We start from the raw sequence: 54,392 nt of genomic DNA, 5'->3' as shown, positions 1-54,392 counted from the left end.
AATCGTGCTGATCGTCGTCGCCGTGGTGACGATCATCGGCGCGCTCACCCCCTGGCCGTCCGCGATGGTCATCCGCGCGGTGTTCACCCGGGGCGGCGACGAGACTGCCGCCGAGATGGACAAGCACGTGCCCGACACCGAACTCACCGAGAAACTCGATCTCGCGTATGCGGACGGCGGCGCCGACACCACGATGGACGTCTTCACACCGGCATCCGCCACGGGCCCGCTTCCGACCGTCGTCTGGATTCACGGCGGCGCCTGGATCTCGGGATCGAAGGAGAACGTCGACCCGTACATGCGGATCCTCGCTGCGGAGGGCTACACGACCATCGCCGTGAACTACACGATCGGACCCGAAGGGGTGTATCCGCTCGCCGTGCACCAGCTCAACGACGCGCTCGCCTACATCGACGCGCACGCCGACGAGCTGGGCGTCGACCCGACCCAGATCGTGCTCGCGGGCGACTCCGCCGGAGGTCAGCTGGCCAGTCAGATGGCGACGCTCATCACGAGCCCCGACTACGCCGAGATCATGGACGTCACCCCGGCGCTCCAGGCCGAGCAGGTGGTGGCGACCGTGCTGAACTGCGGCGTCTACGACCTGGCCGCACTCGCGACGCTCGACGGCATCGCCGGTTGGGGGCTGAAGACCTCGATGTGGGCGTACTCAGGCACCAAGACCTGGGCCGAGGACTCGACCGGTGCCACGATGTCGACGATCGACTGGGTCACCGAGGACTTCCCGACGACCTACATCTCGGGCGGCAACGGCGACGGTCTCACCTGGCTGCAGTCGATCCCCATGGCCCAGCGGCTCGACGCGCTCGGCGTCGACGTGACGACCCTCTTCTGGCCCGCGCCGCACGAGCCGCAGCTGCCCCACGAATACCAGTTCCATCTCGACATGCCGGATGCGCAGACGGCCCTGCAGAAGACCATCGACTTCCTGGACGCGCACACCACCCGCTGACGGGGGCGGAGTCGGCGTGGGCCGTCTTTCGTGTCCCGCTGCCTACTTCATCGTGTCGAGGATGCCGACGAGGTCGTCGAACGTGGTGAGCGGATTGAGGATCGCGAAGCGGGTGTTCGGGCGGCCTCCGTGCGAGCTCGGCACGACGAACGCACGCTGCGAGTCGAGGAGCTCGTCGGACCACCGGTCGTAGTCGCCGCGTTCCCAGCCCTCGCGTTCGAAGACGACGACCGACAGCTGCGGGTCGCGCACGAGACGGAGCTCGGGCCGCGCGGCGATCTCGGCGGCGATCCGCTGCGTCAGAGCGAGCGTCGCGCTCACGGCCTCGCGATAGGCCGTCACCCCGTACGTCGCGAGCGAGAACCAGAGCGGCAACCCCCGGGGGCGCCGGGTGAGCTGGATCGAGTAGTCCGACGGGCTGAAGTCGCCCGCGTCGGTGAGCGTGTCGAGGTATTCGGCGTGTTGGGTGTGCGCGCGACGACCCGCATCGGGGTCGCGGTAGATCAGCGCGCAGCAGTCGAAGGGCGCGAACAGCCACTTGTGCGGATCGACGATCACCGAGTCGGCGCGCTCCACCCCGGCGAAGACACCCCGAGCCTCGGGGGCCAGCATGGCGGTCAGCCCGTACGCGCCGTCGATGTGCAGCCAGAAGTCGAACTCGTCCTTCAGCGCGGCGATGCCGGCGATGTCGTCGACGATGCCGAAGTTGGTCGAGCCGCCGGTGGCGACCACAGCGCAGATCTCGTCGCCGTGCTCGGCGAGTGCGTCGCGCACCGCGTCCGCCCTCAGCACGCCGTCGTCTCCGGCCGGCACGAGCAGCACGTCTGCGTCCATGACCTTCGCCGCCGACTTGTTCGAGGAGTGCGCCTCGACGCTGCACACGATCTTCCAGCGACGAGGCAGCTCCTTGCCCGCGTCGAGCAGCTTCGCCTTCGCCGCCTCGCGCGCCGCGACGAGTGCCGACAGGTTGCCGATCGTGCCACCCTGCACGAACACCCCGCCCGCGGTGTCGGGAAGGCCGAACTCGGAGGCGAGGAACGACAGCACCTCGTTCTCGGCGTGCACGGCTCCTGCGCCCTCGAGCCAGCTGCCGCCATAGAGGCCGGATGCCGAGACCACGAGGTCGAACGCGATCGACGCGATGGTCGGCGCCGTTGGGATGAACGACAGATACGCCGGGTGGCTCGTCGTCAGGCAGGCGGGAGCGAGGATGTGCTCGAACACGCTGAGCGCCCGCTGCGATCCGAGACCCGCATCGGTGATCGTCGTGCCGACCAGACGGTCGAGCTCGGCGGGCGACTGGGGCTTGTCGAGCGGCACATCGGCCGCGAGCATCCGCCGGCGCGAGTAGTCGAGCACTGCATCGACGATCGCCGTCGATTCGGCCGAGGCCGCGTGCATGCGTTCTGCTCCCATGAGCTGTCCTTACCTGAGGGTTTCTGCGGGCTGTGCGGGCTGTGCTGCCCGTCGCGCTGCGCCGGGCTCGAGATCGTCCGACACCGGAACGGAGGGCTCCGGAACGTCCGTCACGGGGACATCGAGCACGGCGGAGAGGGTGCGGCGAGCGAGTGCCGCCCGATCGCGCGGCGCCCAGTGCACGAGCGAGTGGGCGCTCATCCCGTCGACCATGGCGAGCAGCATCCACGCCGACGAATCGGGATCGACCCGCACTGCCGGATCTTCGGCGATCGCCCGGGCGATGAGGTCTTCGAGGGCGCTGTGCCAGAGGTCCATCTCGGTGCGCACCCGGGTGCCGAGCGCCTCGTTGCGGGCTCCGAGCGCCCACGACTGCACCCACACCATCGCCACGTCGTCGCGCGAGTCGTCGAGCAGCGTCTCGATGAGACGCAGCAGATTCGTGCGCAGGTCGACAGTCGGGTCGTAGGAGGAGATGACCTCTTCGCGCTCGGCCGCGACGATCGTCGTGAAGACCTCGGCGACGAACGACTCCATCACGGGCCGGTAGTGGGCGACGAGAGCGGGTGTGACGCCGACCCGCGCAGCGACGGCTCGCACGGTGAGGGCCTCGAGGCCGCTCTCCGAGGCGAGCGATACGGCGCCGTCGAGGATCGAGCGTTCGCGCTCCTCCGGCGGCAGCCTGCGCGGTGCGGCGGCTCTTGACGTGGTCTTCATCACGGGTTACCGTATCACTCGTTGATCGCGTGTTCAATAGCGACAGCGACTCTCGTTGCCGAGGTCGTGATCAGCAGCGAGGGAGACAACCATGGCCTGGCACATGCCCGCCGAGACCGCACCGCACGACCGCACCTGGATGGCGTTCCCCGCCGAGGGGCCGACGCTCGGCGAGACGGCGGCCGAGCGCGACGAGGGCTACGAGACCTGGACCGCCGTCGCCCATGCGGTCGCCGAGTTCGAGCCGGTCACGATGATCGTCGACCCGGCGGAGATCGCCCGCGCCCGGCGGATGCTCAGCGGTGCCATCGACATCGTCGGGGCGCCGGTCGACGAGTTCTGGATGCGCGACTCCGGGCCGACGTTCGTCATCGACGACGAGCGACCCGGCGTGCTCGGCGCGGTGGACTGGATCTTCAACGGGTGGGGCGCACCGGCCTGGGCGCAGTGGCAGAAGGCGGCGCAGCACGCGCGCATCATCGCCGGGGCCGTCGACGCCGAGCTCGTGAGCTCGACCCTCGTCAACGAGGGCGGCGGAATCCACGTCGACGGCGAGGGCACCGTGCTGCTCACCGAGACCGTGCAGCTCGATCCGCGCCGCAACCCCTACGCCGACAAGGCCCGCGTCGAGGCCGAGATGGCCCGCACTCTCGGCACCTCGAAGGCCGTGTGGCTGCCCCGGGGCCTCACCCGCGACTACGACGACTTCGGCACGAACGGCCACGTCGACATCGTGGCGACGATCGTCTCCCCCGGTCGGCTGCTGCTGCACGATCAGCAGGATCCCGCGCACCCCGACCACGAGGTCACCCGCGAGCTGCGCGCGCACCTCGGCGATCAGACCGATGCCGCCGGTCGCCGCTTCGAGATCGTCGACCTGCCCGCGCCCGCGACCCTGCGCGACGGCGAGGGGTTCGTGGACTGGAGCTACGTCAACCATCTGGTCACCAACGATGGCGTCGTCGCGTGCGGGTTCGGCGACGAGAAGGCGGATGCCGCCGCGAGGGCCATCCTCGCCGACGTCTATCCCGGCCGCCGGGTCGTCACCGTCGACGCGCGCCCGCTGTTCGACCGCGGCGGCGGCATCCACTGCATCACCCAGCAGCAGCCGAGCGTGGGGGTGTCCGCATGATCGACGTGGTCGAGGCGTCGATCGCCGACATGCGACGAGCGCTGGAGACGGGCGCTGCCACCTCCGTCGAACTGGTCGACGCCTACCTCGCGCGCATCGCCGCCTACGACGGCCCCGATACGGACACGGCTCTGAACGCGATCATCGTCGCGAATCCCGAGGCACGCACGGAGGCCGAGGCATCGGACGCGAGACGTGCCCGTGGCGAGACGCGGGGGCCGCTCGATGGCATCCCGTACACGGCGAAAGACAGTTATCTCGTGCGAGGGCTCACGGCGGCCGCCGGCAGCCCCGCCTTCGCCGACCTCGTCGCGCAGCGCGACGCGTTCACGATCGAGCGCCTGCGGTCGGGAGGCGCGATCTGCCTCGGGCTGACCAATATGCCGCCGATGGCGAACGGCGGCATGCAGCGCGGCGTCTACGGCCGCGCCGAGAGCCCCTACAACGCCGACTTCCTCACCGCGCCCTTCGCCTCCGGGTCGTCGAACGGCTCCGGCACGGCGACGGCTGCCAGCTTCGGCGCGTTCGGTCTGGGCGAGGAGACCTGGTCGAGCGGTCGCGGCCCGGCCACGAACAACGCCCTGTGCGCCTACACGCCCTCGCGAGGCGTCATCTCGACGCGGGGCAACTGGCCGCTCGTGCCGACGATGGATGTCGTCGTGCCGCACACCCGCACGATGGCCGATCTGCTGGAGGTGCTCGATGTGATCGTCGCCGACGACGCCGAGGTCCGCGGCGATTTCTGGCGCGCACAGCCGTGGGTGTCACTGCCGCAGTCCTCCGAGGTCCGCCCCGCGTCGTACCGCGCGCTGTCCACCGATGCGGCGGCAGCTCTCGACGGCGCTCGCATCGGAATCCCGCGCATGTACATCAACGCCGACTCCGACGCGGGCACCGCCGACGATCCGGGCATCGGCGGCCCGACCGGCCGGCGCATCGCGACGCGTCCGTCCGTGATCGACCGGTGGCAGGCGGCCCGACGGAGCCTCGAGTCGGCCGGCGCGACGGTCGTCGACGTGGACTTCCCGGTGGTGTCGAACTACGAGGGCGATCGACCCGGCGCCCCGACCATCGCCACCCGCGGGCTCGTCACGCCGGAGTACCTGCACCGCGAGATCGTCGACCTGTCGGCCTGGGCCTGGGAGGATTTCCTGCGGGCGAACGGCGACCCGCGGCTGCGCACTCTCGCGGAGGTCGACGGGGCATCGATCTTCCCCCACCCCGAGGGTGCGCTGCCCGACCGCTACACCGGCTTCGACGACGACATCGCCGAGTACCCGGAATGGGTGCGCGAGAACCCCGGCGTCGGATTCGAGGACATGCCCGAGCTGCCGGACGGCCTCCGCGGGCTCGAGGAGACCCGCCGGGTCGACCTCGAGCAGTGGCTGGACGAGCTCGAGCTCGACGCGGTCGTCTTCCCCGCGGTGGCCGACGTCGGGTCGGCTGACATGGATGTGAACGAGTCATCCGCCGACCTCGGCTGGCGCAACGGCACCTGGATCGCGAACGGCAACCTGACCATCCGTCATCTCGGCATTCCGACCGTGACGGTGCCGATGGGTCTGATGGCCGACATCGGCATGCCGATCGGCCTGACGTTCGCCGGCCGCGCCTACGACGACTCGTCGCTGCTGCGACTCGCGGCCGGGTTCGAAGCCGTCGGCGCACCCGGCGAGCGGCGTACTCCCCCGCTGCGCACGCCGAGGCTCTGACCTCGGCGGAGCCGGTCCCACCGCGCGACATTTCACTATTGTGACGCTCGCCACGATTGTTATATGTTCTTCCTGTCCGTCACGACAGGAAGCGACCCATGAGCACCGAGAACAACGAGCGCGAGCTCGAGGCCGGCATCGTCACCGATCTGTCCGGACGCATGACGTACGGGTCGTATCTGTCGCTCGACCAGCTGCTCACCGCCCAGAATCCCGTCAGCGTCCCGGAGCACCATGATGAGCTGCTGTTCATCATCCAGCACCAGACGACCGAGCTCTGGCTCAAGCAGCTGCTGCACGAGCTGTCGTCCGCACGCCAGCTGCTCGCGAGCGACGACCTCCGTGAGGCGCTGAAGAGGGTCGCGCGGGTCAAGCGCATCCAGGACGTCATGACCCAGCAGTGGGCGATCCTCGCGACGCTCACGCCCACCGAATACGCGCAGTTCCGCGGAGCGCTCGGCAATTCCTCCGGCTTCCAGTCGGTGCAGTACCGCGCCGTCGAGTTCGCGCTGGGCAACAAGAACGAGAAGATGCTGAGCGTCTTCAGCGACCACCCCGCGAACCTCGCGCTGCTCACCGCCGAATGGCACAAGCCGACGCTCTATGACGAGTTCCTGCGCTACGCCTCGCGACGCGGCCTCCCGATCCCGACCGAGATCCTCGACCGGGACGTGCGTCTCCCCTACCGCGAAACGCCCGCACTCGTGCCGGCCATCCGTGAGATCTACCAGAACCACCAGCAGCACTGGGATCTGTATGAAGCGTGCGAAGACCTCGTCGACCTCGAGGACAACTTCCAGTTCTGGCGCTTCCGTCATCTCAAGACCGTCGCGCGCACGATCGGCATGAAGGTCGGCACCGGCGGCTCGAGCGGAGTCGGATTCCTGCAGCGCGCCCTCGACCTGACGTTCTTCCCCGAGCTCTACACCGTGCGCACCGAGATCGGCGGCTGATGCACGCGGCGACCTTCTTCGAGGGCGAAGGATGGCGCGACGGCATCATCGACCGCGACGGCGAGCGGATGCGACTCCGCGCCGAGCCTCCCGCCCGCGATCTGCCCCGTCTGGACGGCGTGGTCATCGGCGGCTTCACCGACCACCACGTGCACCTTCAGCTCATCGACCACACGTTGCTCGCGAGCTCGACTCTGGGCCGCGTGGTCGACCTCGGCGCGGACCCGGCCGTCATCGAAGCGCTGTCCCGGGCATCGTCGCCCCACGACTCCGGAGATCTGCGCCACACCATCCCGGATTCTGCGGATGTCCGCCGAGTCGACGCGGGGATGCCGGAGTTCCGGCGAACCGACGCCCCGCACCGTGTCCAGGTCGACTTCGCCGGCGCATTCCTCACTCCCGTCGGCGGGTACCCGAGTGACCGCGCCTGGGCCCCCACGGGATCCTTCCGCGAGATCACGGACGCAGAGACGGCGCGCGCGGCCGTCACCGCGATGGCGGATGCCGGGGCATCCTGCATCAAGGTGGCGAGCAACGCCACCGCAGGCCCCGTCTTCGACGACGACCTGTTCCGCACGATCGTCGACGCCGCCTCGGCCCGCGGGCTGTCCGTGGTCGCCCATGCCGAGGGACCGGGCCAGGCGCAGCGCGCCGCTCGCCTCGGGGCCGCCCGTCTCGCCCATGCACCGTTCACCGAACGGCTCGCCGACGACGAGATCGCCCGACAGGCGGCATCCGTCTCGTGGATCTCGACGCTCGCGATCCACGATGCGGACAGCGAGGAGCGAGCCACCGCGGTCGACAACGTCCGCCGCTTCCACGCCGCCGGCGGAATGGTGCTCTACGGCACCGATATGGGCAACGGTCCGACGCCCGTGGGCCTGAACCCCGCCGAGCTCGCAGCGCTCCGCGAGGCAGGCATCGCGGGCGATGACCTCCTGCGCGCTCTCGCGCCGCTGGACCCGCTCGATTCCGCCGTTCTGCTCCTGAGACTCCCCGGCATCGACGCCGACCCGACACTCGCCCGCCCGCTGACCAGCGCCGATCTGAAGGCATGACATGACCGACTCACCCGAGACCACGACCGCCGCTCCGACCGCCGACAGCACCCTCCTCGACCTCGCGCAGGCTCTCGACGCGGCCGATCCGCTGCATTCGCATCTCTCCGCCTTCGCCGAAGCGCCCGGCGTCGGCGCCTACCTCGACGGCAACTCGCTCGGCCGGCCCCTGAAGGACACCCCCGAGAAGCTCGCCGCATTCGTGCGCGACGACTGGGGCACCCGCCTGATCCGCTCGTGGGACGAGCAGTGGATGGTCCTTCCGATGGAGCTCGGCGATCGTATCGGACGTGTCACCCTCGGCGCCGCCGCGGGTCAGACCGTGGTCGCCGACTCGACCAGCGTACTGATCTACAAGCTGATGCGCGCGGCCGCCACCGCCGACCCCTCGCGCACCGAGCTCGTCATCGAGGCGGGCAACTTCCCGACCGACCGGTTCATGGCCGAGGGCGTCGCCGCCGAGACCGGCATGACGGTGCGGTGGATCGAGCCCGATCCGGTGCTCGGGGTGCAGATGGCCGATGTGGTCGCTGCGGTCTCTGCGAAGACGGCGCTCGTGTCGCTGAGCCACGTCGACTACCGCTCCGGCGCCCTCGCCGACATGCCGGCGATCACCACCGCGGTGCACGAGGTCGGCGCGCTGATGATGTGGGATCTGTGCCACTCGGCCGGCGTGATCCCCATGCAGCTCGACGACTGGGGCGTCGACATGGCCGTCGGGTGCACCTACAAGTACCTCAACGGCGGCCCCGGCTCCCCCGCGTTCGCCTACCTGCGGCGCGAGCATCAGGGCGTGCTGCGCCAGCCGATCCAGGGGTGGTGGAGCGCCGCCGACATCTTCGCGATGGGTCCGCAGTACGAGCCGGCCGGCGACATCCGTCAGCTGCTCAGCGGCACTCCCCCGATCACCTCGATGCTCGCGATGCAGGGCATGCTCGACCTCATCGAGCAGGCGTCGGTCGAGGCGATCCGTGAGAAGTCGCTCTCGCTCACCGATTTCGCGGTCCGCGCCCACGACGAGGTGCTCGCGCCTCTCGGCGTGCGCCTGCTCAGCACCCGCGACGCCGCACAGCGCGGAAGCCACGTGACCATCGGCCACCCCGACTTCCGCGCGGTGACGCAGCGACTGTGGGCCGACGGCATCATCCCCGACTTCCGCTTCCCCGACGGCATCCGTCTGGGGCTCTCCCCTCTCAGCACGTCGTATGTCGAGACGCTCACCGGCGTCCTCGCCGTGCGCGACGCACTGGAGTCGCATGACCGCTGACCGCGCAGAGGCGACCACAGGCCCCGTGCTCGATGACATCGATGCGCGCCCCGGCAGCACCGCCTCCCTCTTGCGCACTCTGGTCGGGCTGTATCTGCGACCTCTCGGCGGCTGGATCTCGACGGCCGACCTGGTCGCCCTCGCCGGCGATCTCGGGATCCCCACGGCGCAGGCGCGCACCGGCGTCACCCGTCTCAAGCAGAAGGGACTGCTGCTCGCCGAGCGCAGGCACGCGGCCGGGTATCTGCTGAATCCGGATGCCGCGACGATGCTCGAGCGCGGCGATCGGCGCATCTTCGAGATGCGCGAGATGACGGATGCCGACAGCTGGTGCCTCATCTCGTTCTCGATGCCCGAGAGCGCGCGAGCCACCCGACACCAGCTTCGCCGTCGCCTGCAGTGGATCGGGGCGGGTGTCGTCTCGCCTGCGCTGTGGATCTGTCCGGGGCATCTGCAGGGCGAGGTGCAGGAGATCGTCGACGACCTCGAAGCGAGCGAGTGGGTGACCCTGTTCCAGGCCGGCACGCCGACGACGGCCCGCACACTGCCCGAGGCCGCCGCCGACTGGTGGGACCTCGAGTCGCTGCGCGCCGAGCACCTCGCGTTCCAGGCCTCGCTCGCGACGCTGCCCACCGCGCCGTTCGCCGCGTATGTGCAGCTGCTCGACCGCTGGCGAGTGCTGCCCTACGTCGATCCGGGGCTGCCGCCGTCGATGCTGCCGGCCGAGTGGCCCGGTCGGCGCAGCGTCGCCGAGTTCCAGAGGCTGTCGACAGAGCTATCGGATGCCGCGTGGCGGCGTGTGCGCGACGTCACGCGACACTCCGCGGCCGGAAGCTCCGCGACCGGCGCCGAGCTCACCGCGGCGGGGCGGTCGTAGCCCGCACCACCAGCCGCGTCGGCAGGATCACGTGCATCTCGTCGACCTCCTGCCCCGCGAGCAGCGTGAACACCATGTCAGCCGCGACCGCGCCGAGTCGCCGCATCGGCTGCTGGATGGTCGTGAGCGGCAGCGCCCTTCTGGTGGCCTCCGGCACGTCGTCGAATCCGATCACCGACAGATCGTCGGGCACCCGCAGACCGAGCTCGTGGGCGACATCGATGACCGCGATCGCGGAGAGGTCGTTGGCGGCGAAGATCGCCGTGGGACGCGAGTCGCCGCTCAGCATGATGCGGGCGGATTCCCTGGTCGCGTCGAGCTCGTAGCGACCAACACCGATGAGGGACGGATCGAGGGGGATCCCCGCGTCCGACAGTGCCCTGCGATACCCGGCGTCGCGCAGCCCGGCCGAGCGCAGGTCGGGGCGACCGGCGAGGAAGCCGATGCGGCGGTGGCCCAGTTCGATGAGGTGTCTGGTCGCGACGAGCGCGCCTCCGAAGCTGTCCGACTCGACCGTGGGCAGGTCGGCCCGGCCCGTGTGCGGGTCGATCGCGACGACGGGGATCTCGGTGCCGGCGCTGACGACCGTGGGCGTGACCATGATCGCGGCGTCGATGAGCGTGCCGGAGAGCCTGCTCAGGGATCGGCGTTCCCATCCGTCGCCCGCGCCGAGGTGGGAACCGCTGTACGCGAGCAGATCGAAGGAGGTGTCGTGCACGGCCGAGCCGACGCCCTTCAGGATCTCGGCGCTGAAGGGTTCGAAGTCCGCCAGCAGCACGCCGATCACACCGGTGCGCCGCGCGCGCATGCTGCTCGCCACGAGGCTCGACTCGTAGCCGAGCTCCTTCACCGCGTCGAGTACGCGCTGCACCGTGGCATCCGCGATCCCGTACCGGCCGTTCACCGCCTTCGAGACGGTCGACACAGACACTCCCGCCGCTTTCGCGACGTCATGGATCGTCGTGCGTGCCCCCATGAGACGCCAGCGTAGTCTCCCGCCGATCGCGATGGAAACTGTTTTCGAAAACGTTTGACGATCGAGCGCGTCCGCCGGAGACTCATGCCACTGCGGTCTCACCAGAGTGTCCGCAGGCGCCCCGCAGTGACGCGGCGCGCAACTCGATGAGGAGAACGATCACATGAACAGCAGAAGGCTCCCCCTCGCCTCCGCAGTCACGGTCCTGGCCGTCGGAGCGCTCGCGCTCTCGGGCTGCACCGCGGACTCGTCCGGCTCCGGTGACGGCGGCGACACCAGCATGACCCTGTGGCACAACTCGACGACGGGCCCCGGAGTGGAGTTCTGGGAACAGACCGTCGCGGATTTCGAGAAGGACAACCCGGGCGTCACGATCGACATCCAGTCGATCCAGAACGAGGATCTCGACGGCAAGCTGCAGACCGCCCTCAACTCGGGCGACGCCCCCGACATCTTCCTGCAGCGCGGTGGCGGCAAGATGGCGGCGATGGTCAAGGCCGGCCAGCTCAAGGACCTCACCGACGCCATCGACGGCCCGGCCGCCGACGAGATCCCCGATGCGTCGTACTCGGCGAACAGCCTTGACGGCAAGATCTACGCCATGCCCGTCGCCGTGTTGCCCGGCGGCCTCTTCTACAGCCAGGACCTCTTCGACCAGGCCGGCATCACCGAGAACCCGACGACCCTCGAGGAGCTCGAGGTCGCCACCGAGGCGCTGAAGGCGGAGGGGATCGACCCGATCGCACTCGGCGCCAAGGACGCCTGGCCCGCCGCGCACTGGTACTACTGGCTGGCGCTGCGCGAATGCAGCTCGGACACCCTCGCCGCCGCGGCGGACGAGATGGACTTCAGCGACGACTGCTGGGTGCGTGCCGGTGAGGACCTGCAGGCGTTCGCCGAGACCGAGCCCTTCAACTCCGGATTCCTGACGACTCCCGCACAGCAGGGCGCGGGCAGCTCGGCCGGCCTCATCGCGAACCACCAGGCCGCCATGGAGCTCATGGGCGCCTGGAACCCCGGCGTGATCGGCTCGCTCACCCCTGATCAGAAGCCGCTGGCCGACCTCAGCTGGTTCCCGTTCCCCGAGGTCGAGGGCGGAGACGGCGAACCCGGCTCCATGATGGGTGGCGTCGACGGCTACTCGTGCTCGGTGGATGCACCGGACGCCTGCGTCGACTTCCTGAACTACATCGGCACCTCGGACGTGCAGACCGCGTACTACAAGGCGTTCAACGCCCCGCCCGTCAACACGGTCGCTCAGGAGGCCGTCACCGAGCCCTACCTGCAGACGATCCTCGAGGCGTACAACGCTGCCCCGTACGCGACGCAGTGGCTCGACACCGTCTACGGCCAGAACGTGGGCAACGCGCTGAACGTCGCCGTGGTCGACCTGCTCGCCGGCAACAGCAGCGCGGAAGACCTCGTCAAGGCTGTGCAGGATGCCGCAGCGAAAGCGTGACATGCGTGCCCGGCTGGAAGTGATCCTTCTGGCCGGGCCCGCCCTGCTCGTGTTCCTCGCCTTCGTCATCTTCCCGGTGCTGATGGCGGCGTACTACGGGTTCTTCAGCTGGCAGGGCTACGGCCCTCCCACCGACTTCGTCGGGCTGAAGAACTACCTCACGATCCTCCAGGATCCGCTGTTCCACGACGCGCTCGCGCACAACGGGTTCATCCTGGTGTTCTCCCTCGTGCTCCAGGGCCCGATCGCCATCGTGCTGGCGCTGCTGCTCAACCGCAAGATGCGCGGCCAGTCGCTGATCCGCGTGCTGATCTTCGTCCCGTACGTGATCTCCGAGGTCGTCGTGGGCACGGGGTGGAGCCTGATGCTGCAGACCAACGGCGCGATCAACGCGATGCTGACGAACATGGGCCTCGGGTTCCTCGCCACCGACTGGCTGTCGGATCCCGGCATCGCGATCTGGACCCTGATGGCCATCATCACGTGGAAGTACATCGGCTTCGCGGTCATCCTGTTCCTCGCAGGCCTCCAGGGCATCCCGGAGGAGCTGCACGAGGCGGCGGCGATCGACGGCGCGTCCTACTGGCAGATCCAGTGGCGCATCACTCTGCCGCTCCTCGCGCCGACTCTGCGCATCTGGGCGTTCCTGTCGATCATCGGCTCACTGCAGCTGTTCGACCTCGTCTACATCATCTGGGGCCAGTACATCGCTTCCACCGCGGGTACGTCGACCATGGCGACCTACATGGTCTCCGAAGGCCGCAACGCCGGCAACTACGGCTACGGCAACGCGGTCGCGGTCGTCCTGTTCCTCATCTCGCTCGTGGTCGCTCTCATCTATCAGCGTGCGGTGCTGCGCAAGGACACCGACGGCGCCCTCACGGGTGCCTCGGGTCGCAAGCGCGGCTCCCGGTCGCGCGCGTCGCAGGATGCCGTCCCGCAGGATGCCGTCGCAGACGCAGACGCCGACTCCGGTGCAGACGCCACCACACAGAAGGAGTACGTCCGATGACCGCCACCTCGGTGCTCGTCACCCAGCGACCCGCACGTCTCGGACGCCCGGGTCGAACCGCCACGCCGAAGCTCCCGTGGGCGCATCCGACCGTGTACTTCGTCGCGCTGATCGCCGTCGGACTGATGCTCGCGCCCATCGCATACATCATCACCGGCGGGTTCCGCACGAACGCGCAGATCACGACCGACCCGTCGGGGTTCCCGTCTCCCTGGGTGGTGTCGAACTACCTCGACGTCCTCACCGGCGACGTGTTCTGGCGGCTCGTGGGCAACTCGACGATCGTCGCCCTCGCGACCACCGTGGGCACCGTCGCTCTCGCGCTGATGGCGGCATACGTGCTCGCTCGATACCGGTTCGCCGGTCGCGGCGTGCTCTACGCCTTCTTCGCCGCGGGCCTGATGTTCCCGCTGACCGTGGCGATCACGCCGCTGTACATCGTGGTGCGCAGTCTCGGGCTGATGAACTCGCTCGGCGGAGTGATCCTGCCGCAGATCGCCTTCGCCCTGCCGACGACCATCATCATCCTCGTGCCGTTCCTCCGGGCGATCCCCGATGAGATCGAGGAGGCCGCGTTCATCGACGGATGCAGCCGCATCGGGTTCTTCTGGCGGATGGTGCTGCCGCTCTCCCTGCCGGGAGTGATCACGACCGGCATCCTGGCGTTCATCGGCAGCTGGAACGGCTATCTGCTGCCGCTGTTCATCCTCAACGACGCCTCGGCGTTCACCTTGCCGCTCGGCGTGCAGTCGTTCGCCTCGCAGTACTCGGTCGACACCGCGAAAGTGCTGGCATTCACCTCCCTGTCGATGATCCCTGCGCTGATCTTCTTCAGCCTGTTCGAACGGCGGATCGTGGGAGGGCTGACCGGTGCTGTCAAGGGCTGACACGGTCGCCGTCGCGACCCCACACGTCGACGAGAACGAGAACGAGAAAGAGAACAAGATGTCGCAGTACGCAGGCGCCGCGCCGCGCTCGCCCCGCGTCGAGGAGCTCCTCGCGCGGATGACCCTCGAGGAGAAGCAGGCGCAGCTCGTCGGCTTCTGGGTGGACCAGGGCGTCGAGGTCGTCGCGCCGATGTCGGGCGAGAGGAAGAGCTCGACCCGCTACGAGGACGCCTCGGAGCACGGGATCGGTCACCTCACCCGGGTGTACGGCACGCGTCCGGTCGACCCTGTGGAACGCGCCGAGTGGCTGTGGGCCGAGCAGCGCCGCCTGAAGCAGCAGACCAGACTCGGCATCCCCGCCATCGTGCATGAGGAGTGCCTGACCGGTCTCGCCGCCTGGAAGGCAGCGACCTTCCCGACGCCGCTCGCCTGGGGCGCCGCGTTCGACCCCGAGCTCGTCGAGGAGGTGGGCCGAGCGGTCGGATCATCGATGCGCGCACTCGGGATCCATCAGGGCCTCGCTCCCGTGCTCGACGTCATCCGCGACCCCCGTTGGGGCCGGGTCGACGAGTGCATCGCCGAGGACCCGCTGGTCGTCGGCCGGGTGGGCACGGCGTATGTCCGCGGCCTCCAGTCGGAGGGCGTGCACGCGACCCTGAAGCACTTCATCGGATACTCCGCCTCGAAGGCCGGACGCAATCACGCGCCCGTGAGCGCGGGCGTGCGAGAGATCGAGGACGTGCTGCTCCCGCCGTTCGAGATGGCGATCCACGAGGGCGGCGCCCGCAGCGTGATGAACTCCTACGTCGACATCGACGGCGTTCCCGTCACGGCAGACGCGCACTACCTGACCGGCATCCTGCGCGATCGCTGGGGGTTCGACGGAGTGGTCGTGTCGGACTACTTCGCGGTCGACTTCCTCTACAGCATGCACCGCGCAGCCGCGGACTCAGCGGACGCCGCCAGGCTCGCGCTCACAGCGGGAATCGATGTCGAGCTGCCCTCGCCCGACGCCTTCGTCACGCTCGCCGATCAGGTGCGGGACGGTCGGCTCCCGGTCGAGATCCTCGACAGGGCCGTGGGCCGGGTGCTCGCGCAGAAGGAGGAGCTCGGGCTGCTGGATGCCGACTTCGACACCCCTCCGACCGCGATCGACCTGGATCCGGCAGAGCACCGTGCGCTCGCGCGCCGTCTCGCCGAGGAGTCGATCGTGCTGCTGAGCAACGACGGATCCCTGCCGCTCGCGCCCTCGACCACCGCGAGGATCGCCGTGATCGGGCCGAACGCCGACAGCGCCGAAGCGCTGATGGGGTGTTACTCGTTCGTCAACCATGTGCTCGCACATCACCCCGACACCCCCGCAGGCATCGATCTGCCGACGGTCGCCGGCTCGCTGCGCGACGAGTTCCCCGCCGCCGAGATCGTCTCGGCGATCGGATGCGATGTCGAGGGCTCCGATCGCTCCGGCATCCCCGCCGCGGTCGACGCCGCCTCCGCTGCCGACGTCGCCGTCGTCGTGGTGGGCGATCGCGCCGGCCTCTTCGGACGAGGCACCGTGGGCGAGGGCAACGACGTCGAGGACCTCGAGCTCCCCGGCGTCCAGCGCGAGCTGGTCGAGGCCGTCGTCGCGACCGGCACTCCTGTGATCCTCATCGCGATGACCGGACGTCCGTACGTCCTCGACTGGGCGCTGCCGACCCGTGCGGGCGCCGCCGGGACCATGACCGGCCTCGGAGCAGTCGACGGCTCGGCCGTGGCGAACGAGGCAGCCGCGGGCATCCCCGCGGCTGTGCTGCAGACGTTCTTCCCCGGCGAGGAGGGCGGCCCCGCGATCGCGCGGCTGCTGAGCGGTCGCGTCGCTCCGTCGGGTCGGCTGCCGGTATCGCTGCCGCGTTCGGCGGGAGCGCAGCCGTACTCGTATCTGCACCCCGTGCTGGGCGGGCTCACGGATGTCACGAGCGCCGACTCCACGCCCGTGCGGCCCTTCGGCTTCGGTCTCAGCTACACGACCTTCGCCCACGATCAGCTCACCGCACCCGCATCGGTCACCTCGGGGGAGAACTTCCGGGCGACGGTGCGCGTGCGCAACACCGGCGAGATCGCCGCGACGGACGTCGTGCAGCTCTACGCGCACGACGAGGTCGCGAGCGTGACCCGTCCGGTCGCCCAGCTGCTGGACTTCCGGCGGGTCGCGCTCGCGCCCGGCGCCGAGCAGATCGTCGAGTTCGACGTGCCCATCGACCGGCTGGCCTTCACCGGGCTCGACGGCGTCAAGCGGGTCGAAGCAGGAGCCAAACGCCTGTGGGTCGGCGGCGCCTGTGACGAGGAGGAGACGGTCGCCCGGCTCGAGATCGTGTGAGGCGTCAGCCCTTCACACCCGCGATGAACGCGCTCACGTGCTCCTGGAGCTTCAGGATGCGCATCTCGCGGGCGAGCTCGCGGTCGTAGCCCTCGTAGGCGAGCGGCGGCAGCACGCGCACGTTCTGCGAGCATCCGAACTCCGCGCAGACGAGAGTGCCGATGCTGTCGCCCTTGCGGCCGGCCGGACCCGCCTTGCGGGCGACGTACAGCTGCACGTCGTTGCGCAGGGTGACGTCCTCGCACCAGGAGCACTGGGCTCTGGCCGTGACGCGCTGCTCGGCGCGCTGCAGGATCACGCCGGTGAGGACGTCATCGACCCAGGCGACGACATAGGAACGTCGAGGGAGCTTGGGGTCGACCCAGCCGAGGTAGTCGAGCTTCTCGACGTCGAGGTCGGCGAAGCCGGCGGGCAGGGTGAGATCGGAGACCTCCTTGCGGGAGGCGTTGATGAAGGAGGCGCGCAGGGTGCGCTCGTCGATGGGACGCATGGGTCGGTGCTTTCGTGTGGGCCGCAGCGGGCGGCGGAAGAGGAATGGAGGACGGCATCCGCACGGATGCCGGGCACGACGTGGTTCCGGGGACGGGATGTTCCGCCTCCGGCCGATCGTCAGCCTCTGTCCGTGGCGCTGAACGCGCCCACGGCTCCATTCCGCGCTCGATCCGGAATCCGGAGAGCGCTCTTCGACAACAGCACCCCGAGAGTCTACGCCCGTTTGTTTCGGAGCATGTCGGCTCGGGTTTCCTCGCTGCCACGGCCGACCTACTCTTGCCGGAACGTCCGCTCATGAAGGAGACCACCGTGTCCACGCCGCTGAACCGCCTTTCGCCTCTCTCGGTGCGTGAGCGTTCTGCGTGCATGTGCCGCCACGGCTTCGCGTGCTCCTCGTTCCAGGCGGGTCACGCGCTGCACCTGATCCAAGCGCGCATCGCATCGGCGACCCCGACCGAATGGGCCGACGCGATCGTCGAGCACGCCGACGCGGCGACCGGCGAGCTGACCGTGCGCACCCTCGACGGGGCGACTCACGCACTGTGGAACAGCGGCGGCGCAGCGCTCGAGGCTCCTGCGGGCACGCCGATCGCGCTGCACGTGCGCTACGGCGTGCTGGCCGTCGGTCGCACGCAGTTCAACGTCGCGCTCTCCTGAGGGCGCCGTGCGCCTCGCTGCCGCTCAGGCGGCCGCCATCATCATGTCCTTGACGGCCATGCACGCGTCCATGCAGTCCTTGCAGGTCTGAGCGCACATCTTGCACACCTCGCTGTGGTCGGCGTGCGCCATGCACTCATCCATGCACGTCTGACACATCGCGATGCAGGCGTCGAGCATCGCCATCATCGACGCAGGGGTCATGCCCTGCATCCGCATCATCGACCGCATCATGGTGTTGCACATGTCCGCGCAGTTCATGCATGCCGGCGAGCAGTCCATCATCTGCGTCGAGCACACCGTGCAGGCCTGCTCGCAGGCCGAGCACGCGTCCATGCAGGCCTGGATGACCGACATGTCCATGGTCGCCATGTCGGGCATCGACATCATGTTCGAGCGCATGGCGCCCATCATCATCGAGTCCATGTTCTACCGCTTCCTTCGTCGACCGCAGCCGAGGTGAGAGCGGGCAGGACCACCCGCCTGGGGCCAGGCTAGTCGTCGCCGACGTCCGCGTCGACGGGGAGGTGGCGCTGTCACGCCCGACCGCGGTTGTCAATCCCGTGTGCAGGATTCTCGGTCCGTGCGACGGTGGACATCCATTGATCGACTGATGAAAGGAATCGCGCCATGAGTGGAGCAGACGACATCAAGAACGCAGCCGAGAAGGCCGGCGGAAAGATCAAGGAGGGCGTCGGAAAGGCGACCGACAACGAGCGCCTCGAAGCCGAGGGTCGCGCCGACCAGACGAAGGCTTCGGTCAAGCAGGCCGGAGAGAACGTCAAGGACGCCGCACACAACGTCGGCGACGGCCTGCGGGACGCCTCCCGGGACTGATCCCTGAAAACGGAGTGAGGCCCGCCGAAGCGGGCCTCACTGCGTGGATCAGCGGGTGCGGCTGCCGGAGATCGCTCGGATCAACCAGGCGATGACCGCGATGGCCAGCAGCACCAGGCCGACCCACAGGAGGAACTGCAGGGACTGCACGAGCCCGCCGGTGATCGCCAGGATGATGGCGACCACGATGATGATGATCAGCAGGATGTTCATCGGTCTTTCCCTTCTTGGGGGCGCGGGGGAGTGCGCCCATCGGTCACTCAACCTAGACCCCCGGGGCCTGTCACCGGAGGGCCTTGACGCGGGGCTTCCCGCCGTGCGAGAGGAGCAGACGACATGCCAGGACGCAGGAACAACTCACTGAAGGATCCGGAGCTGTACGAAGAGCTCCGCGATGACGGCGCCTCGAAGGAGAAGGCCGCCAGGATCTCGAACGCCGCAGCCAGAGACGGCCGCAGCACGGTCGGGCGCCGAGGCGGCGAGCACGGCGACTACGAGGACTGGACCGTCGACGAACTGCGCACACGCGCCAAGGAGATCGGCCTCACCGGTTACAGCGGCAAGCGCAAGGCCGAGCTCATCTCGGCGCTGCGCGATCATTAGGTCCGCGTCTGTGGCCCGGTTCGGTGTCGAGGAGGAGTTCGTCCTCCTCGACGAGCAGACACTCGTGCCGTCGGCCATGACTCCCGAGACGCGCGAGCGCATCCTCGACGCGGCGGGCGCCGGTCTCACTCCTGAGTATCTGACCTGCCAGCTCGAGTCGGCGACCGAGCCGTGCGTCACGCGAGCGGATGCCGAGGGGCAGCTGCGTCGCACGAGAGGGATTCTCGGCGAGGTCGCTGCGAAGCAGGGATCGATCGTGGCCGCCTCCGGCACCCCCTTCATCTCGCCCAACCGCCTCGTGGTCTCGTCGTCGCCCCACTACGACGCGGTGTCCGCCCAGCTCGTCGAGATCACGCGTGAGCACGAGGTCAACGGCCTGCACATCCACGTCGAGGTGCTGGACGAGGAGGAGCGCGTCCGCGTGGTCAACCGCGTGCGGGCCTGGTTGCCTCCGCTGCTCGCCATCACCGGCAATGCGCCGTTCGCGCACGGGCGGGATTCGGGCTACGCGAGTTGGCGCAGCATCCTGATCCGCCGACTTCCTGCCTCGTGGAGTCCTCCTCTCTTCCACGATCTGAGCGACTACCGCTCGCACGTCGATCAGCTGGTCTCGATGGGCGCCATCGCCGAAGCCAGCTCGCTGTCATGGACCGTCCGCCTGTCCGAGAGGTTCCCCACCGTCGAGGTGCGTGTCTTCGATGCGCAGCTGACGGTCGACGACACGCTGCTCGCTGTGGCCCTGACTCGCGCGCTGCTGGTGAGCGACGCCCTCGACGACTGTCACGGTCTGAGCCTCGACGCGATCGACGCCTCGCTGTGGACCGCGGCCAGATACGGCACGGATGCTCGCCTCGTCGACCCGGTGAACGGATCGATCGAACCGGCCTGGACGATCGCCGACCGGCTGCTCGAACGGCTGCGCCCGGCGCTCTCCCAGCTCGGCGACGACGATTTCGTGGTCGACGGCCTCGCCCGCCTCCGATCCGAGGGCACCGGCGCCCAGCGCCAGCACCGCGCCTACGCGGATGACGGCGCCGCCGGACTCCGCGAGCTGTATCGGACGAGCACCGCGACCCGCTGACCGCCCCGGAGGTCTCCTGGCGGCAGTAGTGTCGCCGTGTGGCATCCTCTCGCTTCGCGCCGCTGCAGCGGCTCGTGATATCCGTCGCCGTCCTCGCGTCCTTCGTGACCTTCCTCGACGGCACCGTGGTGACCGTCGCTCTGCCCGCCATCAGCCGAGAGCTCGGCGGCGGCATCACCACTCAGCAGTGGGTGGTCGACGCGTACCTCATCACCCTCAGCGCGCTGATCCTGCTCGCGGGGTCGCTGTCGGACGCCTACGGCCGGGTGCTCGTCATGCGCATCGGCCTGATCGCCTTCGGCGTGGCATCCGTCGCGGTGGCCGCCGCACCCGATCCCCTCATCCTGATCATCGCGCGCGCGGCGCAGGGCGCCGCGGGTGCGCTGCTCGTGCCCAGCTCGCTCGCGCTGATCACGGCGACGATGCGCGCCGACGTGCAGTCGCGGGCGATCGGCGTCTGGACCGCGTTCACGACGGCGGCACAGCTGGTCGGCCCCCTGCTGGGCGGGCTCTTCGTCGACTTCCTCTCGTGGAGATTCGTCTTCCTCATCAACGTGGTGCCGATCGCCGTCACGCTCGTGCTGCTCTCGCGCCTGAAGCTGAAGGAGCACCCCAGCGGTGTGCGGGTCGACTGGCTCAGCGGGGCGCTGTGCGCGATCGGTCTGGGCGCTGTGGTCTTCGCGCTGATCGAGCAGCCGAACCTCGGGTGGCAGTCCCCCGCGATCTGGATGCCCGGCGTCGCCGGAGCGGCGCTGTTCGCCTGGTTCCTGGTGCGCCAGCAGCGCTCGGCCTCCCCGCTGATGCCGCTGTCGCTGTTCCGGGTGCGCGACTTCGCCTGGGGCAACCTCGCCACCCTCTTCGTCTACGCCGCACTGTCGCTCAACGGCTTCGTCGTCGGCGTCTACCTGCAGCAGGGCGCAGGTCTCAGTGCCACGACGGCCGGCCTCGCGAGCCTGCCGATGACGATCCTGATGATCCTCGTCAGCTCGCGCGCCGGATCCTGGGCCGGTCGTTTCGGGCCCCGCATCTTCATGACCGTCGGTCCGCTCATCATGGCGGTCGGCGCGCTGATGCTGCTGCTCGTCCGCGAGGACTTCGACTACTGGTGGCAGGTCTTGCCGGCGATGATCGTGCTCGGCCTCGGGCTCTCGCTCACCGTGGCTCCGCTCACCTCGGCGATCCTCGGCGCCATCGACGAATCCCGCTCGGGCATCGCCTCCGCGGTCAACAACGCGGTCTCCCGCGTCGCCGGGCTGCTCGTCGTCGCGATGCTGTCGACCATCATCGGCGGCACGCTCGATCTCGCGGGCTTCCACAACGCGGCCTGGGTCACCGCCGCGCTGCTCGTGCTCGGCGGTGTGGTGTCGTGGATCGGCATCCGCCGCAATCCGGCCGAGGAGGCCGAGGCTCCGGCCGTCGACGGGGCACCCTCGCCGATCGGTTGACGATGTCGGTGGTCGGGCGCACACTGGGGGCATCGTCCTACCGAGCACCCGGAGGTCCACCGTGAGCACGCCCCAGACGCCCCTTCCGCCCGTCGTCGACGTCGACACGTGGCGTCGCGAGCTCGACGCACTGCGCGTGCGTGAGAAGGCGGCGACGCGAGAACTCGATGCGATCGCGGCACAACGACGACGACTGCCGATGGTCGAGCTGCCCGACTACACGCTCGTCGGAGAAGACGGGCCGGTGCGGCTGCCCGAGATCTTCGGCGAGCACCGCCAGCTCATCGTCTACAACCACATGTGGACCGACGGCAATGAGTGGCAATGTCCCGGCTGCACCGGCTTCACGTCGCAGTTCACCCGCCTCGACTTCCTCGAGCGCTACTACGACGCCCGCTTCGTGATCGTGACGAACGGACCGATCGATGAGGCACTTGCCTACCGCGACAGGGTGGGCAACCGCATGACCTGGTATTCGAGCGCCGACAGCACCTTCGGTGCCGATATGGACGCCGGGCCGAACGAGGGCTTCGGCGTGAACGTGCTGCTCCGCGACGGCGACACGGTCTATCGCACGTGGCACACGAACGGCCGTGGCACCGAGCGCATGAGCCAGCTGCAGGGTCTCGTCGATCTGCTGCCCTTCGGCCGACAGGAGGAGTGGGAGGACTCCCCGGCCGGCTGGCCCCAGCATGAGACGTATTCTCAAGGGATGGGTTCGAAAGAGATCGCCGCACTGTACGGGGCCGGCCACTGAGGCGCGCCACGGTCGCGGTCGCCGCCATCGCCGTGCTGGTCCTCACGCTCACAGGGTGCGTCACGACCATCTCCGACCCTCCGGCGCAGTTCGCCCTTCCCCCCGCGGGGGCGACCCCCGACTATCAGCTCGGCGGCGGCTACGACCCCGCCGACGGAGTCGGCATCGTCGGCCGCGACCGCTCGGATGAGCCCGCCGACGGGCTGTACTCGGTCTGCTACGTGAACGGATTCCAGACCCAGCCGGGCGAGCTCGACACCTGGCCCGACGACCTCGTGCTGCAGAGCGACGGCGAGCCGGTGTTCGACCCCGATTGGCCCGATGAGGCTCTGCTCGACACGTCGACGGACGAGCGCCGCGAGCGCATCGCCGAGATCGTCGGACCGTGGATCGAGGGGTGCGCCGAGTCGGGATTCGACGCGGTCGAGTTCGACAACCTCGACTCGTACACCCGCTCGGACGACGCGCTCACTCTCGACGACAACCTCGCCCTCGCGGCGCTGCTGGTCGACGTCGCGCACGACTCCGGACTCGCGGCCGGGCAGAAGAACGCCGCCGAAGACGCACCGGTGCTGCGCGAGCACGCAGGATTCGACTTCGCCGTCGTCGAGGAGTGCAGCGTCTTCGACGAGTGCGGGGCATTCACCGACGTCTACGGAGACGCCGTGATCGACATCGAGTACTCCGACGAGCTGCCGCGGTCGTTCGACGAGATGTGCGCCGACGACGACGCCCCCTCGTCGATGGTGCTGCGAGACCGCGACCTCGTCACGCCGTCAGACGACGGGTACGTGTTCGAGACCTGCGATCGCTGACCGTCGCCTCAGCAATGCACATCGATATGCTGGCCCCGTGAGCATGACGGGGGATCACGGTGGCGCCACGCCTGCGGCCTCGCGCCCGGCGCCCGCGCAGGTCGTGCGGCACGCTGCCTCCCGGTGGACGCGCGGGATCGCCGAGCTGCCCCGATGGATCTGGTTCGCCGCAGTCGCGGTCGCCGCCGTGGCCATCGTCGTCGCGGCGATGGGCGGGTTCGCCCGTGCAGAGGCTTCGCCGACGCTGCTCGGCGCGGATGAGGAAGTGCGCACCTCGCAGTACGCGATCACCGTGCTCGACGCCGAGTTCGCCACCGAGGTCGAGTCGGAGTACCTCGAGGCGGAGCCCGGCGAGAAGCTGCTCGTGATGAGCACGCGCATGGAGAATCTCTCGGATGCTCCGATCGGAGTCGGCACCACCGTCGACCGCATAAGCACGGGGTTCGTGAACACCGGCCGTCCGCTTCTGGACCTCGCAGGCGTCCCCGCGAGCGACTCGGTGGCGGTCTGGCGAGCGGACGGGTCATCCGGCCAGGTCATCCTGCAGCCGGGCGTCCCCAGCCAGGTGACCTTCGCCTGGACCATACCCGAGGACGCGTTCCTCGACGGTTCCGTCGCACTCGACGTGCACGAGGTGCAGATCCAGCGTGGAGCGGTGATCCTCTCATCACGAGCGGTCACGTGGCGCCCCGCCGCCCTCAGCGCACGCATCTCGGTCACCGCCCAGGAGACACGATGAGACGCGCGACCCCCTGGCTGGTCGGCGCGGCGCTGGTCGTCGCGGCCGGCGTGCTGACCGCCGTCACCCCGACCGATGACGACGTCATCGGTCCGACCGTCGTGCGTGGTGCCTTCGGCGACCCCGTCGAATCCCGCACTCTGATCGCGGCAGCGACGGACGCGACGTTCGCGGACAAGGTGGCGGTGTCCGGTGGCGACTGGAGCGCGGAGGGGAACTGGCTCGTCGTGACGGTGATCGCCTCGGCGCCCCGCACGGAGATGGATGCCGCCATCCGGCTCGCGACGCTGACGATCGACGATCGCGTGTTCCAGGCCAGCGAGCGACCCGACGCGACGCTGACGTCGACCCCGCTGCGACTCGGCATCGACACGGTCGGAACGCTGGCCTTCGAGCTGCCAGCGGATCTGACATCGGGGCAGGCGGACCTGCGTCTCATCTCCTCGTACTTCACCGCCGAGCTCGACGACGTGATCGCGATCGCGGTCGAACTGGACGACCTTCCTCGCACGCCGAGTCTCGAGCTCGATGACCCCGAACTGCGGATCCCATGAGCTGGTGGCGGACGCAGCGGACCGGGCTGATCGCGTTGGCGATCGCGGCCGTCGCGATGGTCAGCGCCACGGCATGGCTCGACATCGCGCCGAGCATCCGGCCGACGGATCGGGTGATCGACGCCGACACGACGGTCGACATCGCCGGACAGACCCTCACGCTCGGGCCCACGGAATGGGCGGAGTTCGAGGCGCCTGCGGGGACCCGCACCCTCAGCGTCCGACTGTCGTCGAGCGGCGGATCCGCGGCATCGCTCTGCGGACAGACGACGCTCACAGAGATCGACGCCGATCGCACCTGGCTCAGCTCTCGCGCAGACCTCGATGTGCCCTACGACGAGGGCGAGAGCTCATGCATCGCCGAGCCGGCGTCGTACCGCATCCTGCTGACCTTCCTGCTTCCCGACGACGCCGATGGCCCGTTCCTGCTCGACATCGAGGGCAGTGACGACGACCTCGCCCGCTTCCGCATCGAGCCCTGACGGGCGGGTGTCGAGGCCAGACCGGGGCCGGCCGATGACGGCGTCATAGGCCGTGGCGACGATCGCCACCCTGAGCGGTTCGGCGACGGCACCGATGGCGACGGTGACGAGCGGGAAGAACCCCGCCCAGAACGACGATTCGTGGCCCCCGATCAGCAGCAGGACTCCCCGGGTGCCCGCCTGCTCGGCGAAGCCCCACGCGGCGTAGGCCAGTGCGTAGACGCCGAAGAGCAACGGCCCGCCACGCCAGATCACCGCGACGGCAGCCCAGAGGCCTTCGAGTCGCATCACCAGCGTGCGCGCGATGCTCAGGGCCGCCCCTCGCGCCGCTCCCCCGCCGACGCGTGCGAACGGCGGAGTCGAGTCGAAGGTCGTGCCGAAGATCACACCGGCGACCGTGAGCCAGGCCGCGGGGACGAGGAGTGCGGCGACGAGGATTCCGGCCAGCCAGGTCGCCCCTTCCCATACGGCGGCGATGGGTTCGATGTTCACCGAGAACCAGTCGCCGAGGCTCTGCAGCCACCCGGCCGCCTCTCGTTCACCGAACCAGTCCAGGACGCTGACCCACCACCGTGCGACGAGTGTGAAGAGCATGAAGGTCCACAGCACCTCGGCATAGGTGGCCAGGATGATCGTCCACCGCGGCAGCCGGTCGGCGAAGCGCGTGAAGAGCAGTCGTGCGATCAACGCGATCACGAGCACCGTCACCGGCAGCACGCCGACCGCGATGACACCACCGCGATCGCCCATCTGGACGAGGTCGTACCCGGAATCGGCCAGCGCGATCGCGCTCGCGATCTGGAAGAACTCGATCTGGTCGGCATCGAGCAGACCCCACGCGGTGTAGAAGGCGAAGAACGGCAGGATCGCGGCGAGAGTCGCGGAGGCGAACTCGCGGAGGCCGCCGGCATCCTCCCTCCGGCTGTGCGGCAAGGAGGGGCGCACAGTGAGATACATCGCGACGTACGCGACGAGTCGGGCGGCGACCGCCAGCGGCAGCAGCAGCAGGCCCCCGAGCGTGGTGTGACCGCCGACGAAGCCGGCGAGCTCGATCAGTACGCGATGCAGCGCCTCGCCCCCGAGATACCAGGCCATGAGCGCAGGCCAGTGTCGGGCGAGGATGCGCCCGAACGTGCGGAGGGCCTGTGACATGTGCCCTACCGTACCGGTGGATCGCGGTCGTCGAGCGGCATGAGGACACCGACCCCGGCTCACGCCAGCGGCATACTTCGCGCCACATCGGGCGTCAACCCGGTTCTCACCGCCGCCCTGCGGGGGGCACCATGGCGTCGTGAACGCATCGACGTGGACTCCCCGCCGCGCGGTCTCGGCCGCAGTGGCGCTGCTGCTCGCCGCCGCACTCTCGGGCTGCGGCCTGACCATCCCGGCCGACCCGGACGGCACTCTCGCGTCGGCGACCGGCGCTGACCTGAGGGTCGGCGTCTCGGCCGATCCCGGGCTGGTCGACACTGATCGGGACACCCCCACAGGAAGCATCGCCGACCTCGTGACAGGCTTCGCCGACAGCATCGACGCCGACATCGACTGGACCTACGGGTCGGAGGAGACGCTGGTCGGGATGCTCGAGCGCGGCGACCTCGACCTCGTGGCGGGCGGCTTCACCTCTGACACCCCCTGGATCGACAAGGCCGGGGTCACCCGCGGCTATCCCGAGATCGACGGAGCCGACGGTCGCGAGATCGTGATGCTCGTGCCACTCGGCGAGAACGCGTTCCTCAGCGCTCTCGAACGTCACCTCGACGAGGCGGTGGGGTCGCGATGACCGTGCAGCGGATCGGCCGCACCGAGCTGCCAGACGAGCAGCGCGCAGCGCTCCGCCGAGCGATCGGGTGGGAATGGTTCACCATCGCCTACACGTCAGTGACGATCGCGGTGATCGCCCTGGTCGTCGGCAACTCGCAGGCGATGCGCACCGCGTGGATCGAGGACATGCTGTCGCTGATCCCGCAGATCGCCTTCCTCGTCGCGCTGATCTTCATCCGCAAGCGCCCCTCGGTCAAGCATCCCTACGGCCTGCACCGCGTGATGGGAATCGGACACCTCGTGGCGGGCGTCGCCCTGCTGGCGGTCGGACTCAATCTGGCGGTCGAAGCGGTGACCGGGCTCATCGCCCGCGAGCACCCGACCATCGGCACGGTGCAGCTGTTCGGGCAGACGATCTGGCTCGGCTGGCTGATGGTCGCCGTGATGGCCGTGGTCATCGTCGGCCCGGTGTTCTTCTACGGACCGGCGAAGGCGAAGCTCGCGCCCGTGCTTCACAACAAGCTGCTCTTCGCCGACGCCGACATGGCCAAGGCCGACTGGCAGACCACGGTCGCCTCGATCGTCGGCGTGCTCGGTGTGGGTGCCGGCGTGTGGTGGCTCGACGGCGCTGCGGCTCTCGTGATCTCGCTCGGGATCGTGTGGGACGGCTGGCGCAACACCAAGACCGCCGTGATCGATCTCATGGACCAGCGCGCCAGGACGTACGACAGCAAGCACCCGCATCCGCTCGCCGGTGACGTGATCTCGACCATGCGCTCCCGCCCCTGGGTCACGGAGGCGGGAGTGCGGATGCGGGATCAGGGGCAGGTCTTCCACATCGAGGCGTTCGTCGTCCCGCATCGCGGAAAGGTGTCGATGGGCGACGTCACCGACCTCGCGACGCGCATCACCGACCTCGACTGGAAGGTGCAGGATGTCGTCGTCGTCCCGGTGGAGGAGCTCCCCCAGGGCGTCGACACCTCGGGCCGCGACTGACCGTGCTCGGAGCGAGACCCCGGACGGCAGGACGCCCACCGCACCAGTTAGGGGGAGTCCGTGCGGCGGGCGCCGTAGCCGATCGCTCGGGGCGACCGGCCGCTCTCGGCAGGCGTCAGAGGTCGTCCTCGTCGTCGCCGTCCTCCGAGCCCGCGGCGTCCGGATCGTTCGGGACCGGGTCCTCGGACTGCTGACGCGGCGCGAGCTCGTCGGGGATCATCGGCGTCTCGTCCGCCTCGGATCGCCCGTCGTCGGGGGTGGATTCGATGTCTGACATGGTGCTCCCTTCGTCGGTGTGGGCAGTCCGGTCAGCATGCCGGGGCGGAGCAGCCGATGCGCGCCCCTTGACAGAACGCGTTCACCCACTCAGTGGAAGGGGCACCCACGGGACGCGGATGCCGATGACGACGCCGATACGGATGCCGCCGAGCGCACCGCACCGCCGGACCGCGGCTTGGTGGGCAGCCGACGCCGGTCGACGTCGAGCCCTTCGTCGAGGATCCGCAGGTCGGGGTCGCTGAGCACCGTGATCGCCGCGGCCAGCCCTGCGATCGCGAGCTTCTCGCCCGGGCAGCGGTGACCCGTCGGGACGTCGGCGCCACCATGAGGAACGAATGCGGCGAGCGCTTCGTAGTCCTCGATGTCGCGGAAGCGCTCGGGGTCGAAACGCTGGGGGCGCGCCCAGAAGCGGTCGTCCGTGTTGGTGCCCTGCAGGTCGAGGACGACGCGTCCTCCGGCATCCACCGTCTGACCGTCGATCTCGATGTCCGCAGTGGCCCAGCCGGGAAGCATCGGCACGAAGGGCGAGGTGCGACGGATCTCCTGCGCGAACATGATCGACAGCGGTCCGCCGACGACCGACCCGCGCTCGACGGCCTCGGCCGCGATGCGCTCGCGCCAGTCGGGACGCTCGTGCAGCTCCTTCGCGGCGAAGGCCACGAACCGGGCGACTGCGATCATCGGACGGATGCTGTTCTGCAGCTCGACACCGGCGACGCGCGCCGGGAGCAGCTCGCCGTCCTCGTCGCGGTGATGCGCCCACACGTCGAGCGCCGTGCCCGATTCGGCGCGCAGCGAGCCGTGCCGCACCGCCTCGATGAGCCGAGCGGAATGACGGTCCGACCACCACCGGTTCGCCAGGGCGGCGATGTACACCGGCGAGTACGGCGAGCCGAAGCCGTCGACGATCTGGGCGAGCCGCGCCGCCCATCGGGTCTGGGCCGCCGGCGTGCCCGGCACACCCGCCCAGCCCATGATCGCCCGGCCCAGCGCGCCGACGGCCGCGTCGTAGGCGCTGCGGGTGCCGCCGTCGAGCCACGCCCAGCGCTCGCTCTGCCATTCGCGCTCGAGCCAGGGCGTGAGTCGTGCGACCTGCTCGTCCTCATAGAGGGCGCCGACGAAGGCGGCTTTGCGGTGCCGGTGGGCTGTGCCGTCGAGGCTGTGCACGGAGCCGTGCCCGAACAGGCTCTCCTGCACGATCGCGGGCATGGCTCCGGAGCGCGCGATGCGGGTCTCGTCGTAGAAGAGCTCGACCCCCTCCACTCCCCTGACGAAGACCGCGTCACTGCCGAGCAGGCGCATCGGCGCCGATCTCGCACCCGGCGGCACCCGTCGCCAGATCCGTGCCCCGAACCCGTAGCCGCGGGTCAGCAGGGTGGGAGCGTCGTCCTGTGCCAGTGCGCCGAGCTTTCGCGCCGCACGCGCGGGGATGTCGATGAGTGCCATGCTGCGACGTTCGCAGAGACGTGGTCGCCGAACCAGGGGGAGGCGCGAGCGAAGCCTCTGTGCTAGTGCCTCACTCGTGCCGCGCGACCCGCACTCCCCCACGCGCGGTCGTCAACCCCCTGTCTGCGAATCGGAAGCCACGCGATCATTTTCACGACGCGAGAGGAGTGCCGACATGGCGAAGAACGTGCGCACGATGGACTGTCAGCCCGACGATGTCTTCCGGGTGCTGGGCAACGGATGGCTGTACCCGGCGTGGGTGGTGGGCGCCTCGCGCATGCGCGACGTCGATGAGTCGTGGCCGCAGCCGGGCGCTGAGCTGCATCACTCGGTCGGCGTCTGGCCCGCTCTGCTCGACGACACGACCGTGGTGGAGGAATGGTCGCCCCCGAACCGCATGGTCATGCGCGCGAAGGGTTGGCCGATCGGCGAGGCCCGCGTCACTCTGCGGGTGCGCTCGTATGACGGCGGCACGATGGTGCGCATCGACGAGGAACCCGTGAACGGCCCCGCCACGCTGCTGCCCGGACTGGTGACCGCTCCCCTGCTGCGCTGGCGCAATTCCGAGACCCTGCACCGCCTCGCCTACCTCGCGGAGGGGCGCGCGTCCTGACCCGCTCCTGCCCATATATTGGGTCGTGAGCCGCGACCTCCGCGGATGCGGAGGGACGCACGATGACCGATGTGACGCAGTCCGCCTGGCGACGCTTCTGGGAACAGGGCGGCTGGTGGCGGGCCGTCATCCTCGTGGTCGTCTACTTCGTGCTCTACAACGGGCTGTCGCTGCTGTTGACCCCGTTCGCGGCTCAGATCGAGGATCCGCAGAGCGCGGCGGGGATCCTCGTGTTCTACGCGATCCCGGTTCTCGTCGGCTGCCTGCTGCTCATCGGCTTCGCGGCATCCGTCGGCTGGCTGGGTGAGATCTTCCGTCCGCAGCCGATCCGCGGACGCGGATGGATGTGGATCGCGATCGCCGTCGTGCTCCTCTTCAACGTGCTCCACCTGTTCGCCATCGACTACGGAGCGGCCGGATTCGAGGTCGTCGCGACCTGGCTCCTCGCCGGACTGTTCATTGGCTTCGCCGAGGAGGTGCTGACGCGCGGCCTCGTGGTGAACCTGCTGCGCAAGGCGGGTCAGCGTGAGCTCGTCGTCGCGGTGATCTCCTCGGCCCTGTTCGCCCTGTTCCACGCCGGCAATCTGCTCACCGGCCAGTCCCTGTTCGCGACCCTCATCCAGCTGGCCTACACCTTCGCGTTCGGCATCTGCATGTACCTCGCGATGCGCGTGACCGGGACCATCGTCGCGCCGATCCTGCTGCACGCCAGCACCGACCCGAGCATCTTCCTGCACACGGCGTACCCGGCGGAGAGCGCGTTCGGCTCGATCGCGAACCTCGGCAACATCGTGGTGATCGTCGTCGGCGTGATCTGCCTGTTCTTCATCCGCGGTCGCGTCGAGCAGAGTCAGGCGGCAGACGGTCGCAGCACGACCTTGATGCAGCCGTCCTCCTTGCGCTGGAAGGTGCGATAGAGCTCCGGCGCATCCTCGAGCGGGGCATCGTGCGTCATCAGATCCATCACGCCGAGGGGGTCGGAGAGGTCTTCGACGAGCGGCATCAGATCGTCGGTCCAGCGCTTCACGTTGCACTGGCCCATACGGATGCCGATCTGCTTGTCGAACAGGGTCTTCATCGGCAGGATGTCGGCATCGCCCGCGTAGACGCCGCTGAGCGACACCATGCCGCCCCGGCGCACGACGTCGATCGATGCGTACACGGCGGCGAGTCGGTCGATCCCGGCCTTGTCGAACACGGCGCGGGCGGCCGGATCCGGCAGCAGTCCGACGGCCTTCTGCACGAGGGCGACGCCGGCGTTGCCGTGCGCCTCCATGCCCACGGCGTCGACCACGGAATCCGCGCCGCGTCCGTCGGTGAGGTCCCGCAACTCGGCCACGACGTCATCCGTGAGGTCGAAGACCTCGACTCCGTGGCGTGCCGCCATCTCCCGGCGTTCCGCGACCGGGTCCACGGCCAGCACCCGGTATCCGCGGTGCGCTCCGATGCGGGCTGCGAACTGCCCGACGGGGCCGAGCCCCATCACCGCGAGCGTCCCGCCCTCCGGCACGTTCGCGTACTCCACACCCTGCCAGGCCGTCGGCAGGATGTCGCTGAGGTACAGGTACCGCTCATCGGGGAGATCGGACGCGATCTTGATGTGGTTGTAATCGGCGAGCGGGACGCGCAGGTATTCGGCCTGCCCGCCCGGCACCTGGCCGTAGAGCTTGGTGTAGCCGAACAGCGCGGCGCCGCTGCCGTACTCCTTCACCTGCGTCGTCTCGCACTGCGACTGCAGGCCGCGCAGGCAGAAGAAGCAGTGCCCGCACGAGATGTTGAAGGGGATGACGATGCGATCGCCGACCGCGAGGTCGCGCACACCGCTGCCCACCTCCACCACGACCCCCATCGGCTCGTGGCCGAGGATGTCGCCCTTGTCGAGGAACGGTCCGAGCAGTTCGTAGAGGTGCAGGTCGGAACCGCAGATCGCCGAGGAGGTGATCCGGACGATCGCATCGGTCGCGTGCTCGATGGTCGGATCCGGTACCTCCTCGACCGCCACGTTGCGCGTTCCCTGCCAGGTGAGTGCCTTCATCGTCATCCTCCTCGTTACGTGTCGAACGGCCACCCTCCATCGACGGCGCGCGAAGTGACAGAGGGTTGACAGGCGGTTCCTGAACGTTCGACAGGCGCGGTGCACATCGGAATATGGGAAACTGGATCCACCATCGGTGATCATTCGATACGCCTCGTCTCGCGGGCACTGTGGCGTACTGGGGAGATCATCATGGGCAAGTTCATCTACGAGGGCACCGTCAAATCGGACATCGAGGACAGGGCGCTCACGCACCTGCAGCTCGTGATGACGGCGAAGCTCAGGAGAGGCGAGCCCTTCTCGTTCTCCTGGCGCGAGGACATGGCTGTCGGCGGCGGTCGGACGACTGTCTGGGTGCACGCCGGCAGCTCCCTCGTCTTCAAGTACAGCGGGAGCCGTCAGCCGCAGATCAACCGCGCGTGGATCGAAGCGCTGGCATTCACGGCGAACGCCCCCGGCGGTCTGCGCCTGGTGAGCGAGCCGGCCGAAGGCACGGCGCCGCCGGTCGAGCGCGTCGAGGTTCCGGCGCAGGCCTGACGGATCTTCTCCTCCCCAGTCCTCGCGGCGTCGGATGCACCGGTCGCGAGGAGGAAGAATGGGATCGTGTCCCCGAATCCCCAGCGGCGACTGCTCGCCTCCGTGCGCAGGATCCTGCACACCGATCCCTCATCCGTCGCCCACACCGAGGCGATGCCGATCATCGACGAACGCACCGTGCCGCGTGTGCTCGACCTCGCGACCCGCATCGGCGAATCGATGTTCGGGGTCGGCGCCTCGGCGCACGAGGTCACGCTCGCCATCACCCGCATCTGCGCCGCGTACGGCATGCGGGACGTGCAGGTCGATGTCACCTACAACTCGATCACGGTCTCGTTCCACCTGAGCGGTGAGGTCTGGCCCGAGACGCTCGTGCGGGTCGTGCGCGTCGCCGCACCCGACCACGCCAAGCTGCAGAGAGTGCAGGCCCTGGTCGCCGACATCGACGACGGACTGGATCTCGAATCGGCCCGCTCGACGTTCCGTGCCCTGCGGCGCGTGCCCTTCGGCTACCAGCAGCCGGTGGTCATCGTGGCACGAGCGCTGCTCGCCGTCGGAGTGAGCATCATGCTCGGGGCCTCGCCGCTCATCGTCGGTCTCACGTTCATCGCGGCGCTCTGCGCGGCGTTGACCCAGGCCGGCCTCGCGCGCGTGCGCGTTCCGCTGTTCTTCAGTCAGATCGCCGGAGGGTTCGTCACCACGGTCGTCGCGGTCGCCGTCTCGGCCCTCGGGGCCGCCGGTATCGAGCCCTTCGTCGGCATCCGACCATCGATCATCGTCGCGTCGGGAATCGTGCTCATGCTCGCCGGACTCACCGTGGTGGGGGCCGCGCAGGATGCGATCGACGGATTCGCGCTCACCGCAGGCGGACGCATCCTCGATCTGACGATGCAGACGCTCGGAGTCGTGATCGGCATCCTCGTCGGCCTCGAACTCGGCAGCGTGCTCGGCTTCACGATGGGTCTGCCCGATGACCCGGCCCCGTTCGGTCCGCTCCTGAACCAGTTCGCGGGGGCGATCATCATCGCGATCGCCGTCGCCGTCTTCAATGGCGCGGGTCTTCGGATCATCCTCGTCAGCGCGCTGCTCAGCGCCGTCACCATCGCCGGCTATTCGACGATGGTCGGTCTGAACCTGCATCCGGCTGCGGCGAGCGCGATCGGCGCCCTGCTCGCGAGCTTCATCGGGATGCTGATCGCGGTGAAGCTGCACGTCCCGTCGGTCGCGGTCACCACGGCCGCGATCGTGCCGCTCGTGCCCGGTGTCGCGGTGTTCCAGGGCCTGCTCGAGATGATTCACGCGGCAGGGTCGGCATCCGGGGTCGTCGGCATCGGCGGCTCTCTGGTCGATGCCGCGGTGATCGGAATCGCACTGGCTTCGGGCGCATCGCTCGGCCTGTATCTGGGAACGCCCGTGCGCGCCACCCTCAGCAGCGTCGCGAAGAACCGGGCGCGCGTCGTCCGGCGCTGAGCCGAACGACGCGAGCGACTCAGACCTGGGGTCCGAGCGCGCCGCCGCCGGGCTCCCCCGCGGCGTCGCCCTTCAACTCGACGAGGATGGTGTGCGTCGACGTCGCGCCCGTGTTCTCTCCCCAGTGGCGTTGGGCCGGCAGCCAGACGGCCTGACCCGCGGTCAACGACGTGTCGAAGGTGCGCTCCCCCGCTGACAGACGGCGCGAGAAATCGCTGAGGGTCACCATCACGCTGTTCGGATGATCGTGAGGAGTCGTGCGGTCGCCCGGCTCATCCGTGTACTCGAGCACGCGCACGAGATCGTTCTCCCAGAGCGTGCGGTAGTGATCGGGGTTGGTGACAGTGGGATCGTCGGTGACCATGCGGTCACAGTACGCCCCGATATTCCGCGCCGACAGGGGTAGTTCGCGCAGCCGCGCGCGTCAGGCGTCGGCGCGCACGCTCTCGAGCGACGGGTAGTCCGTGTATCCCTCAGCCGTGCGTCCGTAGAACAGCGCAGGGCGCGGCTCGTTGAGCTCGGCGTCCTGACGCCAGCGCTCGACGAGGTCGGGGTTCGCGATCACCGGACGGCCCGCTGCCACGGCGTCGGCCCACCCCTCCGAGACGAGCATCTCGGCCTCGTCGCGGGTGGTCTGCGCGGCGAATCCGGAGTTGACGATCAGCGGGGCACCGGCCGTGCGGCGGATGCGCTGCACGAGCTCGCTGGTCGGCACGGCACTCAGCACGTCGATGAATGCGAGGCCGAGCGGTGCGAGGCCCTCGGCGACGGCGAGGTAGGTGGCGAGTGCGTCGGCGTCGTCCTCCTCGAGGACGCCCTGGATGTTGTGCTGCGGCGACAGACGGATGCCGGTGCGGTCGGCCCCGACCGCCTCAGCTACCGCCGACGTGACCTCGATCGCGAACCGCGCGCGGTTCTCGGGCGATCCGCCGTACTGATCGTCACGGATGTTCGACACCGGCGAGAGGAACTCCTGCACGAGGTAGCCGTTCGCGCCGTGCACCTCGACGCCGTCGAAGCCCGCGGCGATCGCGTTGCGTGCGGCCTGCACGAACTGCTCGACGACCATCGGGATCTCGTCGAGCGTGAGAGCGTGAGCGACCGGCATGTCGACCTTGCCGACCGGGGTGTGCGTCTGGCCGGGGGCGGCGAGCGCGCTCGGGCCCACGACACGCGGCTCACCGGAGATCTCGGGGTGCGAGACGCGGCCGCCGTGCATCAGCTGCATGACGATCGTGCCGCCGGCCTCGTGCACGGCGTCGGCGATCCGCCGCCATCCGTCGATCTGCGCGGGAGTGACGATGCCGGGCTGCCCGGAGTACGACTTGCCCTCGGCAGCCGGCCACGTGCCCTCGGAGATGATGAGACCCTGGCCCGCGCGCTGGCGGTAGTACTCCACCATCGTCTCGGTGGGCACACCGTCGTCGTCCGCACGGGTGCGGGTGAGCGGCGCCATGACGACGCGGTTGGACAGCGGGAGGGCGCCGAAGACGGCCGATTCGAAGAGGGTCACGCTCAGGGACAAGCGCCCTGGGGTGCCGAGTATTCCCCTGCGGAGATGTGCAGACCGGATGCTCAGTCGGCGACGCGGCCGTACATCTCCCCCACGGGCACCGCGACCTCGAGCACATTGCCCGGCTGGGCGAGCGGGCAGGCCCACGCCGGGTCGTAGGCGCACGAGGGGTTGTAGGCGAAGTTGAAGTCGAGCACGATCGTGCCGCGCTCGGCATCCGACCCGAGGTCGGCGCCCTTGATCGTGTCGATCAGATAGCGGCCGCCTCCGTAGGTTCCTCCCGGACGACCGGCGAGAGCGTCGCGCACGGGGATGAAGATCCCGCCGCCGTAGGTCGTCAGACGCCACACGTCGAGCGACCCGGTGTCGGGGACCTCGACCCTGCCGATGCGCTCGAAGGGAACCACGCCGTCGGTGCCGGTCGCGAACTCGAAGCCCCCGGGCTCGGCCTCGAGGATCGGCAGCTCGAAGCGCCACTGCGGATCGTACGACGCGATCGGGAGCCCTTCGAACAGCGGTCGATCGTCGGCCATCAGCGGGGTCGCCGCATGGTGCAGCAGCAGGTCGTCGCGCTCGATGCGCCAGAGCTCGTGCGCGTCTTCGGCGGAGTCCGCCCGACGCACGGCGTCGTAGAGGGCGAAGACACGGCGTCGCCAGTCGACGACCTCTGCGGCGGTGCGGGCTTTCGTGAGCGTCATGTGGTTCAGGCTACGCGGCTCGCGCCCCCGGGTTCACACGTCGGTGTCGCGCGGCAGCACCGTGAGCACGCGTTCGATGTGGTCTCGGAACTCGACCAGGTAGTCGCGGAGGAAGGTCGCGGTGCCCTCGTTGTGGACCGTCCCGTCATCGGCGAAGGTGTCGGGCGAGAACTGGATGTAGGCCTCGGGCGCCGTCATCTGACGGGCGTTGCAGAAGCTCAGCACCCCGCGCAGGCTCTGCTGGGCGACCGCCGTGCCGATCGCGCCCACCGAGGCGCCGATCACCGCGGCGGGGATGTGGTCGAAGGAGTTCTGCCCCCACGGCCGCGACGCCCAGTCGATCGCGTTCTTGAGGCCGCCGGGGATCGAGCGGTTGTACTCGGGCGTCACGAAGAGCACGGCATCCGCCGAGGCGATGGACTCCTTCAGATCGACGGCCACCGCGGGGTAGTCGGCGTCATAGTCCTGGCTGTAGAGAGGGAGGTCTCGGATCGGGATCTCGAAGAACTCGAGATCATCCGGCGCCAGCCTGATCAGCGCCGTCGCGAGGATGCGGTTGATCGAGGTGGACGAGAGGCTTCCGACGAAGTATCCGACCCTGTATGCCATGACTGTTCCTCATTCCCGTAGTCGTGAGATCAGTCTCGTCCGGGCTCGCGTCTGCGTCCAGCCCCCGTGGCGAACGGTCCGCCGCCTTCGGCTCAGTCGCCGAAGGCGGCGAGCAGCTCCGCGAAGTGGTCGAGATCCTCGGCCGTCCAGCGGCGCAGCCTCTCGCCGAGGCGCTCTTCGTACCGAGCGCGGGCGAGGGCCACCCGCTCCTGCGCCAGCTCCGTGGCGACGAGCACCCGCGCGCGGCGATCGTCCGGGTCGGGGACGCTCTCGACGAGACCGAGCTGCTCGAGCTGGCGCACGTGCCGACTGACGGCCGATTTGTCGGTCTGCAGCCGCTCGATGATGGCGCCGGCCGAGGTCGCCTTTCCGGTGGCGATCGACGTGAGCACCTGGTATCCGAGAGGCTGCAGGTCGGGATGCACGGTGGTCGCGGCTTCGCGCCAGCTCACCCGGATGCGGGCGAAGAGCCTGCCCAGCTCGTGCTCGACCCTCGAGATCGCCTGATCGAGGTCAGGGGTTGCGGCGCCGTCTTTCGGGGCGACTTCGTCGGACGAGGCACTCATGCTCGCCAGCTTACGATGAAGCCCCGCCGGCACTGTGCCGGCGGGGCTTCGATCAGATCACCGACTCGTGATCCGTCCGCACGATCACTTGTCGAGCAGACCTGCGGTGGTGAGCCATTCTTCCGCCGCGGTCGCAGCCGACGCCTTCTCGTCGCCCTCGACCCGTTCGCGCAGATCGATCAGGTCGTCGGTGGTGAGCTTCGCGGAGATCGCATTGAGCACCTCGGCGAGCTTGTCGGTGTAGATGTCCTTCGAGAGCAGCGGGATGACGTTCTGCGCCGAGATCATGTTCTCCGGGTCCTCGAGGACGACGAGGTCCTCGGACTTGATCGCCGGCGACGTCGTGTAGATGTCGGCAACCTGCACCGTGCCGTCGACGAGCGCCTGCACCGTGTCGGGACCGCCGAAGTCCTCGTACGGGACGAACGTGACCTGTCCCGCTTCGACGCCCACGCCGTAGACGTCGCGCAGCCCCGGGATCCCGTAGCCGAGTTCGCCGAACTGCGGGTTCGACGCCAGCGAGAACGGCTCGAGAGCCTTCAGGTCGCCGATGGCCGTCAGGTCGTTGTCCTCGGCGGTCTTCTTCGTCACCACGTAGGCGTCCTTGTCCTCGGCCTCGGCCGAGTCGAGCACCTGCAGGTCGTCCGCGCCCACCGCATCCGGCAGCGCCGCATCGACGTCCTCGGTCGTCCGCTCCTCGTACGCCGTGTCGTAGTACGCCAGCAGGTTGCCGTTGTACTCCGGGATGAGGTTGATGGACCCGTCCTGCAGCGCGGGGATCGTCTGCTGGCGCGGACCGATGTTGAACTTGGTCGAGACGTCGAAGCCCTCGGCCTCGAGCGCCTGCGCGTAGATCTCGCCGAGGATCTCGCTCTCGGGGAAGGCGAAGGAGCCCACGACGATCGCGTCGCCCTCGGCGGCGTCACCGCCCGAGGACGTCGGGTCGGCGGTCGCGCAGCCGGCGAGCGCGACGGTGGTGCTGACGGCGAGCAGGCAGGCCGTCAGCCAGGTCTTACGGGCTCGAGAGGTCATGCCGGGGTCCTTTCGTCGACGATCGGCGCCACAGCGGCCTCCGACCTGTTTCGCTGCACACTGCGGAGGGGACGGCTCGTCTGCCCCCGAGTACGGGTGAAGCGCTGGAGGAGCGCGAAGACGCCGTCGACGCTCAGCGCGAGAACGGTCACCAGGAGCGCCCCGCCGAGGATCACGGTGTAGTCGTTGAGGCCGATGCCCGACGAGATGATCCGCCCGAGGCCGCCGAGTCCGACGTACGACGCGATCGTCACGGTCGCGATGACCTGCAGCGTGGCCGAGCGGATCCCGCCGATGATCACCGGCAGCCCGAGAGGGATCTCGACCTTGCGGAGGATCTGCATCTCGGTCATCCCGATCGCGCGCGCCGCATCGATCGACTCGCGGCTGACGCTCTCGAGCCCGGCGTAGGCGCCGGCGAGCAGTGACGGGATCGCCAGCAGCACGAAGGCGACGACGGAGCCGACGAGCACGGCCGGAGTGGTGCTGAGACCGGAGCGCAGCACCATCGTGAGGAAGAACAGGAGCCCGAGCGTCGGGAGAGCGCGCATCGCACCGGTGAAGCCGATCACGAACTGGCGACCGTGCCCGGTGTGCCCGATGTAGAAGCCGAGCGGCAGAGCGATCAGCATCGCGATGACGAGCGAGACGCCCGAGTAGATGAGGTGCTCGACGAGTCGGTCGCCGATGGGCAGCGGGCTCTGCGAGCCCGGCACCCAGTTGGCGGGGTCGAGGATCCAGGCGATGGCGTCGAGGAAGAAGTTCATCGGACACCGGCCCCCGGGGGCGCGAGCACTCGACGGGTGCTGACACTGTCGGTCGCGGGGTCGGGGTCGGTCGGTTCGCCGCTCTTGCCGCGCACGCCGGCGGCGCGGCTCCAGGGCATGAGGACCCGCCCGATCGCCACGAGGATCAGGTCGAAGACGAGAGCGATGAGCAGGCTCATGACGATCCCGACGACGACCTCCTCGAGGATGCCGCGCTGCTTGCCGTTCTGGAAGAGGTAGCCGAGGTTCTCCGAGCCGATGATCACGCCCACCGAGACGAGGGCGATGGTCGACACGGAGACCACGCGGAGGCCGGCGATCAGCACGGGGCCGGCGAGAGGGAACTCGACGCGCCAGAACCGGCCGCTGCGCGAGAAGCCGATGGCCTTCGCCGACTCGATGATCGACCGATCGACCGATCCGAAGGCGTCGGTCGCCGAGCGCAGCATGATCGCGACCGCGTAGATCGTCAGCGCCACGACCAGGTTCGTGTCATCGAGGATCCGGGTGCCGAGGATGACCGGCAGGATGACGAAGAGCGGCAGGGACGGGATCGTGTAGAGCAGGCTGCCCGTCGTGATGATGAACGTCCGGGCGACGCGATTGCGGCTGGCCACCCAGCCCAGCGGCACCGCGATCAGGAAGCCGAGGATGATCGGAATGATCGCCAGACGCACGTGATTGATCGTCAGATCGAAGATCAATCCGAGGTTGGAGGCGATCCAGTTCATCCGAAGTACCGTTCTTTACGGTCTTGGGACGCCGAATCGCGAAGTCAAGACATTCGACTGAACCACAGAATATCGCTCTCGACAACCCGGGCCGACACGTCGCGTGATCGGCCCGGGCTCTCGGTCAGACCTCTGAGAGCAGACGGAACACCTTGGATGCCGCGTGGATCTCGTCCTGCGTGAGCTCGGCCACGACCGTGCGCAGGCGCGAGGCGTGGTCGCTGCGCAGCTCGGTGAGGGCGGCGCAGGCCGACGGCGTCGCCGTCAGGACCCGCAGCCGGCCGTCACGCTCGTCCGGCCTCGACTCGATCAGGCCCAGCTCCTCGAGCATCCGCACCTGGCGACTGATGACGGACTTGTCCATCTCGAAGCGCTCGGCGAGCTCGTGAGCGCTGGCGGAGCCCGCCCGATCGATGAAGGTCAGCAGCTTGTAGCCGCCCACCTGCAGCTCGGGGTCGATGCGCGCCGCCGACTCCCTCCAGAGCGTCCGAGTCCTCGCGAAGATGAGGTTCAGATGCGTCTGGAGGTCGCCGAGGGCGGTGTCGACGTCGGCGGGCGCCGCCGCTTCGGAGGTGACCATGTCAGCGCCCCGACTCCCGCTCGTCGCGCTCGAGCACGGTCGTCACCGAGCCGGTCGAGGGTGAGGCGGACTCGGTGCCCGAGATGCGGATGGCTCCGGTCGACATGGTGGCGCCGACCTCGGCCTCGGAGACCTCGAGAACGGACTCCTCGGCCTGCTCGCGCAGCTGCTCGGCGGCGTTCTTCGTCGACAGCGGCTTGTTCTTGATGAACGCGATCGCGATGATGGCGATCACTGCGAGCGGGATGGCGATGATGAACGCATCCGCGATGCCGTGGCCGTAGGCTCCCTCGACGATCGTGCGGATCGTGTCGGGCAGCTGCGTGACCTTGGGCACATCGCCAGAGGCGAGGTGCTTCAGCGCGTCGATCTCATCGGGCGTCGTGGGAGTGAATCCCTCGAGCGCGTCGGAGATGTAGTTGCCGACGCTGGTCGAGAGCGAGGCGCCCATGACCGTCACGCCGATGGTGCCGGCGATCGTGCGGAAGAAGTTGACGTTCGACGAGGCGGCGCCCAGCTGCTGCGGCGCGGTGTCGTTCTGCACGATGAGCGTGAGGTTCTGCATGACCATGCCGAGACCTGCGCCGAGCACGAACATGTAGGTCGCGACCAGCGGGAACGGGGTGTCGTAGCGCAGGGTCGCCATCAGGCTGACGCCGATCGTGGTCAGCACGGAGCCCGTGAGCATCCATCCCTTCCACTTGCCGAAGCGGCTGACGAGCTGGCCGATGATGATCGACGCACCCATCTGTCCGACGATCATCGGGATCGTCATGAGGCCGGACTCGGTCGGTGTGGCACCGCGGGCGAGCTGGAAGTACTGGGCGAGGAACACCGAGGTCGCGAACATCGAGACGCCGATGGCGATCGACGCGATGACCGACAGCGTGAAGGTGCGGTTGCGGAACAGCGACATCGGCACGATCGGTTCCTTGACGAAGAACTCGACGGTGATGAACGCGGCGATCGCGACACCCGCGGTGACGGCGAGCATGATGCTGGTCGAGGAGTCCCAGTCGAACTGGCTGCCGCCCATCGAGACCCAGATGAGCAGGGTCGAGACGCCGACCGCGAGCAGCACGATGCCGAAGTAGTCGATCGACACCTTGCGGTCGCGCTGGGGCTTGGGCAGGTGCAGGGTGAACTGCAGCAGCACGAGGGCGAGGATGGCGAAGGGCACGCCGACGAAGAAGTTGGAGCGCCAGCCCCAGACGTCGGTGAGGAGTCCGCCGAGCAGCGGGCCGCCGATGGTGCCGAGGGCCATGATTCCGCCGACCACGCCCATGTACTTGCCGCGCTCGCGCGGCGAGATGATGAGGGCGACCGCGATCATCACGAGCGACATCAGTCCGCCGACGCCGATGCCCTGGATCACGCGGACCGCGATGAGCATGTTGGTGTCGGTCGAGAAGCCGGCGATCACGGTGCCGACCGTGAAGATGATGAGCGACAGCTGCACGAGGATCTTGCGATCGACGAGGTCGGCGAGCTTGCCCCAGATGGGGGTCGAGACGGCGGTCGCGAGGAGGCTGGCGGTGATGACCCAGGTGTACTGCGACTGGGTGCCGCCGAGGTCGGCGATGATGACCGGCATGGAGGTCGACACCACGGTGCCCGAGAGCACGGCGACGAACATGCCGACGACGAGGCCCGAGATCGCGGTGAAGACCTCGCGAGGCGAGCGCACCGCGTCGCCTGAGGAGGTGGGTGAGATGTGTGTCACAGTGGAGAGCTCCTGTGTAGAAAGTTGATAAGAGTCAACTATACGCCTATTGGTTGCGAAAGTGCAACTGTAGACCGGAGGCAACCATCTGTCGATGGAGTGGGACGCTAGCCGCGGCTCTCGTCCCTGGTCGGCTCGACGACGCGCTGGTCCAGAGACCACGACGCGAGCAGCGCGAGACGCTCGGCCGAGGGCGAGCCCGGCTCGGCCGAGTAGATCAGCAGCACGTTGCCCGGCTCGGCGGTGATCGCGAGCTCCTCGTACGCCAGGGTCAGCTCGCCGACGAGCGGATGCCGGAATCGCTTCGTGCCCGCGCCGTGGATGCGCACATCGTGCGCCGCCCACAGCCGGCGGAACGTCTCGCTGCGCGTCGACAGCTCGCCGACGAGATCCTGCAGACCCTTGTCGTGCGGATCCCGCCCGGCTTCGGCTCGCATGATCGCGACGCACATCTCGGCGAAGAGATCCCAGTCGGGATAGAAGTCGTGCGCTGCCGGGTCGAGGAACTGGAAGCGCGCGAGATTCGGGGTGCGGCCGCCGTCGCCGATCACCGGCGAATAGAAGGCTCGGGCGAGATCGTTCGTGGCGACCAGGTTCTGGTGGGGGTCGCGGACGAACGCGATCGCATCGGTGATCGACGACAGCGCCCACTGCAGGCTGGGTCGTGCAGCCCCGGGCTTCGCCGTCCGGCGACGCGAGCGGCCGCTCGACGGGATGCCGTCGGCGGCGCGGGCGAGATCGAGCAGATGCGCGCGCTCGGCGTCGTCGAGTCGAAGGGCTGACGCGAGCGCGTCGAGCACCGCGGCGGAGGCGCCGGCGATCGCGCCGCGCTCGAGCTTCGCGTAGTACTCGACGCTGACTCCGGCGAGCGCTGCGGCCTCACTGCGCCGCAGGCCGGCGACACGTCGGTTCCCGCCGGCCGGGATGCCGACCGACTCGGGCGCGACACGCGCGCGGCGGGTCATCAGGAACTCGCGGACCTCGGATCTGTTGTCCATGCTCAGGACGCTACCCCCGACCGTGCTTCGCAGGGAGGTTCTCGCAGTACACCCCTCGACAGGGACTCCCTCGGAGCACCCGACAGGCGCAGAGTGGAGAGCATGACATCCGCAGCCCGCCCCTCCGTCGACCGGGTGCTCCCCGCCCTGCTGCTTCTGCTGACCGTCTTCGGGCCGATCTCGATGGACCTCTACCTGCCCGCTCTTCCGGCCCTCACGGCAGCGCTGGGCGCCGCCACGTCGGTCGCGCAGCTCACCGTGACCGCCTGCCTCATCGGTCTGGCGGCCGGTCAGCTCATCGCCGGGCCGGTGTCGGATCGATACGGCCGCCGCGGCGTCCTGCTCATCGGCATCGTGGCGTACATCGTCACGTCGATGCTGTGCGCGATCAGTCCGACGGTCGAGCTGCTGATCGCCGCCCGATTCGTGCAGGGACTCGCCGGCGGCGTCGGCATCGTGATCGCACAGGCGGCCGGGCGTGACGTCTTCTCCGGCGGGACGCTGATCCGCTTCTACGCGCGGCTCACCGTCGTCGGCGGCTTCGCGGCGATCGTCGGCCCGCTGCTCGGGGGCCTCCTCAACACGATCATCGACTGGCGGGGACTCTTCGTCTTCCTCGCCGTCATCGGCGCCGCCATCCTGATCATCGCGCTCGCGCGGTTCGGGGAGACCCTGCCGATCGAGGCACGGACGACCGGCGGTCTGACCCGCACCCTGAGCGACTATCGGACGCTCCTGCGAGACCGCGTCTTCGTCGGCGCCGTCCTGAATCAGGGGCTGATGTACGCCGCGCTCTTCGCCTACCTGTCCGGCGCGACGTTCGTGCTGCAGGACATCTACGGCCTGTCGCCCCTCGGCTACGCCCTCGCGTTCGGCGCGAACTCCGCGGGATTCATGGTCTTCGGCCACCTGGCCGGCCGATTCTCCGAACGAGGGCACGTGCACGCCGTCCTCGCCGCCGGTGTCGTGGTCGCGACCGCCGGTGCTCTCGGCCTGCTCGCCGCCGGACTCACGACGATGCCGCTGTGGGTCGTGCTCGCGTCGCTGTTCGCCCTCGCCGCGGGCGTCTCCATCTCGTCTCCCCCGGCCACCACCCTCGCTCTCGTCGGATACCCGCAGATCGCCGGCACCGCCTCGTCGCTTCTCGGGATGGTGCGGTTCGGCTTCGGGGGCATCGCCGCCCCGCTCGTCGGCGTCGCCGGTGCCTTGAGCATCCTGCCGCTCGGCGTGGTCACCGTCTCCGCGACCGTGCTCGCGGCCGTCACCCTGGTGCTGATCGGCACCGCACGCGGGCGCACGCCACGGCACTCGCCGCACACGACCTCATCCGCCGCCCTCACCCACTGAAGGAGAACATCATGAGCACGGACACCGTCAGCACCCGCACCATGCGCGCCGTCGTCATGCACGCCCCCGGAGACGTCCGCGTCGAGGAGGTCCCCCGCGCTTCCGTCGTCGAGCCGACGGATGCGGTCATCCGCGTCACCGCCGCCTGCATCTGCGGCTCGGACCTCTGGCCCTACCGCGGCATCGAGCCGGTGGACCACCCCACACCGATGGGTCACGAGTACATCGGCGTCGTCGAGGAGGTCGGCGACGAGGTCCGTGACATCGCGGTCGGCGACTTCGTGGTGGGGTCGTTCGTCGCGTCCGACAACACGTGCGAGATCTGCCAGGCGGGATTCCAGTCGCGCTGCATCCACCAGGTCATGATGGGCGGCGTCGGCACCCAGTCCGACTACGCCCGCATCCCTCTCGCCGACGGCACTCTCGTCGCCGTCGAGGGCGATCCGACCCCCGCGCAGACGCGCAGCCTGCTCGCGGCATCCGACGTCTTGGGCACCGGATGGTTCGCCGCCGTGGCCGCCGAGGCGGGGCCGGGCAAGACCGTCGCCGTGGTCGGCGACGGAGCCGTCGGCCTGCTCGCGATCCTCGCGGCGAGGCAGCTCGGAGCCGAGCGGGTCATCGCGATGTCCCGCCACGCCGACCGTCAGGCTCTGGCGACGAAGTTCGGGGCCACCGACATCGTCGAGGAGCGCGGCGACGCAGGCGTCGCGAAGATCAAGGAGCTCACCGGAGGGTACGGCGCCCACTCCACCGTCGAGGCGGTCGGCACCCAGGAGTCGATGATGCAGGCGATCCACGCCACGCGTCCGGGTGGACACGTGGGGTACGTCGGCGTGAGCCACGGCGTCGAGCTCGACGGCCTGGACCTGTTCTTCTCGACCGTCAGCCTTCTGGGCGGGCCGGCGCCGGTGCGCCGCTTCCTGCCCCAGCTGATCGACCTCATCATGACCGATCAGATCGATCCGGGGGCCGTCTTCGATCTGACGCTGCCGATCGAGCAGGCGGCCGAGGGCTACAGGGCCATGGACGAGCGCCGCGCCACCAAGGTGCTGCTCACCACCGACTGATCAGAACCTCCGACGGCGGCGGGCGCCTGTCTCGTGCCCTCCGCCGTCGGCGAAGGAACCTCGCGGTCAGCGTGCCGCCGCGGCCGAACCGTCGAGGTCGAGGTCCACATCGACGTACCAGTCGCTGTGGCCGCCGTGCTCTCCCGAGTCCGGAGAATCGGGATAGAGGCGGTGCGCCTGCAGCTTCGCCGCGTGCTCGCTGAAGTCGGGCTCGTCGTCATCGAACTCGTGCGGCCCGACCAGCAGGTCGTTGCCCACGCCGATCACGAGGTCGGCGCAGTCCTCGCGCCCGCCGACGAGGATGGGGATCTCGACGGCGTCGGCCTCCCCCTCTTTGGCGACGGCTGCGGCGAGAGTCACGAGAGAGTCCGCCACGTCATCCGTGGTCACCAGCTGCTGGCCTGCGTACGAGACGATCTTCATGGATCCATCCTGGCCGACTCGGCCGATCCGCAGCGCAGGGTTGCGCGGCGGCGCACGGTTCGATATGCGGGCGAAGCCTGACCGGCGGGATCAGCTCACATCCGGGCGTAGCGGGCGCGGGCGAAGCAGAACAGGCCGTACAGAGCGAGGCCGGCACCGACCACCCACAGGATGACGGCGCCGAACGGGAGTCCGGCCAGAGCGCGCAGCGCCGAGTCCAGGCCGCCGGCGGTCTCGGGGTCATGCGTGAGCGCCGCGATGACGAACAGCACACCCGCGACCCCGACCGCGATGCCCTTGGCGACATAGCCGGCCGTTCCGAAGGCGGCGATGCCGGATCGCGCTTTTCCGGACGGCACGGACAGATGCTCCATGAACGCGCGAGTGATGCCCCGGACGACGAAGGCGACGCCGACGGCCGCCACTCCGAGTCCGACGAGCACGAGGAGCACGACGCCGGCCGGCACCGCGAGCAGCTTCGCGCTGAACGACTGGGAGGATTCGGACGACTGCGACTGGCCCCCGAGTGCATAGACCAGAGCCGTCGCGCCGATCGCGAGATAGGCGACAGCCGTGCCGAGGAACTTCGCCCGGTGCGCCCACTTCTTCTTCGCGTCGGGATCGCGCTCGACGACCGCCTCGGCGATCTGCCAGATCGCGAGAGCGAACAGGCCGAGCACGATCAGCCACAGCAGGAACACGCCGGCGGGAGACTCCTGGATCTGCTGCATGGCACCGCCCTGATCGGCGTTCTCGCCGCCACCGCCGGTCGCGATCGAGATCGCGATGCCCCCGATGAGGATGTGCAGGATGCCGAGCACGACGTAGCCGACGCGGGCGAGGACGCGGAAGGCGGTCGAGTCCTGGGCGGCTCTCGCGGTGGAGGCGGCCGAGTCGCGAGTGTTCATGGATTCACGGTGCTTTCGATCGGTTCTTCGGAGGTGTCGGGAGTGGGGGTCGCAGACGCGAGGCGCCGCGCACGGATCGCCTCCATGCAGGCCCAGACGAATGTCGCGACGGCGACGCCCTCGAGCATTCCCGCGACGACGTCGCTGAGCCAGTGGGCATGCAGGTAGGTGCGGCTCCACATCATGAGGAGCACCCACACGACGCCCACGACCCAGACCCATCGACGGCGCAGCACGAGTGCGAGGACGACCACGACGGTCGTGGCGACAGCCGTGTGCCCGGATGGGAAGGACGTCGCGACGCTCTCGGCGAGCGAGTCCGCCGGTCGCGTGCGCCCGATCACTGCCGCCATGGTCGCGCCGATCGCCACGACGGCGACCATCGCGATCGCCAGCGTCGCGGCATCCCACCGTCGACCGCGCCAGATGAGCGCGGCGATCAGCAGCGCTCCGACGACGATCATGCCGATGGTGCCGCCGACCACCGCCGGGACCCAGGCGACGACGACCCAGATGTCGCTGGTCAGCGCGACCATGAGGTCGTGCCACCAGACGTCGATCGCGAGCGGCTCGTGACCGCCGAGGGCGACCACCGCCCGCAGCACGACGAAGGCGAGGGTCGCTGCGACACCGACGACGATCGCGCCGGTGCCGCGCTGCACCTCGGTCACGCCGACATCAGGCGAGGGGCTCGTTGTCGCGCATGCTGCGACGGGTCACGCGGTCGCCGGTCGCCGGGTCGACGGCGGTGCGGTCGACGGTCTCGGTGCGACGGCTGCGCATCGTGAGGATGAGGCTGATCAGGAAGACGACGACTCCTGCGCCCATGAGGATGTAGCCGATCAGATCGAGATCGACGTAGCCGCCGGTGTCGATGTTGAGTGCGAAGACCAGGATCGCTCCGATGACGAAGAGCGCGATGCCGCTGCCGATGCCCATATGTCCATTCCTCTCCGAGACCGCGTCCGCGGTCTCGCGACGACCAGAATATGGTCAACACCGATTGAGTCAATACCCGTGGACACGTCCATCATCCCGTGATATGGATGGGAACGATGACTGATCTCGAACGCCGCGTGGCGATCTTCGCCGCACTCGCCGATCAGACGCGCCTGCGCATCGTCGACCTGCTCACCCTCGGCGACCTCTCGTCGTCGGAGATCGGCACGACGCTCGACCTGAGATCGAACCTGATCGCCCACCATCTCGGCGTCCTCGAGTCCGCGCGCATCATCACGCGCACGCGCTCCGAGTTCGACAGGCGGCGCAGCTACATCGGGCTCCGTCCCGAGGTGTTCGACACGCTCGCACCGCCGAGCGTCGCTCCCCCGCGCCGGGTGCTGTTCGTGTGCACCGCGAACTCGGCACGATCGCAGCTCGCCGAGGTCATCTGGCGCGACATGAGCGCGATCGACGTGGCCTCCGCCGGCACCCAGCCCGCCTCCGCGGTGAACCCCGAGGCGCTGGCGACAGCCGAACGCCACGGGCTGATCATCGACCCGGCCCGGCCACCCCGCCACGTCGACGAGGTGCGCACCGACGACGACCTGGTGATCACGGTGTGCGACGACGCGCACGAGCGGATGCTCACGGGCGACGACCTGCACTGGTCGGTGCGGGATCCTGCCAGGGTCGGCACGGCCGCCGCCTTCGAGAGCGCCTTCGACACGCTCTGCCAGAGGATCCGCGCGCTGTCGTCGCGGCTGATCGCGGCCTGACAGCCCCGGCCCGGATGTCCCCGGCCCGTGCGACGATCTGCACGTCGACGGGAGAACACGATGCGGGGCGAAGCCACCGTGCTGCACGCCGATCTCGACGCGTTCTACGCCTCGGTCGAGCAGCGCGATGCGCCTGCTCTGCGCGGCCGGCCCGTCATCGTCGGCGGAGGCGTGGTGCTGGCGGCGAGCTATGAGGCCAAGGCCCGAGGGGTGCGCACTGCGATGGGTGGCCGCCAGGCGCTCGAGCTCTGCCCGGATGCCGTCGTCGTCCCGCCGCGCATGGAGGCGTACTCGGCGGCGAGCAAGGACGTGTTCGCGATCTTCCGCGACACGACCCCGCTCGTGGAGGGCCTCTCGATCGACGAGGCCTTTCTCGAGGTCGGTGGGCTGAGGCGCATCGTCGGCACCCCCGAAGAGGTCGCAGTGCGGCTGCGGAATCGGGTGCGCACAGAGGTCGGCCTCGCCATCTCGGTGGGCGTGGCGCGCACCAAGTTCCTCGCCAAGGTCGCCAGCGCGGTCAGCAAACCCGATGGGCTGCTCGTGGTCGAACCCGACCGGGAGGAGCATTTTCTGCTGCCGCTGCCGGTCGAGCGCCTGTGGGGCGTCGGGGCGGTGACGGCCGAGAAGCTGCACCGCTACGGGGTGCACACGGTCGGTCAGCTGGCGGAGCTCGAGGCGGCGACGGCCGAGCGGGTGCTGGGCAAGGCTGCGGGCTCGCACCTGCACGCCCTCGCCCGCCTGCGCGACCCGCGCCCGGTCGACACGACCCGGCGCCGCGGCTCGATCGGCTCGCAGCGCGCCCTCGGCTCGCGCGCCCGCACAGCGGACGAGCTCGACCTCTTCCTCACGCAGATCATCGACCGGCTCGCCCGCCGGCTCCGCGACGGCGAGCGCGTCTGCCGCACGGTCGTGCTGCGCCTTCGCTACGGGGACTTCGCCAAGGCGACCCGATCACGCTCTCTCCGGGCGCCGACCGATCGCACCGCGATCCTGCTCGACGTCGCGCGGACCCTGCTTGCCGCGGCCTGGCCCGAGATCGAGGCGCGGGGCATCACCCTCATCGGGATCTCGCTGTCGCAGCTCGACCGCGCCGAGAACGCGCCACCCGAACTGCCGATCGACTGGGGCGACGACGAACGACTCGACACGGTGCTCGACACCCTGCGCGGTCGCTTCGGCGCGGCATCCGTCTCGCGCGCCGCTCAGCTGGGGCGCGACCCGGGGTGGTCGAGTCCGATCCTCCCCGAGCACGAGTGAGCGCTCGACGTCAGAGCTGGTCGAGCACCAATTCGCCGCGCGAGTTCAGCTGATCCATCATGTGGGCGACCCGTTTGGGGTCGATCGCGGGCATCGTCGGATCATCGAACTCGAGCACCAATGGGATGCTGGGGTGCACCCAGATGGTCATGCGGCCGGACGATGCCTCGGGCTTCGAGAGCCATGTCATCATGAAGCTCTCATTGCGGCGCAGCTTCGTGCCGATCACGATCTTCACGTGCGCCAGAGTGGCGTCCTCGATCTCGATCGCGGGCCGCGAGCTGTTGTACTCCAATTTCCCCATGATGAGAACTGTACGCTCAGCGGAACCGATCGGGACCGCCCCACCCTCCGACCCATGCCTCCACGTGCGGGTTCGAGCGCAGCAGATGCACGCCTTCCGCACGGACGGTCAGGGTCTCGAATCCCTCTGCCGTGCCCCATCGCGCGGCTCGCCGCAGCGCTCGTCGCGAGTGCAGCACACCGGCGGACGAGCCGGCGGAGTCGACGAGATCGACGGTGCCGACGTCACCCGCACCGAGGCCCGCGACGAGCTCGGCGATCCCTGCCGACTCGAGGACCACGACCGGGCGGTCGAGCTCCCAGAGCACCCTGGCATCGGGTTCGTCGCCGTCGATCACGATGCGCGGGTCGTCGATGTCGAGTCCGGACGTCGCATCGAGCATCACGCGCGACCGCGGGAACGCGGTGAGGATCGAGTCCACCGCGATGAACAGCGCCTCCCGGGTGTGCGTGCCGCGCAGCCGGACGACGAGATCCGGGACCGCCGACAGCAGTCCCCGCGGAGCCGAGCCGTCGACCGGGATCGACGAGACGAGTGTCATGGTCTGGGCGTTCGCGCGCTCGAGCCCGGAATCCGTGCGCTCGGCCCACTCGGGCCCGTCGTGCCAGGCCACGGCCGTCGGCACGTGCGCCAGCACGGCGCCGGCCTGCCACATCCGATGCGCCCACTCCCAGTCCTCCCCGCCGTAGGTCGAGAACGACTCGTCGAAGCCGCCGGTCTCCTCGAACAGGCGACGCGAGCAGGCGATCACCGCGCCGATGACGAACCGGTACGAGCGGTCGTCGGCGTCGAGCAGGTCACGGCTGCGTGCGTACTCCTCGGCGAGCCAGGCCGGCTCCGGGAGCTCCCGGCCGATCACCGCCCCGGTCACGGGAGTCTCCGCATCGATGCCCGAGAAGTCGGCGTGGCGACGCCGTCCGACCGTGACCGCCTCGGGAAGCAGCGCCGGAAGACGGGTGAGCGCCCGCACGTACCCGGGTTCCGGGGCGGTGTCGGCATCCAGGAAGCAGAGCACGTCCCCGGTGCTCGCTCGTGCGCCGAGATTGCGCGCAGCGGCGAGGCGGAAGCCCCGGTCGTCCTGCCGCACGAGGGTGACCCCCGGCGGCACGAGGACATCCCCGGCGGAGCCGTCGTCGGCGACGACGATCTCGAGGAGTTCGCGCGGATAGTCCTGCGTCGACAGCGCCGACAGCGTGCGGGCGAGCTCCCCGGGCTGCTCGTAGTGGGCGACGATCACCGACACTTTCGGCAGCGTCTGCGGCTGGACCCCGTCGAGCGAGTCCCACCTGTTGCCGACGACCCACGGGCGCCGTGTCACCACGCCAGCCCTCCCCACCAGCGCACGTAGGCCTCCGCCGCGTCCGGCCACGACATCGGCAGCCGAGTGAGTCCGTGCCAGGTCGTCTCGGGTCGTTCGAACGCCGCCCGCACCGCGGTGGCGAGCTCTGATCCGTCGACGGTCTGCACGGTTCCCGGACGCAGCGCCGCCATCTCGTCCATGTAGCGATTGCGCACGGCGACGGGACGGCGCCCCCAGCCGATCCACGATGCGAGGGACCCCGACGCCGACACATGGCGATGGGCGATCACCGGCACCGACACCGCGCGTCCCCGCCGGGCGATCTCCTCGTCGTCGAGCCAGCCCGTCACGTCGACCTCGACCCCGAGGGCGCCCGCGCGACGGACGAACTCCTCGAGCTCCGCGGCGTGGCCGTCGGACGCCCGGCCGAGAACCGTCATCCTCGTGATGCCCGCGGACGCGGCTGCGCGGGCCGCTTCGTCGTGTCCCTTGCCCGGGTAGAAGTAGCCGAGCACTCCGATCGACGCGTCCGCCGGCGTCCGCGGCACATCGGGCCGCAGCTCGACGGGCAGCGGGATGCTCACCGCCGGGCCCGTCCACACCCGCTCTTCGCGCAGCAGCGCACGCTCATGGTCGCTGTTCACCGCCACTCCACGCGCCGCCGCCGCCACCGCCGCGTACGCGGCCCGCCGCCGGGGCAGGTTGCGCTCGCCGTCCGACGCCTGCGGCACATCGTGCAGGGTGACGCTGATCGCGCGCCCGGCGGCGAGGTCCCCGAACGCCTGCGCCGCCTCCTCGGGAGAGCGACCCCAGAGCCGGTCGGTGAAGTGCACGTGCAACGGGGCGCGGTCGTCGTCCGCATCCAGGTCGTGCGGTTCCACGGTGCGGATCGACGGATCCGCGACGCGGACCGCATCGGCCATCTGCCGTCCGTACATGGCGACGCCGTGCGTTCCAGGGTGGACGAGCAGCAGCGGGGTGACGCTCATCGTGCTCGCCAGACGTCGAGAAGGGGCGCGAGACGGGTCACGGCGGCGTCGACGAACTCCGGGTGCGTGGCGTACCACTCGCGGTGAGCGGCACGCACCTCGGCGTCGTCGACCGCCACGCCGTCGACGATCCAGTGTGCGCGCGGCTCGTCCGCCAGCCCCCACGCGTCGACGACCTCCGGCTCCAACGGCGCGCGCACCGAGTTCAGCAGCGGGCGCCCGGGGTCGGTCGGGCCGCCCGTATGGCCGAGCATCTCGAGCATGCGGCCGCCCAACGGCATCCACACCGCATCGCCCGGATGATTGACCGTGCGCATGTGATCGGCCGTGACGGAGTCGAAGAGGTCGGAGACCGCCACGTCGGCGGTCTGCTCGCGCAGGCGCAGCGTGTCGATCGACGTCTGTCCCACGGCCCGCATCTCAGCGGGCGCGAGCGCGGCGACGACGGGGATGCCCGCGGCGGCGGCGAGAGTGCGCACGTCGTGGTACGCCACGACGGGCGGATCTCCCTCGACGCCGGGAACCCGGAAGGCGGATTGGAACGGATGCAGTCCGGCGAAGCGCACCGGGGGCACGGTCATGACCCGGGCATCGGTCACCGCGGCGATCTGCTGCGTCCCCAGCGGCAGATCGCGATAGTCGTCGCGGATCGGCTGGCTCACCACGACGTCGGCGAGGCCGGCGATCTCGTGCAGGCGCGCGGCGTCGGCGGCGGTCATCTCGTGCACGGCGGGGACGCGCACGAATCGGTGCTCCGGCGCATCCATCACCACGCGCAGCGACTCGGCCTGGCAGTTGCCGAGGACGACGCCGAATCGTTCGGGAAGCGGGGTGAGCCCGTAGAACTCCGAGTAGTGCTTCTGACGCGCTAGCACCACGGAGCCGGTCGGCGCAACGCCCGTGCGCGGTTCGGGATCGTGGCTCATGATTCGAACGTACCCCCTTCGATCGCATCAGTCGTGCGCCCCCTTTGCTGTGCGGTCACCCCCGTCATCGCGACCCCGCACGTCGATGCTCTGCCCGCCCACGGAGAACCACATCGTCACCGAACCCGCCCTCATCCGCGTCGCCTCGATCCCGGCCACCCATCCCTACGTGCGCGCCATCGCCGACACGGAGCGAGTGAAGGTCCTCCCCGATCCGCCCGTTCCCGGCGCAGCTGCGGGCGTCTGGTGGCCTCCGGTGGCTCTCACCCCGCAGTGGCTGGTGTCGCACGCAGATGAGTTCGATGTGCTGCACGTGCACTTCGGCCTCGAATCCTTCTCGCCCGACGAGCTGCGCGAGGCGCTCGAGACCGCGCACCGGCTCGGCCGCCCGGTCGTGTACACCGTGCACGACCTCGAGAACCCGCAGCTGGTCGAGCAGGCGCCGTACCGAGAGCTGCTCGATGTGATCATCCCGTCGGCCGATCGCCTGGTCACGCTCACCGCGACCGCGGCGGACGAGATCGAACGACGGTGGC

61 protein-coding genes (2 of these 61 running past the window's edge) are annotated in these 54,392 nt (G+C 69.3%); 32 read left to right on the top strand and 29 right to left on the bottom strand.

Annotated features, from left to right (window positions below):
• Positions 1-973, top strand: the 3' portion of a protein-coding gene (locus BEP68_RS13235; protein ID WP_187250267.1) for an alpha/beta hydrolase. It extends 83 nt beyond the left edge of the window; 973 of the gene's 1,056 nt are visible here — the last part of the coding sequence; its start codon lies off the left edge, out of view; its stop codon occupies positions 971-973.
• Positions 974-1,015: 42 nt separating this feature from the next.
• Here BEP68_RS13235 and BEP68_RS13230 read toward each other — a convergent pair whose 3' ends face one another.
• Positions 1,016-2,389: a pyridoxal phosphate-dependent decarboxylase family protein gene (locus tag BEP68_RS13230; protein ID WP_053097599.1), complete on the bottom strand. Its 1,374-nt coding sequence runs from the start codon at positions 2,387-2,389 to the stop codon at positions 1,016-1,018.
• A 9-nt stretch (positions 2,390-2,398) separates the two neighbouring features.
• Complete coding sequence (locus BEP68_RS13225) at positions 2,399-3,106, bottom strand: TetR/AcrR family transcriptional regulator (RefSeq protein WP_053097600.1); 708 nt, start codon at positions 3,104-3,106, stop codon at positions 2,399-2,401.
• Between the two features lie 91 nt (positions 3,107-3,197).
• Here BEP68_RS13225 and BEP68_RS13220 point away from each other — a divergent pair, with 91 nt between their 5' ends.
• From BEP68_RS13220 to BEP68_RS13195, 6 genes are all read left to right on the top strand, one after another.
• Positions 3,198-4,238 carry an agmatine/peptidylarginine deiminase gene (locus BEP68_RS13220; protein WP_187250266.1) on the top strand — a complete coding sequence of 347 codons (1,041 nt, stop codon included), beginning with the start codon at positions 3,198-3,200 and terminating at the stop codon, positions 4,236-4,238.
• A complete protein-coding gene (locus BEP68_RS13215; protein WP_187250265.1) occupies positions 4,235-5,950 on the top strand; it encodes an amidase in 1,716 nt (571 codons plus the stop codon). Before BEP68_RS13220 ends, BEP68_RS13215 begins: the two co-directional genes overlap by 4 nt.
• A gap of 98 nt (positions 5,951-6,048) precedes the next feature.
• Complete coding sequence (locus BEP68_RS13210; protein WP_053097603.1) at positions 6,049-6,903, top strand: tryptophan 2,3-dioxygenase; 855 nt, start codon at positions 6,049-6,051, stop codon at positions 6,901-6,903.
• Positions 6,903-7,961 carry a hydrolase gene (locus BEP68_RS13205; protein ID WP_187250264.1) on the top strand — a complete coding sequence of 353 codons (1,059 nt, stop codon included), beginning with the start codon at positions 6,903-6,905 and terminating at the stop codon, positions 7,959-7,961. Before BEP68_RS13210 ends, BEP68_RS13205 begins: the two co-directional genes overlap by 1 nt.
• Before the next feature lies 1 nt (position 7,962).
• Positions 7,963-9,228, top strand: a complete 1,266-nt coding sequence (locus BEP68_RS13200) for a kynureninase (protein ID WP_187250263.1) — start codon at positions 7,963-7,965, stop codon at positions 9,226-9,228.
• On the top strand, positions 9,218-10,105 hold the full coding sequence (locus BEP68_RS13195) for a PaaX family transcriptional regulator C-terminal domain-containing protein (protein ID WP_072591741.1): 888 nt from the start codon (positions 9,218-9,220) through the stop codon (positions 10,103-10,105). The genes BEP68_RS13200 and BEP68_RS13195 overlap by 11 nt, the downstream gene beginning before the upstream one ends.
• Here the strand turns inward: BEP68_RS13195 and BEP68_RS13190 are convergent.
• A complete protein-coding gene (locus BEP68_RS13190; protein WP_053097606.1) occupies positions 10,083-11,081 on the bottom strand; it encodes a LacI family DNA-binding transcriptional regulator in 999 nt (332 codons plus the stop codon). The genes BEP68_RS13195 and BEP68_RS13190 overlap by 23 nt on opposite strands.
• 163 nt (positions 11,082-11,244) lie before the next feature.
• Here BEP68_RS13190 and BEP68_RS13185 point away from each other — a divergent pair, with 163 nt between their 5' ends.
• The 4 genes from BEP68_RS13185 to BEP68_RS13170 are packed head-to-tail and all read left to right on the top strand — an operon-like array spanning position 11,245 to position 16,798.
• Positions 11,245-12,540: an ABC transporter substrate-binding protein gene (locus tag BEP68_RS13185; RefSeq protein ID WP_187250262.1), complete on the top strand. Its 1,296-nt coding sequence runs from the start codon at positions 11,245-11,247 to the stop codon at positions 12,538-12,540.
• Complete coding sequence (locus BEP68_RS13180) at positions 12,521-13,552, top strand: carbohydrate ABC transporter permease (RefSeq protein ID WP_082297874.1); 1,032 nt, start codon at positions 12,521-12,523, stop codon at positions 13,550-13,552. Before BEP68_RS13185 ends, BEP68_RS13180 begins: the two co-directional genes overlap by 20 nt.
• Complete coding sequence (locus tag BEP68_RS13175; protein ID WP_056279587.1) at positions 13,549-14,439, top strand: carbohydrate ABC transporter permease; 891 nt, start codon at positions 13,549-13,551, stop codon at positions 14,437-14,439. The genes BEP68_RS13180 and BEP68_RS13175 overlap by 4 nt, the downstream gene beginning before the upstream one ends.
• Positions 14,440-14,497: 58 nt before the next feature.
• Complete coding sequence (locus BEP68_RS13170) at positions 14,498-16,798, top strand: beta-glucosidase family protein (protein ID WP_261987863.1); 2,301 nt, start codon at positions 14,498-14,500, stop codon at positions 16,796-16,798.
• A 4-nt stretch (positions 16,799-16,802) separates the two neighbouring features.
• On the opposite strand, the gene BEP68_RS13165 is transcribed toward BEP68_RS13170, so the two are convergent.
• The gene (locus BEP68_RS13165; protein WP_053097609.1) at positions 16,803-17,288 is read right to left on the bottom strand and encodes an FBP domain-containing protein; all 486 of its coding nucleotides are present in this window, start codon (positions 17,286-17,288) and stop codon (positions 16,803-16,805) included.
• Positions 17,289-17,599: 311 nt separating this feature from the next.
• Here BEP68_RS13165 and BEP68_RS13160 point away from each other — a divergent pair, with 311 nt between their 5' ends.
• Positions 17,600-17,947, top strand: a complete 348-nt coding sequence (locus BEP68_RS13160) for a hypothetical protein (protein WP_187250261.1) — start codon at positions 17,600-17,602, stop codon at positions 17,945-17,947.
• Positions 17,948-17,971: 24 nt separating this feature from the next.
• Here BEP68_RS13160 and BEP68_RS18245 read toward each other — a convergent pair whose 3' ends face one another.
• Positions 17,972-18,151 carry a hypothetical protein gene (locus tag BEP68_RS18245; protein ID WP_261987848.1) on the bottom strand — a complete coding sequence of 60 codons (180 nt, stop codon included), beginning with the start codon at positions 18,149-18,151 and terminating at the stop codon, positions 17,972-17,974.
• Between BEP68_RS18245 and BEP68_RS18240 the strand changes: the two genes are divergently transcribed.
• On the top strand, positions 18,150-18,410 hold the full coding sequence (locus BEP68_RS18240) for a hypothetical protein (protein ID WP_261987847.1): 261 nt from the start codon (positions 18,150-18,152) through the stop codon (positions 18,408-18,410). The two genes, BEP68_RS18245 and BEP68_RS18240, sit on opposite strands and share 2 nt — an antisense overlap.
• 167 nt (positions 18,411-18,577) lie before the next feature.
• Positions 18,578-18,784: a CsbD family protein gene (locus tag BEP68_RS13150; protein ID WP_187250259.1), complete on the top strand. Its 207-nt coding sequence runs from the start codon at positions 18,578-18,580 to the stop codon at positions 18,782-18,784.
• Between the two features lie 48 nt (positions 18,785-18,832).
• On the opposite strand, the gene BEP68_RS13145 is transcribed toward BEP68_RS13150, so the two are convergent.
• Positions 18,833-18,997 (bottom strand): hypothetical protein, encoded by a 165-nt coding sequence (locus tag BEP68_RS13145; RefSeq protein WP_167347464.1) that lies wholly within the window; start codon positions 18,995-18,997, stop codon positions 18,833-18,835.
• 123 nt (positions 18,998-19,120) lie between these two features.
• Between BEP68_RS13145 and BEP68_RS13140 the strand changes: the two genes are divergently transcribed.
• The 7 genes from BEP68_RS13140 to BEP68_RS13110 all read left to right on the top strand — a co-directional run bounded on the left by BEP68_RS13140 (position 19,121) and on the right by BEP68_RS13110 (position 24,778).
• Positions 19,121-19,387: a Rho termination factor N-terminal domain-containing protein gene (locus tag BEP68_RS13140; protein ID WP_056279581.1), complete on the top strand. Its 267-nt coding sequence runs from the start codon at positions 19,121-19,123 to the stop codon at positions 19,385-19,387.
• Between the two features lie 10 nt (positions 19,388-19,397).
• A complete protein-coding gene (locus BEP68_RS13135) occupies positions 19,398-20,468 on the top strand; it encodes a YbdK family carboxylate-amine ligase (RefSeq protein ID WP_187250258.1) in 1,071 nt (356 codons plus the stop codon).
• Positions 20,469-20,506: 38 nt separating this feature from the next.
• Positions 20,507-21,913 (top strand): MFS transporter, encoded by a 1,407-nt coding sequence (locus BEP68_RS13130; protein ID WP_187250257.1) that lies wholly within the window; start codon positions 20,507-20,509, stop codon positions 21,911-21,913.
• Between the two features lie 61 nt (positions 21,914-21,974).
• The gene (locus BEP68_RS13125; protein ID WP_187250256.1) at positions 21,975-22,670 is read left to right on the top strand and encodes a DUF899 family protein; all 696 of its coding nucleotides are present in this window, start codon (positions 21,975-21,977) and stop codon (positions 22,668-22,670) included.
• Positions 22,671-22,705: 35 nt separating this feature from the next.
• Complete coding sequence (locus tag BEP68_RS13120) at positions 22,706-23,485, top strand: endo alpha-1,4 polygalactosaminidase (RefSeq protein WP_261987862.1); 780 nt, start codon at positions 22,706-22,708, stop codon at positions 23,483-23,485.
• A gap of 37 nt (positions 23,486-23,522) precedes the next feature.
• Positions 23,523-24,224 (top strand): hypothetical protein, encoded by a 702-nt coding sequence (locus BEP68_RS13115; protein WP_053097617.1) that lies wholly within the window; start codon positions 23,523-23,525, stop codon positions 24,222-24,224.
• A complete protein-coding gene (locus BEP68_RS13110; RefSeq protein WP_187250255.1) occupies positions 24,221-24,778 on the top strand; it encodes a hypothetical protein in 558 nt (185 codons plus the stop codon). Before BEP68_RS13115 ends, BEP68_RS13110 begins: the two co-directional genes overlap by 4 nt.
• A 350-nt stretch (positions 24,779-25,128) precedes the next feature.
• On the opposite strand, the gene BEP68_RS13105 is transcribed toward BEP68_RS13110, so the two are convergent.
• Positions 25,129-26,412, bottom strand: a complete 1,284-nt coding sequence (locus BEP68_RS13105) for a hypothetical protein (RefSeq protein ID WP_187250254.1) — start codon at positions 26,410-26,412, stop codon at positions 25,129-25,131.
• A gap of 139 nt (positions 26,413-26,551) precedes the next feature.
• On the opposite strand from BEP68_RS13105, the gene BEP68_RS13100 reads away from it, so the two are divergent.
• Positions 26,552-27,043 carry a hypothetical protein gene (locus BEP68_RS13100; RefSeq protein WP_315985313.1) on the top strand — a complete coding sequence of 164 codons (492 nt, stop codon included), beginning with the start codon at positions 26,552-26,554 and terminating at the stop codon, positions 27,041-27,043.
• A complete protein-coding gene (locus BEP68_RS13095; protein ID WP_072591753.1) occupies positions 27,040-28,020 on the top strand; it encodes a cation transporter in 981 nt (326 codons plus the stop codon). Before BEP68_RS13100 ends, BEP68_RS13095 begins: the two co-directional genes overlap by 4 nt.
• Before the next feature lie 115 nt (positions 28,021-28,135).
• On the opposite strand, the gene BEP68_RS13090 is transcribed toward BEP68_RS13095, so the two are convergent.
• Together BEP68_RS13090 and BEP68_RS13085 are read right to left on the bottom strand one after the other, a co-directional pair.
• The gene (locus BEP68_RS13090; protein WP_171821937.1) at positions 28,136-28,297 is read right to left on the bottom strand and encodes a hypothetical protein; all 162 of its coding nucleotides are present in this window, start codon (positions 28,295-28,297) and stop codon (positions 28,136-28,138) included.
• Positions 28,298-28,386: 89 nt separating this feature from the next.
• The gene (locus BEP68_RS13085; RefSeq protein ID WP_187250253.1) at positions 28,387-29,745 is read right to left on the bottom strand and encodes a cytochrome P450; all 1,359 of its coding nucleotides are present in this window, start codon (positions 29,743-29,745) and stop codon (positions 28,387-28,389) included.
• 175 nt (positions 29,746-29,920) lie between these two features.
• Between BEP68_RS13085 and BEP68_RS13080 the strand changes: the two genes are divergently transcribed.
• The gene (locus tag BEP68_RS13080; RefSeq protein WP_072591755.1) at positions 29,921-30,358 is read left to right on the top strand and encodes an SRPBCC family protein; all 438 of its coding nucleotides are present in this window, start codon (positions 29,921-29,923) and stop codon (positions 30,356-30,358) included.
• Between the two features lie 62 nt (positions 30,359-30,420).
• A complete protein-coding gene (locus BEP68_RS13075; RefSeq protein ID WP_187250252.1) occupies positions 30,421-31,275 on the top strand; it encodes a CPBP family intramembrane glutamic endopeptidase in 855 nt (284 codons plus the stop codon).
• Here BEP68_RS13075 and BEP68_RS13070 read toward each other — a convergent pair.
• The gene (locus tag BEP68_RS13070) at positions 31,209-32,393 is read right to left on the bottom strand and encodes an alcohol dehydrogenase catalytic domain-containing protein (RefSeq protein WP_056280245.1); all 1,185 of its coding nucleotides are present in this window, start codon (positions 32,391-32,393) and stop codon (positions 31,209-31,211) included. The two genes, BEP68_RS13075 and BEP68_RS13070, sit on opposite strands and share 67 nt — an antisense overlap.
• Before the next feature lie 192 nt (positions 32,394-32,585).
• Between BEP68_RS13070 and BEP68_RS13065 the strand changes: the two genes are divergently transcribed.
• Together BEP68_RS13065 and BEP68_RS13060 are read left to right on the top strand one after the other, a co-directional pair.
• Positions 32,586-32,930 carry a hypothetical protein gene (locus BEP68_RS13065; RefSeq protein WP_053097624.1) on the top strand — a complete coding sequence of 115 codons (345 nt, stop codon included), beginning with the start codon at positions 32,586-32,588 and terminating at the stop codon, positions 32,928-32,930.
• 66 nt (positions 32,931-32,996) lie between these two features.
• Complete coding sequence (locus tag BEP68_RS13060; RefSeq protein ID WP_053097625.1) at positions 32,997-34,400, top strand: threonine/serine exporter ThrE family protein; 1,404 nt, start codon at positions 32,997-32,999, stop codon at positions 34,398-34,400.
• A 19-nt stretch (positions 34,401-34,419) separates the two neighbouring features.
• Here BEP68_RS13060 and BEP68_RS13055 read toward each other — a convergent pair whose 3' ends face one another.
• The 11 genes from BEP68_RS13055 to BEP68_RS13005 form a co-directional block, all read right to left on the bottom strand.
• Positions 34,420-34,764 (bottom strand): cupin domain-containing protein, encoded by a 345-nt coding sequence (locus tag BEP68_RS13055; protein ID WP_053097626.1) that lies wholly within the window; start codon positions 34,762-34,764, stop codon positions 34,420-34,422.
• A gap of 60 nt (positions 34,765-34,824) precedes the next feature.
• Positions 34,825-35,913 (bottom strand): alkene reductase, encoded by a 1,089-nt coding sequence (locus tag BEP68_RS13050; RefSeq protein WP_187250251.1) that lies wholly within the window; start codon positions 35,911-35,913, stop codon positions 34,825-34,827.
• 62 nt (positions 35,914-35,975) lie between these two features.
• The gene (locus tag BEP68_RS13045) at positions 35,976-36,611 is read right to left on the bottom strand and encodes a DUF1684 domain-containing protein (protein ID WP_056279558.1); all 636 of its coding nucleotides are present in this window, start codon (positions 36,609-36,611) and stop codon (positions 35,976-35,978) included.
• A gap of 33 nt (positions 36,612-36,644) precedes the next feature.
• A complete protein-coding gene (locus BEP68_RS13040) occupies positions 36,645-37,220 on the bottom strand; it encodes an NADPH-dependent FMN reductase (protein WP_053097629.1) in 576 nt (191 codons plus the stop codon).
• A gap of 92 nt (positions 37,221-37,312) precedes the next feature.
• The gene (locus tag BEP68_RS13035; protein ID WP_053097630.1) at positions 37,313-37,786 is read right to left on the bottom strand and encodes a MarR family winged helix-turn-helix transcriptional regulator; all 474 of its coding nucleotides are present in this window, start codon (positions 37,784-37,786) and stop codon (positions 37,313-37,315) included.
• A gap of 84 nt (positions 37,787-37,870) precedes the next feature.
• Positions 37,871-38,818, bottom strand: coding sequence for an ABC transporter substrate-binding protein (locus BEP68_RS13030; protein WP_053097631.1), 948 nt, complete (start codon positions 38,816-38,818; stop codon positions 37,871-37,873).
• Entirely contained in the window at positions 38,815-39,585 is a 771-nt protein-coding gene (locus BEP68_RS13025; RefSeq protein ID WP_187250250.1) for an ABC transporter permease, read from the bottom strand. Before BEP68_RS13025 ends, BEP68_RS13030 begins: the two co-directional genes overlap by 4 nt.
• Positions 39,582-40,316: an ABC transporter permease gene (locus BEP68_RS13020; RefSeq protein ID WP_187250249.1), complete on the bottom strand. Its 735-nt coding sequence runs from the start codon at positions 40,314-40,316 to the stop codon at positions 39,582-39,584. The genes BEP68_RS13025 and BEP68_RS13020 overlap by 4 nt, the downstream gene beginning before the upstream one ends.
• Positions 40,317-40,440: 124 nt before the next feature.
• Entirely contained in the window at positions 40,441-40,896 is a 456-nt protein-coding gene (locus BEP68_RS13015; RefSeq protein ID WP_187250248.1) for a MarR family winged helix-turn-helix transcriptional regulator, read from the bottom strand.
• A 1-nt stretch (position 40,897) separates the two neighbouring features.
• Positions 40,898-42,619: an MDR family MFS transporter gene (locus BEP68_RS13010; protein WP_082297877.1), complete on the bottom strand. Its 1,722-nt coding sequence runs from the start codon at positions 42,617-42,619 to the stop codon at positions 40,898-40,900.
• Between the two features lie 107 nt (positions 42,620-42,726).
• Positions 42,727-43,617 carry a helix-turn-helix transcriptional regulator gene (locus BEP68_RS13005; RefSeq protein WP_187250247.1) on the bottom strand — a complete coding sequence of 297 codons (891 nt, stop codon included), beginning with the start codon at positions 43,615-43,617 and terminating at the stop codon, positions 42,727-42,729.
• Positions 43,618-43,719: 102 nt separating this feature from the next.
• Here BEP68_RS13005 and BEP68_RS13000 point away from each other — a divergent pair, with 102 nt between their 5' ends.
• Positions 43,720-44,964: a multidrug effflux MFS transporter gene (locus BEP68_RS13000; RefSeq protein ID WP_072591763.1), complete on the top strand. Its 1,245-nt coding sequence runs from the start codon at positions 43,720-43,722 to the stop codon at positions 44,962-44,964.
• Positions 44,965-45,005: 41 nt separating this feature from the next.
• Entirely contained in the window at positions 45,006-46,031 is a 1,026-nt protein-coding gene (locus tag BEP68_RS12995) for a zinc-dependent alcohol dehydrogenase family protein (protein WP_056280243.1), read from the top strand.
• Positions 46,032-46,097: 66 nt separating this feature from the next.
• On the opposite strand, the gene BEP68_RS12990 is transcribed toward BEP68_RS12995, so the two are convergent.
• The 4 genes from BEP68_RS12990 to BEP68_RS12975 form a co-directional block, all read right to left on the bottom strand.
• Positions 46,098-46,454 carry a hypothetical protein gene (locus BEP68_RS12990; RefSeq protein WP_053097638.1) on the bottom strand — a complete coding sequence of 119 codons (357 nt, stop codon included), beginning with the start codon at positions 46,452-46,454 and terminating at the stop codon, positions 46,098-46,100.
• Between the two features lie 95 nt (positions 46,455-46,549).
• Positions 46,550-47,362 carry a DUF1206 domain-containing protein gene (locus tag BEP68_RS12985; RefSeq protein ID WP_187250246.1) on the bottom strand — a complete coding sequence of 271 codons (813 nt, stop codon included), beginning with the start codon at positions 47,360-47,362 and terminating at the stop codon, positions 46,550-46,552.
• Positions 47,359-48,033 (bottom strand): phosphatase PAP2 family protein, encoded by a 675-nt coding sequence (locus BEP68_RS18390; RefSeq protein ID WP_187250245.1) that lies wholly within the window; start codon positions 48,031-48,033, stop codon positions 47,359-47,361. The genes BEP68_RS12985 and BEP68_RS18390 overlap by 4 nt, the downstream gene beginning before the upstream one ends.
• A gap of 7 nt (positions 48,034-48,040) precedes the next feature.
• Positions 48,041-48,301, bottom strand: a complete 261-nt coding sequence (locus tag BEP68_RS12975; RefSeq protein ID WP_053097641.1) for a DUF6458 family protein — start codon at positions 48,299-48,301, stop codon at positions 48,041-48,043.
• A gap of 116 nt (positions 48,302-48,417) precedes the next feature.
• On the opposite strand from BEP68_RS12975, the gene BEP68_RS12970 reads away from it, so the two are divergent.
• Complete coding sequence (locus BEP68_RS12970; RefSeq protein ID WP_315985312.1) at positions 48,418-49,080, top strand: ArsR family transcriptional regulator; 663 nt, start codon at positions 48,418-48,420, stop codon at positions 49,078-49,080.
• Positions 49,081-49,140: 60 nt separating this feature from the next.
• Positions 49,141-50,337: a DNA polymerase IV gene (dinB, locus tag BEP68_RS12965; protein WP_187250243.1), complete on the top strand. Its 1,197-nt coding sequence runs from the start codon at positions 49,141-49,143 to the stop codon at positions 50,335-50,337.
• 10 nt (positions 50,338-50,347) lie between these two features.
• On the opposite strand, the gene BEP68_RS12960 is transcribed toward dinB, so the two are convergent.
• From BEP68_RS12960 to BEP68_RS12945, 4 genes are read right to left on the bottom strand one after another with little or no spacing between them, the layout of a single operon-like run.
• Positions 50,348-50,641, bottom strand: a complete 294-nt coding sequence (locus tag BEP68_RS12960; RefSeq protein WP_053097644.1) for a hypothetical protein — start codon at positions 50,639-50,641, stop codon at positions 50,348-50,350.
• Between the two features lie 16 nt (positions 50,642-50,657).
• Complete coding sequence (locus BEP68_RS12955; RefSeq protein WP_187250242.1) at positions 50,658-51,962, bottom strand: glycosyltransferase family 2 protein; 1,305 nt, start codon at positions 51,960-51,962, stop codon at positions 50,658-50,660.
• Entirely contained in the window at positions 51,956-52,930 is a 975-nt protein-coding gene (locus BEP68_RS12950) for a hypothetical protein (RefSeq protein WP_187250241.1), read from the bottom strand. The genes BEP68_RS12955 and BEP68_RS12950 overlap by 7 nt, the downstream gene beginning before the upstream one ends.
• Positions 52,927-53,856, bottom strand: coding sequence for a WcbI family polysaccharide biosynthesis putative acetyltransferase (locus BEP68_RS12945; RefSeq protein ID WP_187250240.1), 930 nt, complete (start codon positions 53,854-53,856; stop codon positions 52,927-52,929). Before BEP68_RS12945 ends, BEP68_RS12950 begins: the two co-directional genes overlap by 4 nt.
• Before the next feature lie 85 nt (positions 53,857-53,941).
• Between BEP68_RS12945 and BEP68_RS12940 the strand changes: the two genes are divergently transcribed.
• On the top strand, positions 53,942-54,392 hold the start of the coding sequence (locus BEP68_RS12940) for a glycosyltransferase (protein WP_187250239.1). The gene runs 650 nt beyond the window's last position; only the first 451 of its 1,101 coding nucleotides appear in the window; its start codon is at positions 53,942-53,944; its stop codon lies beyond the right edge, outside the window.

The organism is Microbacterium sp. 4-7 (assembly GCF_014332665.1).
Lineage (GTDB): Bacteria > Actinomycetota > Actinomycetes > Actinomycetales > Microbacteriaceae > Microbacterium.
The sequence above is the reverse complement of the archived record's forward strand: the minus strand, read 5'-3'. Positions and strand labels throughout refer to the sequence as shown.

Excerpts from the sequence above, each read along its gene's own strand:
- BEP68_RS13230 (WP_053097599.1), bottom strand. The coding sequence starts at position 2,389 with ATGGGAGCAGAACGCATGCACGCGGCCTCGGCCGAATCGACGGCGATC.
- BEP68_RS13225 (WP_053097600.1), bottom strand. The coding sequence starts at position 3,106 with ATGAAGACCACGTCAAGAGCCGCCGCACCGCGCAGGCTGCCGCCGGAG.
- BEP68_RS13220 (WP_187250266.1), top strand. The coding sequence starts at position 3,198 with ATGGCCTGGCACATGCCCGCCGAGACCGCACCGCACGACCGCACCTGG.
- BEP68_RS13215 (WP_187250265.1), top strand. The coding sequence starts at position 4,235 with ATGATCGACGTGGTCGAGGCGTCGATCGCCGACATGCGACGAGCGCTG.
- BEP68_RS13210 (WP_053097603.1), top strand. The coding sequence starts at position 6,049 with ATGAGCACCGAGAACAACGAGCGCGAGCTCGAGGCCGGCATCGTCACC.
- BEP68_RS13205 (WP_187250264.1), top strand. The coding sequence starts at position 6,903 with ATGCACGCGGCGACCTTCTTCGAGGGCGAAGGATGGCGCGACGGCATC.
- BEP68_RS13200 (WP_187250263.1), top strand. The coding sequence starts at position 7,963 with ATGACCGACTCACCCGAGACCACGACCGCCGCTCCGACCGCCGACAGC.
- BEP68_RS13195 (WP_072591741.1), top strand. The coding sequence starts at position 9,218 with ATGACCGCTGACCGCGCAGAGGCGACCACAGGCCCCGTGCTCGATGAC.
- BEP68_RS13190 (WP_053097606.1), bottom strand. The coding sequence starts at position 11,081 with ATGGGGGCACGCACGACGATCCATGACGTCGCGAAAGCGGCGGGAGTG.
- BEP68_RS13185 (WP_187250262.1), top strand. The coding sequence starts at position 11,245 with ATGAACAGCAGAAGGCTCCCCCTCGCCTCCGCAGTCACGGTCCTGGCC.
- BEP68_RS13180 (WP_082297874.1), top strand. The coding sequence starts at position 12,521 with ATGCCGCAGCGAAAGCGTGACATGCGTGCCCGGCTGGAAGTGATCCTT.
- BEP68_RS13175 (WP_056279587.1), top strand. The coding sequence starts at position 13,549 with ATGACCGCCACCTCGGTGCTCGTCACCCAGCGACCCGCACGTCTCGGA.
- BEP68_RS13170 (WP_261987863.1), top strand. The coding sequence starts at position 14,498 with ATGTCGCAGTACGCAGGCGCCGCGCCGCGCTCGCCCCGCGTCGAGGAG.
- BEP68_RS13165 (WP_053097609.1), bottom strand. The coding sequence starts at position 17,288 with ATGCGTCCCATCGACGAGCGCACCCTGCGCGCCTCCTTCATCAACGCC.
- BEP68_RS18240 (WP_261987847.1), top strand. The coding sequence starts at position 18,150 with ATGCCCTGCATCCGCATCATCGACCGCATCATGGTGTTGCACATGTCC.
- BEP68_RS18245 (WP_261987848.1), bottom strand. The coding sequence starts at position 18,151 with ATGACCCCTGCGTCGATGATGGCGATGCTCGACGCCTGCATCGCGATG.
- BEP68_RS13150 (WP_187250259.1), top strand. The coding sequence starts at position 18,578 with ATGAGTGGAGCAGACGACATCAAGAACGCAGCCGAGAAGGCCGGCGGA.
- BEP68_RS13145 (WP_167347464.1), bottom strand. The coding sequence starts at position 18,997 with ATGAACATCCTGCTGATCATCATCATCGTGGTCGCCATCATCCTGGCG.
- BEP68_RS13140 (WP_056279581.1), top strand. The coding sequence starts at position 19,121 with ATGCCAGGACGCAGGAACAACTCACTGAAGGATCCGGAGCTGTACGAA.
- BEP68_RS13110 (WP_187250255.1), top strand. The coding sequence starts at position 24,221 with ATGAGACGCGCGACCCCCTGGCTGGTCGGCGCGGCGCTGGTCGTCGCG.
- BEP68_RS13105 (WP_187250254.1), bottom strand. The coding sequence starts at position 26,412 with ATGTCACAGGCCCTCCGCACGTTCGGGCGCATCCTCGCCCGACACTGG.
- BEP68_RS13095 (WP_072591753.1), top strand. The coding sequence starts at position 27,040 with ATGACCGTGCAGCGGATCGGCCGCACCGAGCTGCCAGACGAGCAGCGC.
- BEP68_RS13090 (WP_171821937.1), bottom strand. The coding sequence starts at position 28,297 with ATGTCAGACATCGAATCCACCCCCGACGACGGGCGATCCGAGGCGGAC.
- BEP68_RS13085 (WP_187250253.1), bottom strand. The coding sequence starts at position 29,745 with ATGGCACTCATCGACATCCCCGCGCGTGCGGCGCGAAAGCTCGGCGCA.
- BEP68_RS13080 (WP_072591755.1), top strand. The coding sequence starts at position 29,921 with ATGGCGAAGAACGTGCGCACGATGGACTGTCAGCCCGACGATGTCTTC.
- BEP68_RS13075 (WP_187250252.1), top strand. The coding sequence starts at position 30,421 with ATGACCGATGTGACGCAGTCCGCCTGGCGACGCTTCTGGGAACAGGGC.
- BEP68_RS13070 (WP_056280245.1), bottom strand. The coding sequence starts at position 32,393 with ATGAAGGCACTCACCTGGCAGGGAACGCGCAACGTGGCGGTCGAGGAG.
- BEP68_RS13065 (WP_053097624.1), top strand. The coding sequence starts at position 32,586 with ATGGGCAAGTTCATCTACGAGGGCACCGTCAAATCGGACATCGAGGAC.
- BEP68_RS13055 (WP_053097626.1), bottom strand. The coding sequence starts at position 34,764 with ATGGTCACCGACGATCCCACTGTCACCAACCCCGATCACTACCGCACG.
- BEP68_RS13045 (WP_056279558.1), bottom strand. The coding sequence starts at position 36,611 with ATGACGCTCACGAAAGCCCGCACCGCCGCAGAGGTCGTCGACTGGCGA.
- BEP68_RS13040 (WP_053097629.1), bottom strand. The coding sequence starts at position 37,220 with ATGGCATACAGGGTCGGATACTTCGTCGGAAGCCTCTCGTCCACCTCG.
- BEP68_RS13035 (WP_053097630.1), bottom strand. The coding sequence starts at position 37,786 with ATGAGTGCCTCGTCCGACGAAGTCGCCCCGAAAGACGGCGCCGCAACC.
- BEP68_RS13030 (WP_053097631.1), bottom strand. The coding sequence starts at position 38,818 with ATGACCTCTCGAGCCCGTAAGACCTGGCTGACGGCCTGCCTGCTCGCC.
- BEP68_RS13025 (WP_187250250.1), bottom strand. The coding sequence starts at position 39,585 with ATGAACTTCTTCCTCGACGCCATCGCCTGGATCCTCGACCCCGCCAAC.
- BEP68_RS13020 (WP_187250249.1), bottom strand. The coding sequence starts at position 40,316 with ATGAACTGGATCGCCTCCAACCTCGGATTGATCTTCGATCTGACGATC.
- BEP68_RS13015 (WP_187250248.1), bottom strand. The coding sequence starts at position 40,896 with ATGGTCACCTCCGAAGCGGCGGCGCCCGCCGACGTCGACACCGCCCTC.
- BEP68_RS13005 (WP_187250247.1), bottom strand. The coding sequence starts at position 43,617 with ATGGACAACAGATCCGAGGTCCGCGAGTTCCTGATGACCCGCCGCGCG.
- BEP68_RS13000 (WP_072591763.1), top strand. The coding sequence starts at position 43,720 with ATGACATCCGCAGCCCGCCCCTCCGTCGACCGGGTGCTCCCCGCCCTG.
- BEP68_RS12995 (WP_056280243.1), top strand. The coding sequence starts at position 45,006 with ATGCGCGCCGTCGTCATGCACGCCCCCGGAGACGTCCGCGTCGAGGAG.
- BEP68_RS12990 (WP_053097638.1), bottom strand. The coding sequence starts at position 46,454 with ATGAAGATCGTCTCGTACGCAGGCCAGCAGCTGGTGACCACGGATGAC.
- BEP68_RS12985 (WP_187250246.1), bottom strand. The coding sequence starts at position 47,362 with ATGAACACTCGCGACTCGGCCGCCTCCACCGCGAGAGCCGCCCAGGAC.
- BEP68_RS12975 (WP_053097641.1), bottom strand. The coding sequence starts at position 48,301 with ATGGGCATCGGCAGCGGCATCGCGCTCTTCGTCATCGGAGCGATCCTG.
- BEP68_RS12970 (WP_315985312.1), top strand. The coding sequence starts at position 48,418 with ATGACTGATCTCGAACGCCGCGTGGCGATCTTCGCCGCACTCGCCGAT.
- dinB (WP_187250243.1), top strand. The coding sequence starts at position 49,141 with ATGCGGGGCGAAGCCACCGTGCTGCACGCCGATCTCGACGCGTTCTAC.
- BEP68_RS12960 (WP_053097644.1), bottom strand. The coding sequence starts at position 50,641 with ATGGGGAAATTGGAGTACAACAGCTCGCGGCCCGCGATCGAGATCGAG.
- BEP68_RS12950 (WP_187250241.1), bottom strand. The coding sequence starts at position 52,930 with ATGAGCGTCACCCCGCTGCTGCTCGTCCACCCTGGAACGCACGGCGTC.
- BEP68_RS12945 (WP_187250240.1), bottom strand. The coding sequence starts at position 53,856 with ATGAGCCACGATCCCGAACCGCGCACGGGCGTTGCGCCGACCGGCTCC.